46 protein-coding genes and 11 pseudogenes (1 of these 57 only partly in view) are annotated in these 57,671 nt (G+C 35.2%); 15 read left to right on the forward strand and 42 right to left on the reverse strand.

Annotation, left to right across the window (positions count from 1 at the left end):
* Window positions 1-40 precede the first annotated feature (40 nt).
* Both ASU00_RS25055 and ASU00_RS16850 read right to left on the reverse strand, forming a co-directional pair.
* Complete coding sequence (locus ASU00_RS25055; protein ID WP_057914642.1) at window positions 41-493, reverse strand: HTH domain-containing protein; 453 nt, start codon at window positions 491-493, stop codon at window positions 41-43.
* Between the two features lie 135 nt (window positions 494-628).
* A pseudogene (locus tag ASU00_RS16850) lies at window positions 629-893 on the reverse strand (HU family DNA-binding protein).
* A 487-nt stretch (window positions 894-1,380) separates the two neighbouring features.
* On the opposite strand from ASU00_RS16850, the gene ASU00_RS16855 reads away from it, so the two are divergent.
* Both ASU00_RS16855 and ASU00_RS16860 read left to right on the forward strand, forming a co-directional pair.
* On the forward strand, window positions 1,381-3,300 hold the full coding sequence (locus tag ASU00_RS16855; RefSeq protein ID WP_057914643.1) for an AAA family ATPase: 1,920 nt from the start codon (window positions 1,381-1,383) through the stop codon (window positions 3,298-3,300).
* A gap of 358 nt (window positions 3,301-3,658) precedes the next feature.
* Window positions 3,659-5,239 (forward strand): hypothetical protein, encoded by a 1,581-nt coding sequence (locus ASU00_RS16860; protein ID WP_057914644.1) that lies wholly within the window; start codon window positions 3,659-3,661, stop codon window positions 5,237-5,239.
* A gap of 199 nt (window positions 5,240-5,438) precedes the next feature.
* Here ASU00_RS16860 and ASU00_RS16865 read toward each other — a convergent pair whose 3' ends face one another.
* The 10 genes and pseudogenes from ASU00_RS16865 to ASU00_RS16905 all read right to left on the reverse strand — a co-directional run bounded on the left by ASU00_RS16865 (window position 5,439) and on the right by ASU00_RS16905 (window position 16,158).
* Window positions 5,439-6,059 (reverse strand): recombinase family protein, encoded by a 621-nt coding sequence (locus tag ASU00_RS16865; RefSeq protein WP_057914645.1) that lies wholly within the window; start codon window positions 6,057-6,059, stop codon window positions 5,439-5,441.
* 316 nt (window positions 6,060-6,375) lie between these two features.
* A pseudogene (gene fecE, locus ASU00_RS26955) lies at window positions 6,376-6,468 on the reverse strand (Fe(3+) dicitrate ABC transporter ATP-binding protein FecE); the annotation flags it as partial.
* 192 nt (window positions 6,469-6,660) lie between these two features.
* Window positions 6,661-7,422, reverse strand: coding sequence for a Cof-type HAD-IIB family hydrolase (locus tag ASU00_RS16870; RefSeq protein ID WP_057914646.1), 762 nt, complete (start codon window positions 7,420-7,422; stop codon window positions 6,661-6,663).
* 1,302 nt (window positions 7,423-8,724) lie between these two features.
* Window positions 8,725-9,627, reverse strand: coding sequence for an ROK family protein (locus tag ASU00_RS16875; protein ID WP_057914647.1), 903 nt, complete (start codon window positions 9,625-9,627; stop codon window positions 8,725-8,727).
* Between the two features lie 136 nt (window positions 9,628-9,763).
* Window positions 9,764-10,153 (reverse strand): annotated as a pseudogene (locus tag ASU00_RS16880) (family 1 glycosylhydrolase); the annotation flags it as partial.
* 173 nt (window positions 10,154-10,326) lie between these two features.
* Window positions 10,327-10,662 (reverse strand): PTS lactose/cellobiose transporter subunit IIA, encoded by a 336-nt coding sequence (locus ASU00_RS16885; protein WP_057914649.1) that lies wholly within the window; start codon window positions 10,660-10,662, stop codon window positions 10,327-10,329.
* On the reverse strand, window positions 10,655-12,061 hold the full coding sequence (locus tag ASU00_RS16890) for a glycoside hydrolase family 1 protein (RefSeq protein ID WP_057914650.1): 1,407 nt from the start codon (window positions 12,059-12,061) through the stop codon (window positions 10,655-10,657). The genes ASU00_RS16885 and ASU00_RS16890 overlap by 8 nt, the downstream gene beginning before the upstream one ends.
* 144 nt (window positions 12,062-12,205) lie before the next feature.
* On the reverse strand, window positions 12,206-14,467 hold the full coding sequence (locus ASU00_RS16895; protein WP_057914651.1) for a glycoside hydrolase family 31 protein: 2,262 nt from the start codon (window positions 14,465-14,467) through the stop codon (window positions 12,206-12,208).
* Between the two features lie 24 nt (window positions 14,468-14,491).
* Window positions 14,492-15,838: a PTS sugar transporter subunit IIC gene (locus ASU00_RS16900; RefSeq protein ID WP_057914652.1), complete on the reverse strand. Its 1,347-nt coding sequence runs from the start codon at window positions 15,836-15,838 to the stop codon at window positions 14,492-14,494.
* A gap of 26 nt (window positions 15,839-15,864) precedes the next feature.
* Entirely contained in the window at window positions 15,865-16,158 is a 294-nt protein-coding gene (locus ASU00_RS16905; RefSeq protein ID WP_057914653.1) for a PTS sugar transporter subunit IIB, read from the reverse strand.
* 127 nt (window positions 16,159-16,285) lie between these two features.
* On the opposite strand from ASU00_RS16905, the pseudogene ASU00_RS26325 reads away from it, so the two are divergent.
* The 5 genes and pseudogenes from ASU00_RS26325 to manA all read left to right on the forward strand — a co-directional run.
* A pseudogene (locus ASU00_RS26325) lies at window positions 16,286-17,236 on the forward strand (PTS transporter subunit EIIC); the annotation flags it as partial.
* A 205-nt stretch (window positions 17,237-17,441) separates the two neighbouring features.
* A pseudogene (locus tag ASU00_RS24630) lies at window positions 17,442-17,579 on the forward strand (IS6 family transposase); the annotation flags it as partial.
* 456 nt (window positions 17,580-18,035) lie between these two features.
* The gene (locus ASU00_RS16910) at window positions 18,036-18,749 is read left to right on the forward strand and encodes a GntR family transcriptional regulator (protein ID WP_057914697.1); all 714 of its coding nucleotides are present in this window, start codon (window positions 18,036-18,038) and stop codon (window positions 18,747-18,749) included.
* 39 nt (window positions 18,750-18,788) lie between these two features.
* A complete protein-coding gene (locus ASU00_RS16915; RefSeq protein WP_057914654.1) occupies window positions 18,789-19,676 on the forward strand; it encodes an ROK family protein in 888 nt (295 codons plus the stop codon).
* Between the two features lie 34 nt (window positions 19,677-19,710).
* Window positions 19,711-20,655, forward strand: a complete 945-nt coding sequence (gene manA / locus ASU00_RS16920) for a mannose-6-phosphate isomerase, class I (protein ID WP_057914655.1) — start codon at window positions 19,711-19,713, stop codon at window positions 20,653-20,655.
* Window positions 20,656-21,040: 385 nt separating this feature from the next.
* On the opposite strand, the gene ASU00_RS26710 is transcribed toward manA, so the two are convergent.
* The 5 genes and pseudogenes from ASU00_RS26710 to xylA all read right to left on the reverse strand — a co-directional run bounded on the left by ASU00_RS26710 (window position 21,041) and on the right by xylA (window position 25,347).
* Complete coding sequence (locus ASU00_RS26710) at window positions 21,041-21,172, reverse strand: hypothetical protein (RefSeq protein ID WP_269085333.1); 132 nt, start codon at window positions 21,170-21,172, stop codon at window positions 21,041-21,043.
* A gap of 119 nt (window positions 21,173-21,291) precedes the next feature.
* Window positions 21,292-21,518 (reverse strand): annotated as a pseudogene (locus ASU00_RS16925) (IS4 family transposase); the annotation flags it as partial.
* A 74-nt stretch (window positions 21,519-21,592) separates the two neighbouring features.
* Window positions 21,593-22,260 (reverse strand): annotated as a pseudogene (gene istB / locus ASU00_RS16930) (IS21-like element helper ATPase IstB).
* A gap of 234 nt (window positions 22,261-22,494) precedes the next feature.
* A complete protein-coding gene (gene xylB, locus ASU00_RS16935) occupies window positions 22,495-23,991 on the reverse strand; it encodes a xylulokinase (RefSeq protein WP_057914657.1) in 1,497 nt (498 codons plus the stop codon).
* A 30-nt stretch (window positions 23,992-24,021) separates the two neighbouring features.
* Window positions 24,022-25,347 (reverse strand): xylose isomerase, encoded by a 1,326-nt coding sequence (xylA, locus tag ASU00_RS16940; protein WP_057914658.1) that lies wholly within the window; start codon window positions 25,345-25,347, stop codon window positions 24,022-24,024.
* 258 nt (window positions 25,348-25,605) lie between these two features.
* Here xylA and ASU00_RS16945 point away from each other — a divergent pair, with 258 nt between their 5' ends.
* Window positions 25,606-26,793 carry an ROK family transcriptional regulator gene (locus tag ASU00_RS16945; protein WP_057914659.1) on the forward strand — a complete coding sequence of 396 codons (1,188 nt, stop codon included), beginning with the start codon at window positions 25,606-25,608 and terminating at the stop codon, window positions 26,791-26,793.
* Between the two features lie 187 nt (window positions 26,794-26,980).
* Window positions 26,981-27,541, forward strand: a complete 561-nt coding sequence (locus tag ASU00_RS16950; RefSeq protein WP_057914660.1) for a maltose acetyltransferase domain-containing protein — start codon at window positions 26,981-26,983, stop codon at window positions 27,539-27,541.
* A 1,199-nt stretch (window positions 27,542-28,740) separates the two neighbouring features.
* Here the strand turns inward: ASU00_RS16950 and ASU00_RS16960 are convergent.
* From ASU00_RS16960 to pheA, 11 genes are all read right to left on the reverse strand, one after another.
* Complete coding sequence (locus ASU00_RS16960) at window positions 28,741-29,499, reverse strand: HpcH/HpaI aldolase family protein (RefSeq protein ID WP_057914662.1); 759 nt, start codon at window positions 29,497-29,499, stop codon at window positions 28,741-28,743.
* Window positions 29,500-30,133: 634 nt separating this feature from the next.
* A complete protein-coding gene (locus ASU00_RS16965; RefSeq protein ID WP_057914663.1) occupies window positions 30,134-31,333 on the reverse strand; it encodes an MFS transporter in 1,200 nt (399 codons plus the stop codon).
* A gap of 79 nt (window positions 31,334-31,412) precedes the next feature.
* Window positions 31,413-32,060 carry a class II aldolase/adducin family protein gene (locus tag ASU00_RS16970; RefSeq protein WP_057914664.1) on the reverse strand — a complete coding sequence of 216 codons (648 nt, stop codon included), beginning with the start codon at window positions 32,058-32,060 and terminating at the stop codon, window positions 31,413-31,415.
* 4 nt (window positions 32,061-32,064) lie between these two features.
* The gene (locus ASU00_RS16975; RefSeq protein ID WP_057914665.1) at window positions 32,065-33,372 is read right to left on the reverse strand and encodes a four-carbon acid sugar kinase family protein; all 1,308 of its coding nucleotides are present in this window, start codon (window positions 33,370-33,372) and stop codon (window positions 32,065-32,067) included.
* Between the two features lie 667 nt (window positions 33,373-34,039).
* Window positions 34,040-34,498 carry a cupin domain-containing protein gene (locus ASU00_RS16980; RefSeq protein ID WP_057914666.1) on the reverse strand — a complete coding sequence of 153 codons (459 nt, stop codon included), beginning with the start codon at window positions 34,496-34,498 and terminating at the stop codon, window positions 34,040-34,042.
* Window position 34,499: 1 nt separating this feature from the next.
* Entirely contained in the window at window positions 34,500-35,135 is a 636-nt protein-coding gene (locus ASU00_RS16985) for a cupin domain-containing protein (protein WP_236712761.1), read from the reverse strand.
* A gap of 323 nt (window positions 35,136-35,458) precedes the next feature.
* Window positions 35,459-36,337, reverse strand: coding sequence for a DMT family transporter (locus ASU00_RS16990; RefSeq protein WP_057914667.1), 879 nt, complete (start codon window positions 36,335-36,337; stop codon window positions 35,459-35,461).
* Between the two features lie 133 nt (window positions 36,338-36,470).
* The gene (locus tag ASU00_RS16995; protein ID WP_057914668.1) at window positions 36,471-37,487 is read right to left on the reverse strand and encodes a LacI family DNA-binding transcriptional regulator; all 1,017 of its coding nucleotides are present in this window, start codon (window positions 37,485-37,487) and stop codon (window positions 36,471-36,473) included.
* Window positions 37,488-37,657: 170 nt separating this feature from the next.
* Complete coding sequence (locus tag ASU00_RS17000; RefSeq protein WP_057914669.1) at window positions 37,658-38,731, reverse strand: ester cyclase; 1,074 nt, start codon at window positions 38,729-38,731, stop codon at window positions 37,658-37,660.
* Between the two features lie 96 nt (window positions 38,732-38,827).
* Window positions 38,828-39,997, reverse strand: a complete 1,170-nt coding sequence (locus ASU00_RS17005) for an ester cyclase (RefSeq protein ID WP_057914670.1) — start codon at window positions 39,995-39,997, stop codon at window positions 38,828-38,830.
* Window positions 39,998-40,194: 197 nt separating this feature from the next.
* Window positions 40,195-41,019 (reverse strand): prephenate dehydratase, encoded by an 825-nt coding sequence (pheA, locus tag ASU00_RS17010; RefSeq protein ID WP_057914671.1) that lies wholly within the window; start codon window positions 41,017-41,019, stop codon window positions 40,195-40,197.
* A 601-nt stretch (window positions 41,020-41,620) separates the two neighbouring features.
* On the opposite strand from pheA, the gene ASU00_RS17015 reads away from it, so the two are divergent.
* The 3 genes and pseudogenes from ASU00_RS17015 (at window position 41,621) to ASU00_RS24640 (ending at window position 43,704) form a co-directional block, all read left to right on the forward strand.
* Window positions 41,621-42,328 carry an IS6 family transposase gene (locus ASU00_RS17015; RefSeq protein ID WP_057914672.1) on the forward strand — a complete coding sequence of 236 codons (708 nt, stop codon included), beginning with the start codon at window positions 41,621-41,623 and terminating at the stop codon, window positions 42,326-42,328.
* Window positions 42,329-42,402: 74 nt separating this feature from the next.
* Window positions 42,403-42,840 (forward strand): amidohydrolase family protein, encoded by a 438-nt coding sequence (locus ASU00_RS17020; protein ID WP_057914673.1) that lies wholly within the window; start codon window positions 42,403-42,405, stop codon window positions 42,838-42,840.
* Window positions 42,841-43,471: 631 nt separating this feature from the next.
* Window positions 43,472-43,704, forward strand: a pseudogene (locus ASU00_RS24640) (CD3324 family protein).
* A 473-nt stretch (window positions 43,705-44,177) separates the two neighbouring features.
* Here ASU00_RS24640 and ASU00_RS17025 read toward each other — a convergent pair.
* The 9 genes from ASU00_RS17025 to ASU00_RS17065 all read right to left on the reverse strand — a co-directional run bounded on the left by ASU00_RS17025 (window position 44,178) and on the right by ASU00_RS17065 (window position 50,610).
* Window positions 44,178-44,792 (reverse strand): PadR family transcriptional regulator, encoded by a 615-nt coding sequence (locus tag ASU00_RS17025; RefSeq protein ID WP_057914674.1) that lies wholly within the window; start codon window positions 44,790-44,792, stop codon window positions 44,178-44,180.
* 72 nt (window positions 44,793-44,864) lie between these two features.
* On the reverse strand, window positions 44,865-45,578 hold the full coding sequence (locus ASU00_RS17030) for a HoxN/HupN/NixA family nickel/cobalt transporter (protein WP_057914699.1): 714 nt from the start codon (window positions 45,576-45,578) through the stop codon (window positions 44,865-44,867).
* A 71-nt stretch (window positions 45,579-45,649) separates the two neighbouring features.
* Entirely contained in the window at window positions 45,650-46,474 is an 825-nt protein-coding gene (locus tag ASU00_RS17035) for an urease accessory protein UreD (RefSeq protein ID WP_057914675.1), read from the reverse strand.
* Between the two features lies 1 nt (window position 46,475).
* Entirely contained in the window at window positions 46,476-47,087 is a 612-nt protein-coding gene (gene ureG / locus ASU00_RS17040; RefSeq protein ID WP_057914676.1) for an urease accessory protein UreG, read from the reverse strand.
* 18 nt (window positions 47,088-47,105) lie between these two features.
* The gene (locus tag ASU00_RS17045) at window positions 47,106-47,795 is read right to left on the reverse strand and encodes an urease accessory protein UreF (protein ID WP_057914677.1); all 690 of its coding nucleotides are present in this window, start codon (window positions 47,793-47,795) and stop codon (window positions 47,106-47,108) included.
* Window positions 47,788-48,243 (reverse strand): urease accessory protein UreE, encoded by a 456-nt coding sequence (gene ureE, locus ASU00_RS17050; protein WP_057914678.1) that lies wholly within the window; start codon window positions 48,241-48,243, stop codon window positions 47,788-47,790. Before ureE ends, ASU00_RS17045 begins: the two co-directional genes overlap by 8 nt.
* Before the next feature lie 10 nt (window positions 48,244-48,253).
* Window positions 48,254-49,966: an urease subunit alpha gene (gene ureC, locus ASU00_RS17055; protein WP_057914679.1), complete on the reverse strand. Its 1,713-nt coding sequence runs from the start codon at window positions 49,964-49,966 to the stop codon at window positions 48,254-48,256.
* Window positions 49,963-50,286 carry an urease subunit beta gene (gene ureB, locus ASU00_RS17060; RefSeq protein WP_057914680.1) on the reverse strand — a complete coding sequence of 108 codons (324 nt, stop codon included), beginning with the start codon at window positions 50,284-50,286 and terminating at the stop codon, window positions 49,963-49,965. The genes ureC and ureB overlap by 4 nt, the downstream gene beginning before the upstream one ends.
* A 21-nt stretch (window positions 50,287-50,307) precedes the next feature.
* Window positions 50,308-50,610, reverse strand: coding sequence for an urease subunit gamma (locus ASU00_RS17065; protein WP_057914681.1), 303 nt, complete (start codon window positions 50,608-50,610; stop codon window positions 50,308-50,310).
* A gap of 419 nt (window positions 50,611-51,029) precedes the next feature.
* On the opposite strand from ASU00_RS17065, the gene ASU00_RS17070 reads away from it, so the two are divergent.
* The gene (locus ASU00_RS17070; RefSeq protein WP_057914682.1) at window positions 51,030-51,974 is read left to right on the forward strand and encodes an urea transporter; all 945 of its coding nucleotides are present in this window, start codon (window positions 51,030-51,032) and stop codon (window positions 51,972-51,974) included.
* Between the two features lie 65 nt (window positions 51,975-52,039).
* Here the strand turns inward: ASU00_RS17070 and ASU00_RS17075 are convergent, their stop codons facing one another.
* The 3 genes and pseudogenes from ASU00_RS17075 to ASU00_RS26330 form a co-directional block, all read right to left on the reverse strand.
* Window positions 52,040-52,261 (reverse strand): DUF5342 family protein, encoded by a 222-nt coding sequence (locus ASU00_RS17075; RefSeq protein WP_057914683.1) that lies wholly within the window; start codon window positions 52,259-52,261, stop codon window positions 52,040-52,042.
* A gap of 278 nt (window positions 52,262-52,539) precedes the next feature.
* A pseudogene (locus ASU00_RS25065) lies at window positions 52,540-52,691 on the reverse strand (IS4 family transposase); the annotation flags it as partial.
* A 180-nt stretch (window positions 52,692-52,871) separates the two neighbouring features.
* Window positions 52,872-53,088, reverse strand: a pseudogene (locus tag ASU00_RS26330) (reverse transcriptase domain-containing protein); the annotation flags it as partial.
* Between the two features lie 696 nt (window positions 53,089-53,784).
* Here ASU00_RS26330 and ASU00_RS26335 point away from each other — a divergent pair.
* A pseudogene (locus tag ASU00_RS26335) lies at window positions 53,785-54,036 on the forward strand (DDE-type integrase/transposase/recombinase); the annotation flags it as partial.
* 284 nt (window positions 54,037-54,320) lie between these two features.
* Window positions 54,321-55,172: an isocitrate lyase/PEP mutase family protein gene (locus tag ASU00_RS17080; protein WP_057914684.1), complete on the forward strand. Its 852-nt coding sequence runs from the start codon at window positions 54,321-54,323 to the stop codon at window positions 55,170-55,172.
* A gap of 432 nt (window positions 55,173-55,604) precedes the next feature.
* Here the strand turns inward: ASU00_RS17080 and ASU00_RS17085 are convergent, their stop codons facing one another.
* Window positions 55,605-56,840, reverse strand: coding sequence for an MFS transporter (locus ASU00_RS17085; protein ID WP_057914685.1), 1,236 nt, complete (start codon window positions 56,838-56,840; stop codon window positions 55,605-55,607).
* Between the two features lie 23 nt (window positions 56,841-56,863).
* Window positions 56,864-57,671 carry the 3' portion of a HesA/MoeB/ThiF family protein gene (locus ASU00_RS17090; RefSeq protein ID WP_057914686.1) on the reverse strand. 302 nt of this gene lie beyond the right edge of the window, so 808 of the gene's 1,110 nt are visible here — the last part of the coding sequence; the start codon falls outside the window, past its right edge — the gene reads right to left on this strand; its stop codon occupies window positions 56,864-56,866.

Genomic DNA, 57,671 nt, shown 5'->3' on the forward strand with positions numbered 1-57,671 from the left:
CTGACACTGGCTAATTCGCATAAGTATCCTATCATATTCTTCAGTTGATACTTCTTATTTGGAGCTGAAATTGTTTCTTCTTCGCCTTCCTTTCCAGTTCGTCGAGCTTTTTTAGCAGCGTTAGTTCAGCATCTAATAACTGAATCCGTGCTTCTGCTTTAGCGAGTTTTTTGTCTGAAGATACGTTTACTTTTTTTGGACGGCCTGTACTAGATTTTCCACGACGTTCTTCTAAGAAGCCTTGTTCACCGTGTATGTGAACCGTTTTGCGCCAGAGACTTAGCGCACTTTGAGCTTTTTTTACCCCAATCATATCTGGGTCAAATGCATTCTCTTCAAAGATTTGTTTGGGACCTTTTCCTGCTTGATTTTCTTTCACTGCTCGTAGCTTAAAATCAGCTGTATACTGAATGGCACGCTCAGAAACAGACTCTACATTGGGGTTCGCTTCTAATAACCGTAATTGATGTTCATTAAAAATAATTTTACTCATGATCGTGTTCTCCCGTNTCGAAATAATTATGTACTAGTATAACGGGGTTTCTCTTTAGAAAAAACAGAAAAAACCCCGAATAGGTCCACTTNCCACTATTCGGAGTTCAGTTCACCAGTGTATTTTCTATTTTTTTCATTTAACAGCTTCTTTTAATTCCTTATCTGCTTTAAAAGCAGGAAATTTGGAAGCCGCAATTTGGGTTTCTTCTCCTGTTTGTACCCGTTCGAGCTGATCGGACTCGCACTTCAAAAGTACCAAATCCTATTAATTGGATTTTCTCTTCCTTAGCAAGAATGTTAGAAATAGATTCAAATAACGCATCAACTGCTTTTGCAGCATCTTTTTGTGTAAGGTCAGCTTGTGTTGATACAGCTTTCACTAATTCAGTTATATTCATTTTGATACACCTCAAATTTAAATATACTATGTAGAGCCCCAAACATATATCCTCTTCGTTTTCCACTTTAAGGCAAGAAAGAAACTAGACTTTTGGCTGTTAATAATCAGTATTATGTAAACAAATAAAATATAGATAATTATGCGTACAGCAGCTTAGAAATTTAATTCATTTTAATCCTTTTTCCAACATTTCTTCTTTAAATTTCTCTTTTACTGCTGCCCATCACCACAAGGGCGAGAGAAAAAACTACAATGCTAGTTGTAAATCATAACAAAATCATTTACTCATAGGCAAGCCCTCTTAAATACCCATATATCACTATAGTACAATTAACAACCATCACCTTATTTTTAAAAAATATCCCGACAACCAATACAAAAGAACTAAAGATCAATTGTTAAACTTTATGGAATACAGGTAAAAATCACCTGTTTGTCGAAATTAATTAATAGAAAGTTAGAAAACAAAACATAGGAGGTTAGTGATGGACTTATACTCATTAGGAATTGAAGGTTATAGAAGACATTTAGACACTACGGTACTCTTTTCAGATGCAACTTTTTTAATAGGTGAAAATAATAAAGGGAAAAGTAGCATACTACACGCTCTAAATATTTTATTAAATGATGCAAAGAGAATCCCCGACGAAGAGTTTAGTCATAGATTAACTGAAGATGGTAATTCGAATGAGAGAATATGTGAACAGGTTGTTCTAACTGCTGAATTTAGAAACGTTTCAAAAGATGCAGTTTATTGGAAAGGATTTAAAGGGCGTGTTTTAAAATATAACCCTCCTGCAGGAACAGAAGAAACTGGTTATAAAATAATTTATAGAAAAATATTCAAGCCTAATACTAATTATACAGTGCAAATGAAAGAATATAATAAAGTCATGATTGAAAGCTTTAAAGAATGCATGACTTTAAATAGCTTTATTGATGCGGGCTTACCATATGAAGTTATAAAAGAGGTAGGTCTTGATAGTATTAATTTAGATAAAAAATTAAGTATAAAACAAATAGAAGCAGTTCATAAAATTGATGATCTTTATGAAGTAGATGAGACTCAAGAGTCATGGTTTGAAAATCCTGGTGGAATACCGGCAATTGTACTTCAAAAATTACCTAAATTTTTACTTATTCCGGCTCAGGATAAAGCATCAGAGTTATCTAGTACCTCAGGGGCTCTATACGATACATTAAACGAACTTTTTAAGGATGTCAGAGACTCTTCAGATAATTTCAAACAAGCCCAAACATATTTGAACTTACTAGCAGCAGAACTTGATCCAGCAGATTCAGAAAGTGAATTTGGCGTCATGATGACTGAGTTAAACTCCGTCCTTAGTAACATTTTCCCTGAAATTGGGATTAAAGCAGAAACAACCTTGGGAGAGGCAGACAAAAATATAAAACCTAATTTTAAGATAAGCCTTCAAAGTAACGTACTTACTTCTGTAGCCTTACAAGGCACTGGGGTAATAAGGTCTGCTGTTTTTGCTTTACTTAGGTATAGAACTATGCGTGAAAACAAAAAGATAGAAACTAAAAATGTTCGTCCTTTATTAATAGGATTTGAAGAACCAGAAATATATCTACACCCAAATGCAGCAAATCAAATGCGTAATACAATATATGAACTTGCTGGTTTTCCCTTTAATCAAATTGTATGTACCACACATTCACCGTACATGATAGATTTGAGTCAAAAGCCGGCTCAAATACTGAATAATTTGATTCTTGATAAAAATTCAATTTCATTTCATGGAGGAACTATAGAAGTCGAAAAAATTACTTGTAATCCTTTTAATACTTCTTTGGCATTTAAACAACTACAAGGTGACGAAAAGGATTATGTGAAAATGCTATTAAAAATGGATGATTACATATCGAGAGCATTTTTCTCAAAAAATGTTTTAATTGTAGAAGGCGATACTGAAGATATTATTTTGAGGGAAACTATATCTAGAATGCCATCAATTGTACGGGTTGATATATTACACAATTGGCAAATTATTAAGGCTAGGGGGAAATCATCTATTATCTCCTTGGTTAAATATTTAAGTGCAACCGGTATAGTACCTTATGTAATACATGATCGTGATCAGGGAACCCCTGGAGCTGAAATTTTTAACACTCCAATTTTAGAGGCTATGGTAAATCCAAATAGAAGATTTATGTTGGAGGAATGTATTGAAGATGCTTTAGGTTATCCAGCGCCTTCAGCTGAAAAACCCTCAAAAGCTTATATTTATATTCAAAAATCATGCACAAAAGAATGGTCTAGCATACCTGAAAAATGGAGGGAAATAGTTGAAACTATTTTTGAAGACTCTTTCAATCTGTTAAATAATGAACCTATTATTAATACTGATTTATCCGATGTATCCCAATCCTTATACTGACCACATAAAGTGATGAGGACTGTCCAAGGTTTGAGGAAATGCCTGAATCTATTTGATAAGGTTTAAATAACGCATTTTTGCAAGATGTGGTCTAGTTGAAGAGTAAGGTAGCCTAGGCTACCCTTTTGTAAATTAGATAGGAATATAATGTGTACTTTACTTTTTTGTTCGATATTCTTTATTGACCCACCCATTCTAAAAATTATTTTTAATGAAGAAAAATAATTTTATGTACCCTTTCAAAGAAATAAAAAACTTATTTTGTAGAAAAATAAGTTAGAATAAAGAATGGATAAAGTTAAATTAAGTTTTTTTCTTTATGTTAGAGATAACATTAACATGAATTGAGGCGGCATTATTGTTCACCAGAACTTTAAATATGTATTCAATTATAAATTTTAATAAAAAAGATTATCAGACCCTAATAAAAAATATAGAAACATCAAGAGGCTATATTTGTTTTATAGACTCTAAGAATAATAAAGGAGTAGTTAATAAGAGATATAAAAACTATCTTGATATGAAGCAAGTTCTTTATACAGCAAGGCCACCTCATATACCTAACACTTCAATTTATACTTATTTGTTACCAGAATGGATAACGGAAGCAAAAATTGAAAATTTATACGAAAAACATGGTGTTCAGAATGATTATTATCTCGAGAAACAATTAGTTAGTGAAGAAATAAAAGGTGCGAAAGTTTTCACACATCAAGCAATACCAATTGAATGTACTATCTTTGATGATTCAATTGAAGTTGATACTCAACTAGAAAGATTAAATAGATCATGCCTAAGTGATAAATTTATAATGCATAACCATAGAAGATTCCTTCTTATTCCTTTCATTGCTAAATACAATGATAATTATGTGGAACCTATTATTATTGCTAATGTTTATGATATTGGCATTATAACTATACAGCTTATAATTTCCTTTGAACATAATAAAGTTATTGAATTGTCAGAGTCACCACCAAGAGAGATTACATTCACTGAAATCCATTTTAATAAAACAAAAGATAATTATAAAATAGATGACTTTTGGGATAAAGAAGTTAAAAAAAACATAACTGCTGATGAAATAATGGTGTTCTATGAAAAACAAATAGCATTACTAAGTAGAACTGATTTATTCTACAATCCTAATAATAGACCGATAAGTTGGGTTTTTGGAGATTTTGAACTAAATAAATATGATAACCATCAAGAGTTTATAGAAAGATACAAAAGGCTATATGCTAGTCATCTTACAAATGGAGTTAAGGAAGTAATAGAAAGAAAAACAGATAAGGAAATTGATCAATTACTTGATAATTCCTCAATTACAAAAAATAAGGAACTTTGTTACTTCTGTACCCCTACCTCTTCAATAGTTAGTATAGGATATTCTGCAATTCAAAAAAAAGCTGAACAATCTTTGAAAGAAGATGAACAGGTTTCGAAGTCAAATGAGATATATAATGAACATTTAAATTCAATTTTTAAATCACAAACACTTATGGCTATGCTAGATTATTTGCGATTTTACGAATTAACTTTTATAAAAAGATATTTCTTAATTAAATTGTTAAATGAGATTTCACTAGATACATATAAAACATTAAGAGACTACAATTCAGTTAAAAAGAATCTTAATTTTATTAAACTTCAATATGATGAAGAAATACTATTCTTTACAGAAGGAAGTCCCAAAGAATTATACAAAAGTATTTTAGAAAAAAGTAATGTTCATAATCTTTTAACTAAAGTAGAGGATTTGATAAAAAATATAAGAGAGGATGTTACTAATTCTAGAGATTTAGAAATAAAACAAAATGAAACACTAATACTAATATTAACATCTCTTTTGACAATATTACTTGGTTACAACGGAATAAAACTAATTGTATCTGATGTGTGGGGTAATTTACCATTTTTAGGTCATTTTGTTAGCTAACATCCTTTACGTTACACAATTGGAATATGGGGAATTTTAATTGTTGCAATGCTGTGGTTAAACGTGAAAAGATGGTTAATTAATAAAAACTAATAACTATTTATATCCTTTCGAATCACTTATACTCAAAAGACCTCCTTTATTGTTGAATAGCCTTTGCTTAAATTGAACAAAGGCTGTTTTTGACGAGTTTCTTCTATTATAATGTGATTTTTTTAAAGTCTTTTTCATATTCCTTAACCAACTTATAAAAAGTCGTCTTTTTAACTCCTAGTTCCGCCATAGCTTTTACTGCTGTAATTTCTCCTGATTTCCATAAATCATAAACTTGTTTAAACTCTTCTGTTACAGTAGTTTTCGGCCGACCGAAGGGCACACCATTTTGCAAAGCCACATCAATTCCTTCACGCTGTCGTTTTCGTATACGGTCCCTCTCCTCTTCCGCCATCCAGGAAAGGATTTGTAAAACAAGATCTGCGATGAAGGTCCCTAAACTATCCTTAAATTGAGTAGTGTCTAACAATGGCATATCCATGACCACGATATCTGCTTGGATATTTTTCGTGATGTCATTCCATTCTTGTAGAATTTCTTCCTTGTTCCGGCCAAAACGATCGAGTGAATGAATATATAGGACATCCCCTTTCCGGATCATACGTTTTAACAATTGATATTGAGCCCGGTCAAAGTTTTTCCCACTTTGTTTATCTAGGAAGATATCTCGTTCATCTAATCCTTTTTCTTTCATGGCCTGAAGTTGACGTCCTTCATATTGATCTTTGCTACTAACTCTTATGTATCCGAATTTACGAACTTCCATCTTTATACTCCTTTTTCTACTTACTTTCCTATTATTCTACCAAAGGCGTTTGTAAAAGTGTATGCAAAATCACGAGCGTTCATAAAGTGTTTTTCAACTTTAACGAACGTGAAAATAAGGTGATTTTATAAAAAAAAGAACCGTTCGTAAAAGTGTACTTTTACGAACAGATAGAATGATAGATATTAGAACATGACAATAAAGGTTAATATCTAAATTCAGTAAACAATGTATTCAACGTATACAAAGTAGTGATGTCTTGACACTTAGGAGAAATCGAATACCTTACTCGATCTTTCCATCCATTATTTTAGAACTCCTCAGTAAGAAGATCCATTCCAGATTGGTAAGGAAATCTCCCAAAAGAAACGAGTTCACGAACTGTTAGACCTCCGGGGGCTGACGAGTTCTACGGGATTATGACAAGCTCACTGTAAACCCCAAATATAATGAAACGATTGTTAATGATATAACATGGATTTTTCTGAGTTCCATTATGCGGAACCTTGCGGAATAAGTAAACTGCTCTTAATATACGTGAAAAGATACCTATGTTTGTATATCTACTGATATACTCCTACCTCATGTTGGTTTCTCGTAATTATTTATCAGCAAGAAAGTAATGAGAAATTTCACTAACATTATTTACAATCCTTTTAGCTTTCGTTTTAAGCAATTCTTCGGCATGTGATAATACGTAAGAATTTTCAAAATTACTAAACATGGATTCATCGTTCCAAGAATCTCCTACTACATGTACGTTTGTATGAGGTATTTTTAATAATTTTGCAACATCCTTTACTCCCTCCCCTTTCGAACATCCTAATGGAACAATATCAATAAAATCTTGATTTCTAAATATCGACGCTTCTTTACCAAATATTTCAATTAATTCTTTCATAACCTGTTTCGTTACATCAATGTCTTTCTCCAGAAGTGTTATATTAATAGTAACTAATTCTTGACGTTTATACTCTTCCTCAGAAACAAGCGTTATGAAAGGCTCTTGAGGACACTCATAATCCAAATCTAAAACATATGAAGTATCGCCATTGCTTCCACAGATAAAAAATCCCCTAGTCTTTACATAATCAACCACTTTATCAACTAAACTTCCATTTAATGTTTGCTTCTTTATTATCATATCCTTTGCATCGACAATTATTGCCCCATTAGCTAAAACAGCGTAGTCATAGTCAAGACCGTGATGATCCCGAATTACGCTGCAACCAGTAAGTGTTCTTCCCGTTGCTACTACAAAGGGAATACCCTTTGATTTTAAGTCAATGATAGCTTTAAGATCTTCTTCTGAAACTAAATTATCCGGGAATATTAATGTTCCATCTAAATCAGAAACTAACATATTTACCCACCTCACAATCTATATTTTATGCTGAAAACTGTTCATTTTTTTCGCAAGTTCTTCGCATATTAATAATACTTTAACAAAAGGCCAGTAAATGACTGATAGAACTACATTAACACCGCCCATAGTGCAGCCATAAAATTCCCACCACTTAACAAGAAAGGTAAACTGACTGGTGGTGTAGTCCATGGAAGGACCAGTATCTTTAGAAGGAATGCCATATAGAAATTTGTCATTTAATGCTGTTCTCTCCCAATTTCCACTTGAAGGGGTAGTACCAGCGTAGCTGACATTATCTATACTTGGGAGTAAAAAGTCCTTTATTTCATAAGCCTTTTACATTGAAGACATGTAAACCACGTATTCGTCTAGACATCGAACCTCGAACATCAAATTCAACAATCGTTAGTTGCCTTGAAGGCAGCTAAAACGCCTTAAGGCGTATCAAGCCTTTGTTATTTAAGATAAGGTATTCGATGCCTTCACAGTGTTAAGATATTACTACTTTGTATACGTTGAATACATTGTTTACTGAGTTAAGATATCAAGTATTCAACGTAGTTTTTCACTCAATTTTTCTACTTCGAATACCTTAAATACTACTGATTTTCATAGTATAGATAACTGACACCTCCCGCAAAGTAGATGTTAATAATCGGTAAAAATTAAACCGTAATTCGAAATAAAGTTCCGTTTATGTTCATGGTTATGAAACTTTGTTTGATAGTAACAAGATTTTCCTTCTTCTCTAGCGGACAAAGGAGCTTAGAAGAAAGTAAAGTTCCGATACTCACCGTTTTAGTAACTTTTCATGGACATACTTTGCGGTCTTTGTCAGCTACGCTGGTATTGGCCCTTAGCGTATGATTTGAGCTTTTAGTTGGCCTAGTCACAGGGTTTGTGCAGTAAACCGCAAAGTAACGTAGCGACGAGTAAGCTAAAGTTGTCGTAAAAGTATTTGGTAATACTTTTGAACATATTTTTTTGTAATTATAAAATCCAATGCTAGTCACTCAACAGATACATGAACCAATTAGTTACAAAAACAGTAGTTTTTAGTAATTCTTATCTATACTTTTATACAAAATTTACTCGTATTGGTAACTTTGTGTCATTCTACTTTGCTGTCTACAACAGCTACCCTGTGACTAGGCCTATAGAGCAGCAATGAACATTTTAATAAAAGGGCCTAATGATATAGACAATGATAAGACAGAACGATTAAAAAAAGAGATTGACGAAGAATTGGAGCTTAAAAACTACTGGAAACAAAACAAATAAAACTAAGTGTTCTCATGTTCATACCATGTTTTTTTGTTGTAAGTAATGATATAGAGCTCCAATTAGATTTGAATCATTTCCAAATGCACATCTTTCTACGGTAACATGTAAACGAGACGTATCGTCTTTCATCATACTAAGCTCTTGATTGATTCTTTCAATCAAGAACTTTTGTTTACTTACAGCACCTCCAATTAAAATTTTTTCTGGATCTATGACGTATTGGACGTTGAAAATACCAACTGCTAAACGTTTAATAAACGTACTAATCTCTTCTTGTGCATCTGCATCTCCATAATCAGCCATTTCAAATACAGTTTTTCCATCTAGATCACTACAATCCTTTCCTTTTCGGTTTGCCACATGGCGAACCAAACCAGCAGTCGATGCCACTTGACTCCAGTTTTTCCCAAGATGGTGTTCCAGATAACCTTCCATCAACATATAACCAAACTCTCCAGCATGTAGATTTTTTCCGTGACGAACTTTCTTATCGAGAACAATGGTACCACCAATTCCACTTCCTATGACGATACATATATAATCATTTACATCCTGTGCTGCACCCATCCATCCTTCAGCTAATCCAGCACAGTTCGCGTCATTTTCTAGCTCAACTCCTACTCCAGTTCTTTTCTGCACTAGTTGTTTTATATTCGGTCCATGGATATAAGGAATTTTACTACCGCCTCCAATGTAACCCGTCTCCACATCAACCGCACCAGGCATACTAAGTGCAACACCTTCAATAGAATATGTCTCTTGAAACTGTTCGACTATTTGAGCGATAGTTTCAACAAATGAGTCGATTCCTTCCATTGGGGTTTTCACTGAACCTTTTTTTAGAAATGTAGCCATTTCGTCCATCAAAGCATATTTTATGGACGATCCTCCTGTATCAAAGACTGCATAGTAACTCATTTGTAAAACCTCCAACTTATCATCTATATGAAAGAAATTACCTAAATAACTAAAACAATTAATTTAGAAGTCCTGTTTTGGTTTCCTTTTTATATCTTTTTTATTCAAAAGAAGATGGCCAAATCGGCCATCTTCTTTAAAAACCGTTATTCTCTGAAACTTTCTTAAACCAGTGCCCACTTTTTTTAATAGAGCGCTCTGCATCCTTTTCAAGATCAACGGAGACAAAACCATACCGGTTTTTAAACGCATTTGTCCATGACCAGTTATCCATAAACGTCCATAAGTGATATCCTTTCACATTGGCACCTTCTTGTAGAGCTTTATGGATCCATTTTAAATGTTCTTCAATGAATTCAATACGATAATCGTCTTGGATTATTCCATTTTCATCACGGAAACGCTCTTCTCCTTCTACACTCATTACATTTTCAGAAATAAAACATTCAATGTTTCCGTAATTTTCTTTTACATTCATTAGGATATCGTGTACTTTTTCATAAATTCCCCATCCTCTTTGCGGATTCGTTGAAATCTATGTTACAACTACATCCATTTCTCTCGGCTTTAAATGATACATGTATAAAAAAGGACAATTTACATTATTAGAAAAGTCTTTCAAAATCAATTGGAGTTCATAAATTTGCTATTTGGAATTGTTTATAAGTCCAAATTTTATTAGAAATCTATATGCCTCTTTTAAGTGAATAAAACTTTTTCACCAGAACCTAATTTCTCATATAATTTCAGTATTCTTTCACTTAGTTCAATACTTAATGAAGCAGACATAAAATGATCTTGTGCATGAATTAATAGAATTGATTTCTCGATTTCATTTCCGTTAATCTCATCGGTCATTAATCTTGTTTGAATAGAGTGTCCCTTGTTTAATTCGGCTTTTGCTTCATTTATTTTTTCATAGCCTACTAAAACTTCGCCATTCTCTGCTTCAATAATTCCTTTAAGAGCCAACGATTTAGCATTTCCTGCGTAAAAGATTAACTGCATTGCATTTTGGGATACTTGTTCATTCACCTAACTTCCACTCCCTTTTATATTCAAATCCATTATTTGTTTTCACTTCATTTAACCAATAACCACTTTTCTTAATTGTTCTTGTTCCTGTTTTTAAATTCAGGGATACCAGTCCATAGCGATTACGGTAGGCGTTCATCCAAGACCAATTATCAATAAAGGTCCAAACATGATACCCAATACAATTCGATCCAGCTTGTATTCCTTTGTGTAACCAGTACAAGTGATCTTCATAGAATTCAATGCGATAATCATCTTCAATATACTCTTCTTTTGCAAAGCGCCGTTCGTCTTTTACACCCATGCCGTTTTCGGAAACCATCCATTCAATATTCCCATAATTATCTCGAATGTTTAGTGCGATATCATAGAGACCCTGTTCATAAATTTCCCAGTTTTTATATATATTCATTCTTCTTCCTGGCATCTCGTAGTTTTCATAATAGAACTCTGGCATGAATGGAGACTCTAAGTTTGGGACAGTAGTACGAGCACAAACACGGTGTGGATGATAGTAATTGACTCCTAAGTAATCAACTTTATTCTTTTTAATGATTTCTAACTCTTCAATTGAATAATCTGGCAATACGGAGTGCCTTTCAAGTATTACCTTTAAGCCCTCAGGAAATGTTCCTTTAACTGAGGGATCTAAAAATGCACGATTAGAAAATAAATCTGATATTCTAGCTGCCTCTAAATCAGAGGGATGCTGGCTTCTTGGATAAGACGGTGTTAAGTTCAAAACAATTCCTATTTTTCCATCCTGGCTTTTTTTATATGCTGCAATTGCTTTAGCACTTGCGAGAATTGTATTATAAGCTACTTGGAAAGCTGCCTTGGGATCAACCTTATTAGGATAATGGAAATCATACAAATATCCTCCATGTACAGGCACAATTGGTTCATTGAACGTAAACCAACGCTTGACACGGTCTCCGAATAAGTCAAAACACGTTTCTGCATACTTTACAAAATGATTCACTACTTCTTTATTTTCAAATCCACCGATTTTTTGCATTTCAAATGGCATATCAAAATGATATAAATTTATAAATGGTTCGACTCCTTCAGCAATCATTCCATCAATTAATTTATTATAGAACTTAATTGCATCTTGGTTAACCTCACCGTATCCTTTAGGAAACATTCTTGACCAGCTAATAGAAGGTCTGAATGAATTATGTCCAGTTTGATTTAAAAGTTTTAAATCGTTTTCTAGATGATGATAAAATTCCGATGCCTTTCCTGGACCAACCTCATCATAAAATCTACGAGGTTCAATCTCATACCAATGGTCCCAAATATTTTTTCCTTTTCCACCTTCATTCGCTGCCCCCTCTGTCTGCGTTGCAGAAGCTGCACTTCCCCAATAAAATCCTTTTGGAAATTCTAATTTCATAACTATTGACCCTCCTTCTATAATCTTTCTCAATTTTAGCAATTATTAGATATTTAATTTCCTTAAATAAAATATGCTCATTATCATGAACCAAGGTTCCATTAATATCCGTAACCAATGACTTACCTAATTCGAGACCCTGATTTACTCTAGAATTTTTAAAGAGATTGAAGCAGGGTACTCAGTTGATACTTCTTTATGTTCGTTAATTGAATAGTGATATTTTTTACGATCTTGACTGACTAGTAAGCCTTCACAAGGAACAAACTCACCATATGAATACAATTCTATTGGTTCGTATTTAAAGTCTTTTAAATTTGACAATTGATTTTTAAAGCGCGGAATTATTGTCCCACCCTTTATAAAAACAGGAATATGATCAATGCTAACTGGAAGTGTAATTGTTCTATTTCCTTCATACCATTTATTTAAGTTTAACTCGAACCATCGACCTTTAGGTAAATAGATTGTTCGTACAGCTTGTCCTTCTTCCAGAATTGGCGCAACAAGAATATGTTCTCCCAATAAAAATTGATCATCAATAGCATGCACGAAAGGATCTTCCTCAAACTCAATAGAAAGATGTCTCATTATTGGAAGACCTAAACTCTCTGCTTGTTCTGCTGCTTGTAATAAATAAGGAATAAGTGAATAGCGAAGTTGACTATAATGACGTACAACTTCTATTGCTTTTTCCCCGTAAAACCACGGCTCTCTTACTGTCGTACCATGATAACGTGCAAGAGAACAAAGTAAACCAACTTGAGACCATCTAATATACAGTTCTTCACTAGGTTTTTCACCTTTGAAACCTGCAATATCACTACTCCAATAACATTCACCTGTAAAACCGACTGATAACCCTCCTCTAAGAGTGTTCTTCAATCCTTCAAATGTTGATTCAACATCGCCAGACCATGTTCCAGCAAACTTCCCAGTCCCCAAAAAGCCAGGACGTTTCCAAACAAGAGATGTTCCATGAACTTCTTCTGTTGCTTCATAACAGGCTTTATCATATAGGTAGATATAGGCATTATGCATATCCTTTCCAGTGAAACCGTTAAAAAATAATGAATTTTCAGGAATCCGATCCGTATAGTCAGGCTTTACCACTTTTATTCCAAGACCTAATAGTTCTTTCACATGATTTTTCCACCACTCATAAGCTTCTGGATTTGTTAAATCTGGGATCCCAATCTGGCTTACTTGTCTTCGCTTAATATGGGCAATTCCTCCATCTAGTGTTTTTACTAAATAACCTTTTTTCAATGCTTCTTCGTAAATTTTCGTTTCTGGCGGTAAATATGGATTCATCCAAACCGAACAAGCAACACCTTCATTTAGTAGCTCTTCAAACATACTTTCTGGCTCTGGAAATTTTTCATGACCCCATTCAAAATCGCAACAATCTACCCAATATTCACCATACCAGTAATTTTTCGGCCAATGGACGTCTATATTTAGTACATCAAAAGGGATACCGTATTCTTTTAATTTATCTTTTATTTCATAAAGTTCTTCTTTATTCATATAGGAGCAACGGCTGTACCAAACCCCTAAGGTCCAAGGGTCAATTAAGGATGGTTTCCCCTGAATTTCTGCTTGTTTTGATATTAATTGTTTTAAATTATCTCCAAAAAATAGATAACCACGCAATACTTCACTTTCTGTTAAAACACTTCCTGACACAAAACAAAAGTTCCCGATATCCCAATGAGTACGTCTTGCAGTTGCTAATAGTAGCCCATACCCTCTCGTCGACATAATAATGGGGTGCGCTTTATAAGCCAGGTCTGTCGTGTTTGTTCCACAAGCATCCATCGCATAGCTAGTTATTCGGCTTTGTTGTTTTTCTACTTTTCCGAATTTTTCGCCCAAACCATATATGTTTTCTCCGTTACAAAGATTCCAAGAAAGAAAAGCTTCTCGCACACCATCTTTGTCAATTCGATAACCAATTCCAGGAGTAATATATTGTCTAGAAACTTTTTTTAGAGATGTCTCAAATACTTTTACCCCATTTCTACTGACTACTAATTGAAAAGGATCTTTCATTACACATATTTTAAAATTGTCTTTTGTGAATTGATAGTGTTCTTGTTCTTCAATTAAAGAAAAAGTTTGATGAGAATAATATTCATCTTGTAAGTAAAACGGTTTCATCTCAAATGATCCTTCAGTTGCCTTAAATTCAAACTGAATAATTTCTTTATTGATATGAGATAGAGATAGAACGGTCTGAGTTCCACTAACTAGTTGAATTAAGATATCTACTTGATCATCATGGACCTTAACTTGTGTAGCTTTTTCTGCATAATCATAAAAATAACCTTCTTTATAAAAAATGCGATCTGAATTTTGATAATCCCAACCATTTACTGATTTATTAATAATTTTTTCTTGCATATTAACACCTTCCTAGATACAAATTTAATCTTTTCTTATATTATTTGCTGCTTGAACAAATGGCATATAAATAAGTGTAACCATTACTATGACTACTATCTGGTAAAGAGCCCCAACAAAACTTCCCGAAAAGAGTAAACCTGATATAATTGGCGGGACTGTCCATGGCACATTATTCACAATAACAGGAAGAATATCTAGTTTGGTTAATATTATTCCTAGGAAGAATGGAACAAGCCAACTTAATATATATGGTATAAATAAAATAGGATTTAAAACAATTGGAAGTCCATAAGTCAATGGTTCACTTACATTAAAAATCCCAGGCGCTATTGCAATTTTTGAAACCTGCTTTGATTCAGCTTTTTTACTAAAAATAAGGAAGGCTAGGATAGGTGCTATTGTTAGAGCACCTGAAGATACAACTGAAAAATTCATATAAAGTGTTGTATATAAATGCTCAGCTATTCCCATAATATTTTCGTTGTCATTTATACCCCAAGTTAACCCAAAAATCGGCCCCCATACTGAAGTCCCATGAATACCAAACCACTGCAGCAAAGGTGTTGTGAATATTGCACTAAATGCAAAAAAAGGTGTGTTTGATAGAGTTAAGGCTGGTTTCTGTAGAATTGTTAATAATAACTCTGGTAATGAAGTATTTAATAATCCTGTTAATATAGCAGAGATTATAACAAAGATTGACAAAGTGATAACCCCAGGAATAAGAGATTCAAAACTTTTTGATACAGCAGGTGGTACACTATCTGGTAGTTTAAGAGTAATATTTTTTTCTATTAGTTTATTAAAAACATAAATAGTAATTCCAGATACTATTAATCCAGTAAAAATTCCCTGTTGACCAATATAATTCGAATTAAGAATATTGACCAGGGTGGCTTCTTTCCCTGATGTAGTAACTCCATTTGTTGTCCAAGGTAATGCTATAAAGAAAGAGGCTAAAGCATAAAAAACAGAAACGATGGGTTCTTTATTTTTCGGAAAAAATCTTCTTGTTCCAAAATAGGCAAAACCCGTAACCACCAGTATTGCATTTATTGCCATCGTACCTTGAACAAATAAATTAAAATGACCTTGTAGCGTCGTTAATATGCTAGCAAAACTAGACTTACTCCAAACTTCAGTTGAACCAGAAACAATTTGTCCTATATGCAGTCCATTACTACCGAAAATAATTCCATTTGGATCAAGAAAAACTGAGCTAATCATAATTGCAAATCCGGCAATCATCAGTGGGGCGGCAGCCATGATAAAGGTATCACGTAGAGTTAGCAACAATTTATTACCCGCAATTTTCCCCATATGTTTTGTAAGGACCATTTGCATGTTATTTAACCAATTACCAGCCATATTCAACAACCCTTCTTTCTAAACATTCAAAGTTCTTGATCTAATCGACTTTTTATAGTTTCACCATTCATACTTCCAAATTCTTGAATTGTTAATAAAATGACTTTTTTTGTAGGGTAATCGTTTACAACATCGTCATATGCCCAAGCAATCTGTGGACCTAAGATAATTACATCGGTCCCCTCTGACTCTGTGGATAGAGATGAAAAATCATGTGCAGATACCGTATTATTAACCCCTGCATCATCATAGGCTTTTTTCAATTTTGAAGCGACTAAACTTGTAGACATCCCTGCATTACAGAATAATGAAATTTTCATTTTATAACCCCCTATTTTTTAAAGCGCTTTCTCACAAGGTAAATTATAATTATCTTCCACATCTTTGTAAATAACTTTTTCGCAAAAGACATAACTTTTAAAAATAAAGGTATAGACATTAACACCCTTAGAAATGTACGGCGCTTTTACATCAGTAGAAATATATAGATTTCTTGTACAAAAAAACTGACGATTAAAATGCTTGCTGGTGCTCCACCTGCTGTTACTAAATCATTCTCTGCTCTTATTCCAGCAGGTATTACATTAATGTTTTTTCTCGAAATAATAACTTATTAACTCAAGTACATAAAACAAATATACATGATACTATTTATCATTTAGTACAATCACCATTAGTGAACTTAGTTAGTGGAATCATTCCAACTTTAATTGCTGTCTTTGCCATTCAGTTATATAGTTCTTTGGTTTGGCATGGACAAATTATTATTAACTCTGTTATGGATTCAATTTGGAATACAATAGCTGTTAGAAATTTAAATTCATATACCAAAACAGGTGACGAACTCCATATTATTAGTAAACCATTTATAAAAATTAACTCGGTTGGTATGGGTGAAACAAGAATGACACTTACAGTAATTATGACCATTCGATCCTTTTGAAAAGTAAACAAATGAAACAGATTGCAAAATTAGGGCTTGCTCCAAATCTCTTTAACGTAAATGAACCAATTGCTATCAACCCTTTAATTATTGTTCCTTGGATTCTGGCCTCAATGATTGTTACCTTGGTATCTTAATTTTGCAATTTCAACAGGTCTTGTTCCACCTCCAACTGGTGTAACTGTAACTGTTCCTTGGACAGTAGTGCTAATTGTGATTAGCGGAATCATGGCTACAAACTCTTTTGCTGGTGGTCTATTGCAACTTGTCAACTTTGCATATGGTTTCCATTTCTAAAAACTACTGAGCGTATTTTGTCCAAAAGGAAAAAGGTGAAGTGGAAAGTCAAAATCACTCAAATCAAAAAAATTCTTAACAAAAAAGGAGTAATAACCATGAAAACACTTGAAGAGATACAAAAAGATATACAATATCACTTTCCTGAGGGATCTTGATTTAATTAATTCCAATACGTTAGATCTTCTTGGGATTAACTACTATCAATCAAGACGAGTTAAAGCCAGAGCCAATGGACAATAATCCAAGAACCTTGATAATACTAGATTCATCTAAACCACCATTATGAATGTGATCCCGCGATTACTTGCTGGAACAAATCCGGTTGGTTTTGTCAATTCACATTGGAGGATAGGATTGAATTCATTTCATACAGCTACTTACATACTGAGTGGCATAGAAGCCATGCATATGATTAAAAAGAAGCAGGTTCATCAAGGGGTGAAGTCTGCCCAAAACCCAAAAGAATTCATCCATAAATTGTTTGGATTAGCTTCATAAGTTAGCCATTTAAAGGAAATTGTTACTTTATGTTTCTAGCGAGTAGTTTTTGCACCAGAACCATAAATACAACAAAGAATTAAGAAAATCAGAAATGAAATAGTAGACCTTACGGAAATTAATAGCTGCTATTTTTAAAATTACGCCAGGAAAATTAGAGCACTTTACCAATTTTTAAAACAAAAAATATTAGTGTATAGATAACCAATAAGTTTCCTCCATTTAAACTTATATAAAACATAGACTTTTAAATTAAAATGAATAGACATTTTAAATGTTAAGTTTATAATAGTAATTGTAAAAGGTGTCAAACTAAATCTAAATCGTTAAACTTATAAAGTTAATGATTAATTATGTTTCATTATAATTGTTATAATTTAATATAATTATTGTTTTTAAGAAGATAATTAAAAGAAGAGTGTTTTACATTAAAAAATAATGGAGGCAACTTAATTGTTGAGTAAATATGAGCAAATTTCGAATGAAATGAGGAAAAGAATACAAGAAGAATCTTATTCGAGTGATGAGCCTATTCCAGATGAATTATCTCTTACTAAGGAATTTAGTTGCAGTCGGATGACTATGAAAAAAGCCCTCGATATACTGGTTATGGAAGGTTTATTGTACCGTAAACGTGGACATGGGACATTTATCGTTAAATCAACTATTCAAGACAATCTGGTTAATGTAACAGATAAAGAGAATTTGGGACTAACTAGTCTCTTAAATGATAAAAAAATAGAAAGTAAGGTTATTCAATTTGATGTGTTATTCCCATCGGAGAAAGTAGCTGCATACCTTTGTGTTGATCATAATACACCGGTCTATCATTTGACCCGTCTTCGTAAAATAGAAAATGAACCTTTTGTTATTGAAGAAACATATATGCCTACAAATATTATTAGAGGAATTAACGAGGAGGTTTTACAATCTTCCATTTATAACTTTATTACAAATACATTAGGGTTAACGATTGGTGGCTCTCATCGTAAAATAAGAGCTGATAAGTCAAATAATCTTGATCAAACCTATTTAAATTGTGCTTCTGATGATCCAATTCTTGAAGTAGAGCAAGTTGCCTATCTAAATACAGGTATACCATTTGAATATTCATTTTCAAGACATCGTTATGACAAATTTGTTTTTACAACAGTAAATATTAGACGATAAAAAATTAATTAAAAAACTATATTACAAAGGAGAATATTTATGCTATACGGTGGAATCGAAGCTGGAGGAACGAAATTTGTTTGTGCAGTTGGAGATGAGCATGGAAAAATCATTGAAAAAGTTCAGTTTCCTACGACTGAACCTGAGGAAACGATAAAAAAAGTGATAGTCTTCTTTCGTCAATTCACATTAGAAGCTATTGGAGTTGGTTCATTTGGGCCGTGTGATATTAATCCTAATAGCAAAACTTACGGTTATATTACTTCTACTCCTAAAACAACTTGGGAAAACTACCCAATTTTACAAATACTTAAAGATAAATTTAATGTGCCAATCGCCTTTAACACAGATGTGAATGCGGCAGCGTTAGGGGAGTCAACATTAGGAGCAGCAAAGGGATTGGACAGTTGTTTATATATCACAGTTGGAACAGGAATTGGAGCAGGCGCTGTTGTGAACGGACAGCTTCTACAAGGGTTATCACACCCTGAAATGGGACATGTTCTTGTTCGTCGTCACCCCAATGACTCATACCAAGGGACATGCCCATATCATGGCGATTGTCTGGAAGGACTTGCAGCTGGACCTGCCATTGAAGCACGATGGGGAGAAAAAGGGAGCGAATTATCAAGTCGACAAGAAGTATGGGAACTGGAAGCTTTCTACATAGCACAAGCTTTAATGCATTATGTTCTCATCCTTTCCCCAAAGAGAATTATTTTAGGTGGCGGGGTCATGAAACAGAAGCAGGTTTTTTCATTCATTCATGAAAACTTTAAAAAGATGTTAAATAACTATGTGGATTTACCTGAACTATCTACCAAAATTGAAGAATACATTGTGTCTCCTGGTTTAGAAGTCCACGCAGGAATTACAGGTTCATTACTTCTTGCAAGACAAGCTTATCAAGAAGGACAAAGATTATAAAAATAAATGTATTCAGAAGGGATGCTAAAACATTATGAACCCTATTTTTCTGAAACCCATCTTTCAAGAGCGAATCTGGGGAGGAACTGCATTAAGAGATGTATTTGGATATGACATTCCTTCCAAAGAAACAGGAGAATGCTGGGCAATTTTTGCTCATTCCAACGGTCCATCAATTGTAGAAAATGGTCCATATGTCGGTAAAACATTGACCGATCTATGGAGGGAGCATCAGGACCTTTTTGACCATAGACAGGGAAAAGTCTTCCCTCTATTAACAAAAGTTCTAGATGCTAACCAGGATTTATCTATTCAAGTTCATCCAGACGACTTATATGCAAAAGAACATGAAAACGGTGAGCTAGGTAAAACAGAATGCTGGTACGTTATTGACTGCAAGGAGAATGCAGAAATAGTTTATGGTCATACTGTGAAAACAAAAGGAGCGTTCGTTCAAATGATAGAAAATGGACAGTGGAACGATTTGCTTCGTCGAGTAAAAATAAAGCCTGGGGATTTTTTCTATGTTCCTAGTGGAACAATTCATGCTTTATGTGAAGGAACACTTATATTAGAAACTCAACAAAGTTCTGACACCACCTATCGCGTATATGACTATGATCGCAAAGATGTAAACGGCAATAAACGTGAGCTGCATTTAAAAAAGGCAATCGATGCGACAATGATTCCCCATGTAGATGCAGTCAGTAAACCTTTAATAGAAGAAAAAGAAAATGTAACTATCACAACATTTGTACAAGCAAATTTTTTCACTGTGTATAAATGGAATGTAAAAGGAAAAGCAACTTTTACAATGGATAAACCTTTCATGCTTTGCAGTGTGATTGATGGATTAGGAACACTTATACAAGATGGAGAAAAATACTCATTGAAAAAAGGTAGGCATTTTTTACTACCAGCACAAACAGGTAGTTTTGAAATAGAGGGAGCATGTGAATTAATTGTTTCACACATATAAATTATTAGAAATAATAAATACTATACATCGAAGTTTAAAAAAAGGATTTAAAAGGGAGCGTAAATATTTTCGTGTAAATAAGGATTTCCTATTCTTATAGGGGTAGCATCACATCCCCTCAAGCTAAGTTAAAGCAGTACCCCAAAAAACGAAAAAACTCTATGCTTATCGTAAGAAGTTTACGAGTAAGGATAGTGTTTTTTATGAATCCTATCATCTCCAGTGAACTTACACTTTTCACACAAGAATTACAACGCCTTCTATCTCCAAAAGTCCTACAAGAAATCGCCAAACAAGTTGGTTTTGTGCAGCAATCTAGTAATTATCGGGGTCTGTGTAGCAATGGAACCAATCACATTTTTGAATCCAATATACCATCTTGCTATCACTTAAAAATACCGTTTGCCACTTCGTCATCTTCTGAAATATTGACAAGATAGCCATCGCTATTTACATCCACACCAATCAATCCCTTTTCACCCTCTTTCCTAGTGAATTCCCTAGAATAGGACTTCACCCCATGCCCCTCAAGCTAACAACATAAATTACAAGATACGAGTTGATCCTTGTTTTAAAACAAACGAGTAATAAAAAAGTCAACATGACAAAAAAGCCTATTAAAATGCGAATTTTTTGCTAGGCAGCTTGTCTATCCTTCACCGTTTTTCATATGCAACTCCAAGAATATTCAAGACAGTCATCCTCTTACACCGATGACATTTACGACCATTCTTTTTAAGCAGCTGATAAAGGCGATGCAGAATTTTCAAAAGTTCTTCTGTGCCAACTGCCATTGCTTGAAACAGTAACGGGAAGTAATCTTTAATCATATAAATTGCTTTGTATTCACTCAATTCCTTCTTATTCTGTTTTTTGCAAGCAGAAAATACAGAGAATTGCAGCGAAAAATGTACAGACCTGCAAGCTCTCTTTTAATCTAATTTTCGTTGTGTAATTTAACCGAAGAAAGGGCATTTTTCAGCCTATAATTTCCCCCTGTAAATGCAATTACGTGAGCGTGGTGAACAAGTTTGTCCACCAACGCAGATGTTAGACGATTATACCCAAATATACGATTCCATTGACCAAATTCAAGATTTGAAGTGACAATCACACTTTTCCGTTCATAACAGTCTGCTATAATGTGAAAAAGTAGTTCTTAACCTTCCTTTGAAATGGAACATACCCTAATTCATCTAAAATAAGTAAGTCACATTTTTCGATTTGCCTTTTTAATCTCTGTAATGTTCCTTGTTTCAAATCTTCTTCTAAATCTCCAACTAGATCTGCAACCCGGTAAAAACGCACATCCAATCCTTGCTCACAGGCCTTCAGGCCTAATGCTGTTGCTAGATGAGTTTTTACGGTACCAGGCGCTCCAAGAAGCATTAAATTGTGCTCTTTAATAAAATTTAACTCAGAGATTTTTTTCTTTGTTGTCGTAGAGGGTAAGTGAATTTGATCAGACCATTCATATGTCTTTAACCACTTTAACTCTCTAAACTTTCCTTTTTTTATTAATCTAGATATTTTGGTTGTTTGTCTCGTCTTAACTTCATGTTCCAGAACATCATATAAAAACTGTTGTTTATTTTCAAAAGGAATATCTTCATAATGGTCTGCAATATAAGCAAGATGGAGTGTTTTACATACGTCTTTTATGTCATTTGTATTCATGTAATAGAAGCTCCCCTTTCAGCTTGAGGGAAAAGTTTCTGATCATATAAATGCAAATCAGTCTCATACCTCAAAACAAGGGCAAAACATAAGGGAGTAGGTTATGAACCTTACTCCCTTTGAAAAAGTGGAACATTCCAGTAAACCGAAGAGTACCGGATCTTATCTAAACTCTAATAATCCCTGACTCAATCTCTCCGTAGCACGATAGACCTGTTTATATAATGCAAATAGTGTTTGATATTTCTCTACATTTTTTACATTCGGTTTGTACATTTTATCCACTTTTAGAAATTCCTCTGCACATTCCTGTAAGGTTGAGAACCAGCCACAGCCATATGCAGCAAGCATCGCAGCACCCATTCCTGGTCCTTGCTCACTTTGATATATGACAACGTTTGCATAAAAGATATCAGCTTGCATTTGAAGCCAAGTTCCATTTTTAGCTCCACCACCAATTGAAATAATCTTATTAATGCGTTTCCCATTTTCACGAAAGATTTCAACCGATTCATTTAGAGAAAAAGTAATGCCTTCTAGTACAGCACGTGCGAAGTGTTTACGTTGATGGGAACTATCTATTCCAATAAAACTCCCGCGAATGGCTGCATCCACATGTGGTGTTCGTTCCCCTACAATATAAGGAGTAAATAAAAGGCCATCCGATCCGACTGGTACAGAATCCACATCAGCCAATAGGTCATCAAAGCTTTCATTTTTTGCAAAAGTTTCTTTAAACCAAGTTAAGCTATGGCCCGCTGCAAGTGTGACGCCCATAGAGTAAAAAGCATTTGGTGCAGCGTGTTGAAAGTAATGGACTTTTCCTTGAAAATCTTTCTCTCCATTTTCCTCATAGGTTAACACAACACCAGAAGTCCCAATACTTGCTAATGTTTTTCCTTCTTCTAGAATGCCCGCTCCAATGGCGCCACAGGCATTATCTGCCCCACCAACAAAGACGCGAGTCGATGGGGACAACCCTGTTTTTTTGACTATTTCAGATGTGATAAAGCCAACTTCTTCGTGTGATTCTACTAAAGGAGGACACAATGCAACATCCACATTGAGCAGATCACAAATTTCTTTACTCCAGTTCTTCTCGTTCGCATCTAATAGTAACGTACCAGCAGCATCTGAATAATCCATATGCAGATGACCTGTTAATCGATAACGTACGTAATCCTTTGGTAAAACAAACCTCTTCGCTTTATTGAAAAGATTCGGCTCATTGTTTTTCACCCACAAAATCTTTGGTAGGGTGAATCCTTCAAGAGCTAAATTTTTTGTAATCCTGAGTAATCTTTCTTTTCCGATTTTTTCATAAATTTCATTACATTCGCTTGTCGTTCTTGTATCATTCCACAGAATAGCATTTCTTACTACTTCGTTATTTTCATCCAGCAATACTAAACCATGCATTTGACCGGAAAAACTAAGACCTTCAATGTCTCCCGGATCACCTTCAAAGTGTTTGAGAAGATCAGACAATCCGGCAATGGTCTGACCTACCCAATCATTTGGATTTTGTTCGCTAAATCCTGATTTTTCTTGGATTAATGGATAGTCTTTTGAAAGTTCTTGAATGACATCACCCTGTTGATTCACTAGTAGTAGTTTGACAGCACTTGTTCCTAAATCAACACCAATTACATATTTCATATCCAAACATCTCCTACAAGAACATACCCTTTATTCACCGGCATAAGCTCTTAATAAGTATTGATTAATCGTTGATTTTATTCGCTCTAATTTACCAGATTCATTCTTAATTTCAGTTAGGCCTAATGCATATTCTTCTAATTGACGAAGATTTGTATTTCCATTAACAATTTCTAAACCGATACCTGCTGTATAACTCTGATACCGATCTTCTACGACATCATCAAGTACTTCGTCATCGATTAATTTTTGTGCCACTTTTAAACCAACGGCAAAGCTGTCCATTCCAGCAATATGAGCATGGAATAAATCATCCTGTTCAAAAGAACCACGGCGCACTTTTGCATCAAAGTTTAACCCGCCACGGCCAAGACCACCATTTTTCAAAATTTCATACATAGCTAAAGTAGTCGCATATAAGTCCGTTGGAAACTCATCTGTATCCCAACCTAGCAATGGATGTCCTTGGTTAGCATCAACAGAACCGAGCATTCCATGAATACGTGCATAGCGTAGTTCGTGCTCGAATGTATGTCCCGCTAATGTAGCATGGTTAGCTTCGATATTAAATTTGAAATCATTGTGTAAACCATAATGTTGTAGGAAGGCATATCCACTGGCTACATCGAAATCATATTGATGGGAGGTTGGTTCTTTTGGTTTTGGTTCAATTAAAAATTGAGCATCAAATCCAATTTCCTTCGCATAATCAACTGCCATATGGAATAAACGGCCCAAATTATCTAATTCTAATTTCATATCTGTATTTAATAGCGTTTCGTATCCTTCACGTCCGCCCCAGAAAACATAATTTTCTGCACCAAGCTCTTTTCCAACTTCTAATCCTTTTTTTACCTTTGCAGCAGAATAAGCAAATACATCTGCATTATTAGAAGAAGCAGCACCATGCACAAAACGTGGATGAGTAAAATTGTTCATTGTATTCCAAAGCAATTTCGTCTTGCTGTCTTTCATATAGTCCTTGATCATGGATACAATCTCATCTAAGTTTTTATTGCTTTCTCTTAAGCTACTACCTTCTGGCGCAATATCGACATCATGAAAGCAAAAATATGGGATATTCAGTTTTTCAAAAAATTCAAAAGCTGCTTCCACTCGAGCCTTTGCTAGGTCCATTCCCGTAAACTTATCCCACGAACGAACCGCCGTTCCTGTACCAAACGGGTCTGATAAATCTGCCGTAAATGTATGCCAATAAGCCACACCGAAACGTAAGATTTCCTCCATCGTTTGATTTCCCACTTTTTCTTCTGGATTATAAAATTTAAAAGCTAACGGATTAGTAGAAGTAGGTCCTTCATATTTAATTTTGTCTATGTTTGAAAAGTAACTCATGAATAAAACTCCTCTCAATGTAAAAACGAATTTAATTGATTACAAAGTTTGTTTATCGCTTAAACTAAGTTTAATACAATACACAAACGCTGTCAATCTGATTTTATTTTCAAAAAGATAGAAAACCATCATATATTACGGTAAAATTATAATAAAGATTTCACAAAAATATAAACATAATTTAATCATTAAACTAACTGCAAAACAGTAAATGGATACCACATAGAATCTAAGCAAGGTTGCAGAGGAGAAAAAACGATGAGTTCATTGCGCACAGGTGACCAAAACCTGGTCAAACAAATTAATAAATCAATTGTCTTCCATACCATTCAACATAAAGCTCCGATTTCGCGCGCACAAATTTCCAAGGAAACAGGTCTAAATAAGGCCACGGTTTCTACAATGGTAGCAGAACTAATAGAGGATCATTTTGTCTATGAAATTGGAGAAGGACAATCCAGTGGAGGTAGAAAACCAGTCATGCTTTATCTAAATAGTCATGCTGGCTACTCCATAGGAATCGATTTAGGTGTCAACTATATCTTAGGGGTCCTTACCGATCTAAGCGGTAATATTACTGAAAAAATTACAAATAAATTACTTAATACCGACCTATCTTACGTCACTCAACAGATCTTTTCGATCATTGAATCCTTAATGGAGAAAGCGCCAAAAAGCCCCTATGGAATTATTGGTATCGGAATTGGAGTCCCAGGGCATGTGGATCCAGATGATCACATCCTATTTGCTCCAAATTTAAAATGGGAAAACATAGATTTTAAAAAAATCATCGAGGAACAATTTCATATCCCAACGAAAATTGAAAATGAAGCAAATGCCGGGGCACACGGAGAACAACTATATGGCGCTGGAAAAAACGTCACCAACCAAGTATATATCAGCATTGGGGTTGGAATTGGAACCGGGATTATTATGAACCATCAGCTCTATAAAGGGGTCTCTGGAATATCCGGAGAAATGGGACACATGACTATTGATGCAAATGGAAGAAAATGTCCTTGTGGAAACCGGGGATGCTGGGAATTATACGCTTCTGAAAGCGCCCTTATAAGATCAATCCAACAAGAAGAAATAATGGATGAAAACAGTGAAGAATATTTAGATCTTCTTCTAGAAGAAGCAAAAAAAGGAGATCCGAAAGTATTACAATTACTGAATACACAGGGCGAAATCATCGGAATTGGAATCGTAAATATTATTAACACCTTTAACCCAGAAGTCATCATTATTGGAAATCGGATGGTACAATTTAAAAATTGGATCACCAATCCCATTGAACGTACGTTGGAAGAACGCCTTTCGCTTTACCATAAATCTAGTACGGAAATCCGTTTTTCCATTTTAGGTGACTACTCAACCGCCCTAGGAGCTTCTTCTTTTTCCATAGCAGGCTTCCTTTCAGAGAAAAAAATAATAGATGCATGAGGTTCTTTATGAGGTTCTGGTGCAAAGATTGGATTTGTTTAAAAAAAGCATATAGATTCCTAACTGAATATCTTTTTAGGCAGCGATTCCAAATAGTTTATAGATGATTTTCAAATGATATATTAAAAGTGTATGAAGTTTGACAACCAAAAGTAAGATATGATTAAACACAATAAGGAGTGCACCCATGAGTACAGAAAAACAAAAAATGTTAAAAAGTGATTTGTACCAAGCTGGTGATCCACAACTAGTAAAAGAACGGGAAAACGCTCGAAGATTAACTAGACTATACAATCAAACATTTGAAACAGAAGATAATAAACGCACAAAAATTTTAAAAGAGCTTTTTGGTTCATCAGGAGATGAAATATTCATTGAACCAACTTTTCGTTGTGATTATGGCTATAATATACACGTAGGTAATTGTTTTTATGCTAATTTTGATTGCGTATTTTTAGATGTATGCGAAATAAAAATAGGTGATAATTGTTTCATCGCACCAGGAGTTCATATCTATACAGCTACTCACCCTTTAAATACAATGGAAAGAATTTCCGGAGCTGAATATGGGAAGCCAGTAGAAATTGGTAATAATGTGTGGATTGGTGGAAGAGCCGTTATTAATCCTGGAGTAAAAGTAGGTCATAATGTCGTTATCGCTTCTGGAGCAGTAGTTACAAAAGATGTTCCTGATAATGTAGTGGTCGGTGGAAATCCTGCTCAAATAATTAAGCATATTAAAGTATAAATAACCTTTTGTCAGTATTTTGAAGTTTCAATAAAAGATTTTTTATGAAGAGACAACCCTTTGAATAAGAATCTTTCTCTCATCACTATCAATACTTATATATTAGTTAATATATATAAGAACTTCCCTAAACCCTTAGTATGGGACAAGAAAAAGTACCTCTTATGTCGTATAGATTTTCTATATCACATGAGAGGTATTTTTTTATGGGAACAAGATTTCATTACCCAGCAGAAGTAGAAGGGATTTCAAATAACGAGATCTTAGTGACTTTAGGTATTTAGAATGTTAAACAAATAAAGACCTGGATCCAATGAAATAGGAATGGTGAAACTCATCATTGAACAACCAGTCGGAAAACAATATTCCTTCTCTATTGGGGAATTGTCAGAGGTAGAGTCATTAAAATTAAGGGTTAAACAACTTGAAGTGCAAAATGAATTATTGGAAAAGTTAAACGGGATCTCAAGAAAATAAGAAAAAAGGAAATCGTAGAATATTGAGTCTTTAAAAGTTAATTATCCTCCGAGAAATGTTGGAGTTCTTGGAATCCCCAAAAGTAACTATTACCGCTGGAAACTAGAGTAAAAAGAAATAATTTCCATAATCAAACCATTAGTAAGAAACATAAGGGTGGTATGGTTATCGACTTGTAACAGCTAAATTAAATGTTAGGAAATTGATTCAGTTACCTAGTATTTAAAGAAAAAAATGGATGACTTTACAAATACTGTATAGTCATCCATTTTGACTGGTTAAGATAACGTTAAAATGTTGGCGGTACCCCAACTAAAATTGAGCTCCTTCTACAAAGTGATCATGGAATATGAAAGTAAAACTAAGGGATAAGTGTTCTTCCCCCCATTATATATGAAAACTATCTGACGAACACTAGAGGTGCAACCCTGTCATTAGGCTATTAAATTAGCCAATTTCTCTCTGAACCAATCTTACAATGTATCATCGGTTCGTTAGCATCTTGTCAGATTGCAGGAAATCCCCTTATTTATCCCAGGCGATTATTGGTATATACCGTCTTCGGAATTTTAATTTGTTATTGGGAAGAGAGTTTCCTCTACCTTAACCAATTACTTCGCGTATTTTTGCAAATGTATCGAATTTTTAAATATTATTGTGGGCCTTTTTATTGTACAAGGTCACAAAACATCCTTTTTTAAATAAGCTTATACAAAAGGATTTCACAAATATTCTTTAGAGGCTGTAACGACGTTGGTAAAGGCCGTGGAGATCACAGATGTACTGACAGTTAAAACATAGGATGCTCCTCTTTGCAGTCCCTTGCATACACCATCTACGTTCCCACCAACAGTTCCGATCGAAACCCCCATTTGACGACCTTTCTCATATAATTTACCGATAACCTCCTGAACATCCGGATGTTCAGGCCCCTCTTTATATCCCATGGTGACCGATAAATCAGTAGGACCAATAAAAGCCACATCTATACCGGGAACGCTCATAATTTCCTCAAAGTTTTTCACCGCTTCAGGGGTTTCAATATGAATAATGATTAACGTTTCTTGATCGGATGCATCCAGAAAAGGTTTTCCAGCTACCTTTCCATATTTGGCTGCACGGTGCGAAAAAGCAGCACCTCTTACACCTAAAGGAGGAAACTTTGCTCTTTTAATCAAATTTTCTGCATCTTCTTTCGTATTAATCATTGGAACTTGAATTCCTTTGGCCCCTCGATCAAGCGCTTTCTGAATGCTTGAAGGGTCGTATGATACACGTACAATCGGGACTAAATTAACGGATTCAGCAGCTCTTATCATGTTCTCTATTTCCGAATGACTAAAAGCTCCGTGCTCGTCATCGATCACCACAAAATCAAAACCCGAATATCCTATCATTTCAACAATTGAAGGGGAATAAATCCCGACAAATACCCCTACTACTTTTTCCCCATTTGTGATTCTTTGTTTTACTATGTTCATTTTGATTACCTCTCTCCTAACTCTCAATTTCAACGACATTAATTGAAGGACTTTTCCTCTACATGCTCTATAATCATTTTATACAAAGTATAAACCAAAATTTATTTGAATTTTCTTAATTTAATTTTATTGCTGGTGCTACATCTACAACAACCATGACTTACTAATAGATATCTATCATTTCGAATCCTGACTGTTTAAATAACAATTTATGGCTGTTTCTCTTCCAGATTAAAAAATTCATCTTATGTGTTTAAATAATTTTGCTTTAATACGGCAATACCGTCAAAAACGTTCCACTCTTCTATAATTTTTCTTTTCGGACTAGTAAATGGCTAATGCCGAGTTTCTCAACTGGTTTTCCACTAGGATCACCAAAATAGCCGATGCCTTCATGAAGACCTTGAAGTCTCCATCGGACCGCAACATCCTATTCATTTTCGGAAAATCTTGGTGCATGTAATTCAATCAATTAAAAATAATGAACTTGGGAATGAAGCGAATAAGCTTATTAACATTCCCTGAATTTGATCGTAACCAATTAAATCCTTACTAGAGTTTATCTTGATTAATCACTGTTTTAGTTTTGTTATTCATTATCCTCTGATATCGTCATTCTATTTTAGCCCCTTCTTTAAGTACTAAGTTCGTTCGTTTCGACCAGATTTTCGCTCATTTTTGGTTTAATCAAAACTTTTGTTAATACGGCCGCAAAGCATGAAAAAATGCCTATTATTAAAAAGCTAAATTCTCTCGAAAAAGACTCTATCATTATTCCCATAATCAATGGGCCGAAGAATATACCAAATGAATACACACTTTGGAATAAGCCCATTCTAGTAGTTTGCTTTTGTGCTGGAGTATTCGCGATAATTAACGACAGCAAGACCGTGAGATTTAATCCAAATGCAATACCTGCAATACCTTGTAAAATAAACAGTGAAGTAAGATTTGGCGCATAAGGTATCAAAATAGCAATGACTCCTTGTAAGAAGAAACCTAATGCTCCGGTTCCCACTAAGCCAAGCCTCTTATAAAAAAACATTCCACATAGGGCGGCTGCGATACCATATAAAATAAGGTGTGTATTGGCTAGCCAACTAATAATAAAAGGATTCGCTCCTAAATCTATTGCAACTAGAGGAGTAAAAGTATCTCTCGTTCCATACAAAACCATATGTGTAATAATTGAAAGTACCGAAAGGACCCAGAGACTTTTATCACTAAATTGTTCAACTAAAATATTTTTATCAAATTTAATTTTAACTTCAGAAACTTTTTCTTCTTTTAAAAAGAGGGTCAAAATAAATGCAATTGCCGCAGCAATAACTGCAACGAGAAAACTAGATGCATAGCCGTAATTGGTTGTTACTAGCCCTCCTATAGTAGTTCCGATTAAAGAACCTACTGGTGATGCAACAGCAATGATAGCTATAGCTCTCGCAGTTTCGCTTTCTCTAAAATAGGAGGCAAACATCACAGTATAAATCACCCAGGTAGAGCCTGTTAAACCATCTGAAATTTTCCCAATATATAGAGTGGTAGCGTTAGGCTCAATAAAGGCAATTGTCCAAGGGACAATTGTAATTAAGAGTCCAATTTGTATAAACACTTTGCGTTTAAAGAATAAATCGGATAGTATTCCAACTGGTAGTCGCGTAAACAAAGAAGCTAAACCTGCAGCTCCTACAATCCCCCCTACTACTGTAGGAGCTATTCCCAGTTCCGTTGCATAAGTAGAAATAAATGGATCAAAGGCTGAAATGCTTATAAAAAATAGTAAGGTAACAATAAATAATAACACAACATCTGGTCGAAATTGCTTTTTACTCAATGTATCACCTCATAAATAGAATATATTTAGCACTGCTTTCAAACCTAGCTACTTACACAAGGACTTGTGTAAGTACTAACTATTTTCTATCGATTGAGAGAGGTTTATAAATTCCTCTTTCACGAAAGTCTTCAACCATTCTATCTGATATTTTATTTAGCTTAATGCCACCCATTTTTGCTTCTACAATCAGTCGACAAGCCATTTCTAAGGTTTCAAGTCTCATTATGGCATCACTAAAATTCTTATCGAATAAAATGACACCATGATTCCTCATCATAATAATGTTTGCATCTAACGCTTTCTTCTTTACCACCTCTCCCAAATCTTCACTTCCTGGATGAAGGTAGTCCACATAATTGATGTTTTCGAGATAGTACATTGTTTCAATAAACAACTCAGAATAGATTTCAATTTCACTACATGCGCATAATGTAACATAAAAGGGAGAAGAGTGTAGGATTACTTGTGCATCTTGACGTTGTTGATAAATTCCCTTATGCATAGGAATTTCTTTCGAAGGTTTTCGTTCTCCTTCCCATCCCCCTGTATGAATATTACATTTCACAATATCGGTTTCTTTAAAACCTCCCATAAACGTACCAGAGGCTGACATAATCATGTGACTATCGTCAACTCGAGCACTCAGATTCCCGGAGGTACCCCAAGCTAATTGATGTGCTAACAAATAATTCCCCGTTTCAATCAGTTTCTGCTTGATATCCATGTATTTATACTCCTCTTTGACATTGTTCTAAATATTGTAACGATTGTTGTAAAAAATCTTCTTTTCCAAAACTTCCAGACTTTAAGATAAGAAAAATCGGTTTCTCATTCAAGGAAATACATGAGGAGACACCTTGGTCAATTTCATCTACGATACAGACTCCATGAATACCAAGCTTTTTACAAATAGCGTTTGACGTATTTCCTCCACAGGTGATTATTTTTTTTAAATTTAATTCATTGACTACATTGTATGATATTTCTGCAAGAGCTTCCGACACTCTTTCCGAGCTTTCTACTTCATTTAGCCTCATATATTTATAGCCGTTCTCACGAGTCGCTTTTATTCTTTCAGATGAATAAGGAGTTCGTAAAATCACGTTGGTACCTTTTTTAAGGAGTTGGATACATTGTTGACTCACTCTTTCAATTTCAGCTTTGTATTGTTTTGAAGTGAAAAGGATTTCAGAATTAAGCGTTAAATTAACAGCATCTCCTTTTTCAACAATATAATCGATTTGTTTTTTCATCTGAGGCATTAAGCTCCCGCATGGTATAAATGTTCCAACATCTTCTTCTAAGTCAAGTCCTTTTAGGTGATCTATTTTCTCCTTTCTGGGCCAATATTTAGGCAGATATTTTCCCATGACTGCACTCCCACAAATTATAGGGAAATTCTTAATTGCGTCAGCAATCGTTTCTAAACTTTCATCAGACTCGACGTCCAAAATCACATAATTATAGTCGTTTTTCATAGATTCAATTTCTCGCTTTAATATATCAGTACCTTTACGAATTAGTGTATTTGAAATGGCACCTACCCTTTTTACTGTCTGTTCTTGTAAAATATCAATCAGATTATCCTGTTGCATAGGATGAATCGGATCATTTCGAAACATCGATTTAGATAAAGGTTCGCCATACACATAATGGATCGAATTCATGGTGGTCCGACCAGTTTCGGGATACCCTAGTACTACAATTGAAGAATTAATACCTAATTCGTCTTGCATGGCATCGAATTCAACACCTATGTTTCCTCGAAACACAGAACAGGTTTTGTTATAAAATTGCGTACAACCTAGTTCTTTTAGCTTTCTAGTTGCCTTACGGGCTTTCTCATAAGCATCATTTTTCTTGTCGAACCTACTATTGGTGTCAATAATGATGACATCACTATCCACGTCATACAGATCATCGATAGTATCATAGGAAAATATTTTCACTGTATAATTCCATTTTGCAATTAAAACCCCAATATCACTTGAACCAGTAATGTCATCAGCAACAATTCCTAGCAAGGCTTTTCCCACTCTCTTCGAATTATTTTAATTTTTTTCCAGTTACGTTAATAATCAGTTATTGAATCCGGTTGTTCCATCGTGAGCGTCCCGAATGGCTTTTGCCGTTTCTTCGTATATCGCCAAGATACAAACATCGCATCTTCCCTCCTGTCAAGAGACACGTGTCTGACAAGAGTTTTACGGTAATTTTAACAATGCTCCTGACCTGTTTGTTAATGCTTTCAACTGACGGTTATGAGCACTCTTCCCCACATCTTCCACCATCCCGAGGATCATTGAGGTGATACTTAAATATTGCTGCAGGCTTGGATTATTAAGGTTAGGTAGAGAATTTTTGGATAATTTCACGGAACCGGCCGCCAGCGCATTCGGCAAGATATTTCCAAAATTTCTCTTTTTTTGCTTCAGTAGGGGGATAAGGGCTGGTGTCAAGCAGTGCCAATCGAATTATTCGTTCCCCACCGGTTAGACGTATGATTTCTAGGGCGACCATCCCTCCTAGGAATAGGGCCGGGCAAGGGCAAACCTGTCCGGCGCTATCTCAATTATGGAAGCAGCGATTCCAATGGGATCTAATTTCGTATTATAACCACTATAACTTGAACCAAATCTTTAAAAAGTTGAGAATGATGCCTCCAGAGTTTCTTATTACAGGAATCCAACTAATTGATTACTATCATGTTTGATTCTCTCCAATTCCATGTGGCTCTTGAATGACAAACATCCAACCCTCTTCGGTTCCTACATTCTCATAACCGTACCAAAGATCTGATGGAATCGAGATCAAATCCCATTCTTCAATTACCATTTCACCCTCAATCGTCTCCTGATCGGTTCCCCAGTAAATTCTCCATTTTCCGGACATTGGGAAAAGGGCAGCGACGTAATCATGTACTTGTGGTTTCATGCCTGTACCCGGAAATGCATGAACTTTGACAATTTGGAAATTATGCGAATCCTTAATTATGCCCTCATATTCAGGATGGTTTCCACTTGTGTCGCCGATGAGTAAATACGATTGTGAGTTTTGAGAATTTTCCTGATTTGATAATTCCTTATGTCGTACGATCCAATTCTTTTCTATCTCTTCGGCAGTCCGTTTCGGGTAGGTAGTTTCCGGTAACATTGCAGCCATCTTATTTTTCCTCCTTAATTCCTGATTTTTTTTCCGTCATCATCCGAATAACTTTCTCGTACAATTCCCGTTCCATTTGTTTGAAGTTATCGGGTTTGATCATTTTTCCGTTTTCGTCGGACTTCATCCCCAGCTTCTCGGCTTCTTCTACAACAGCTTCCGGCCAATAAGGATCCTTGGCTTCAAACACGGGATGATCCTCTACCACTGCGAAGATCCAAGCTTCCTTTTCTGTGATATTTTCGAACCCGCGCCACAACCCCGCAGGTAATGTGATAAAATCCCAAGGTTCAATAATCGTTTCCCCTTCGATTTCGTCAGGACTGTTCCCAAAGTAAAACCGCCATTTGCCTGTTAGTGGCATAAAAGACTCAATATAGTCATGCGTATGATAAGCGGGACCGCATAATTGTGGCGCCTTCACCATCCCTACATGAAATTTGTGAGGTTGTGTTAGAAAAGGCTTGTAGTCATCATTTTCGCTCGCTGTAGCTCCGATTAGCGAATAATTGATTCGGTAATGACGATCTAGGCTACTGTCGATAAACATCAAAGGCACACCTTCAGTTTGTTTTAACTCCTTATGCCTAATGATACGCTTTAGCATTTCTTCATTTGCCGTCATTGCTTGATTCATTGTATTTCTCTCCCCTTCTTATTTTTTTAGCATTCCTTTATATGCATGTCCTAGGAGTGCAGTATAAAATAAAAAACAAACTAAATGTAACGACGATTAAATGCAACTCTATGTTTGTTGGTAATTCCCAGAATTATTGAATACGAATTATTGAATACGCTTTCAAAAAGTTTAATATTGAATAACTAAGCAGCTCAATCCGACAAGTTTCTCTATTTAGGGATTCCATAGCTTAGAGATTACTAGGTAAAAAATTGAGCTGTATTCTATTTATCAACTTTTCCTTTCAAACTTTTAAATAGATTCTAAATATATAATTTGACCTATACTGGCTTTGGTTGTTTTTGTACAAGAATAATAGAAGCAAGTACAAAAAGGATGCCTCCCAACTGCCAAATTGTAAGTACTTCTCCAAACAGTAGAAGGCCAACAAGTGCTGCGACAACTGGTTCGATTGTTGCCATAATTGATGCGCGACTTGATTCAATATGGGATAACCCATGAGTATATAGTCCAAAAGCCAATACAGTCGGAAATACCCCTAAACCAATGCCATACAGCCATACTTTAGTGTTGTATAATAAATGCACTGCATCCCATAAATGGCTCGCCGGAATGATTGCTACACTTGCAAATAGGAAGGTATACGTGATAGTTGTCAAAAAAGAATACTTGTTAAGCGCAAATTTACCAAAAATGCTGTATAATGCATAACCAAACCCTGAGCCCACGCCTAAAAGTAAACCGGGAAAAGAAATTGAGTTACTATGGTTAGGCACTAAACCTATAACAAATGCGCAACCCAAAAATGTCATCAATAATGCGATCACTTTTCGTTTCGTCAGCAATTCTTTAAAGAAAATTCTAGAAAAAACCGTCACAAATGCTGGCCCAGTATAAAGTAGAATAGTAGCAACGGAAAGAGATGTTTCTTTAATGGCGGAAAAAAAACACCAATTAAAGAAAACAATGCTGAATATTCCTGTCCCAATAAAGTATTTTCCATCTAATGGTTTAATAATCAAAAGAGATGGATTCTTAATGAGAATATATATTAATAGAATAACAGCTGCCGTAATGACCCGAATTGCTACTACTTGAATCGGTGTAAGACCCTGACCGTAGAGTTCTTTCACAAACAATCCAATAATTCCCCATAAGGCGGCACCGATTACGACAGATAAATAAGCAAACTTTTTCATCTCTCTTCTTCTCCACTCTGTTGAAAAAACTTTGCGACTACGATAAACCCGGCAACAACTTCTCTCCTTAAATATATTTGTCAATCTATCGCTTTCAATATGCATTAGCAGCTGATTGAAATCTTTATGACTTTTAATTAGCACGTCCCGTAGTTTTACGAATAATTAGTTTAGGCTCTAATACTACTTGAATAGGCATTGATATCGATCCTTTTCCTTCTATCAATAGAAGTAGTTTTTCTAAGGCAAGTGAAGCCATTGTTTCTTTCTTTTGCGAGATGGTAGTAAGACCAATGTATTGGTTGGATGAGATGTTGATATCATCAAACCCTATTACAGATACATCTTTTGGAACCTCTAAATTATGGTTAGCAGCAGCATCGAGGATTGCTAGCGCCATTTGATCGGAGGTTACAAAAAAGCTGGTAGGCTTATCTTTACTACAAAGGAGCTTATAAGCAAATTGGTATATTTCTCTATAAGAAAATTCTCTGTCATAGATTAATCTTTGATTATAAGGTATCCCATATTCCCCTAATGCTTTTTTGTAACCTATATCTCGTTGGTGCAGTGTTAAGAACTTTGAAGGGCCCGATATATATGCAATATTTCGATGTCCCAACTCAACTAAATGTTTAACCGCTATATACGCCCCTTTTTCATTATCTAAGACGATAAAATTCGCATGATTACCCTCAATGCTGCTATTATATAAAACAACAGGAAATTGGGCTTCATAGAGTTCCTTAATTTTTTTACTGTATCGGTTTACAGCTGCAATAATTATTCCATCAACACGTTTTCCAATGAGCATTTTAATCGATTTTTCTAAATTATCATCCTGATGATTTGTGTTGCAGATAATTACATCGTATTCCAGCTCTGCAGCTTTTCCCATAATGACCCCTGCTGATTCAGCGAAAAATGGATTGGTAATATCTCCTATGATTAGACCGATGGTCCTAGTTTTTTTCTCAGCAAGACTCCTCGCTATTTCATCTCGTGTAAAACCTAATTCTTCTATTGCAGCCAGGACTTTTTTCTTAGTTCCTTCCTTAATATGAGGAAAGTTGTTTAACACTCTTGAAACTGTCGATTGTGATACTCCTGCTTTTCTTGCTACATCATAAGCACTTACTCTACTCTTCATATTTAAACCTCTCATAAGCCCAATATTTATACTAAATGCATTAATTAATTGAATCCGCATTCAATATAACACAAAATTACCAGTTGTTCAAAAAGACTATAGATCATTACTTTAAATCTGTTTGATTGAACTTCTACAGGTCTTTATTGGGCTTATCCTTCTTTAGAAGTTTAAGGTCTACAAAGCTGTTTCATTAAGTTGAACTCCCCATATTCTGTGTACTCTTCAACAAACTTTCCATTTTTAATAATATAGTTTGAGATACCCATAATGCGTACACGTTTTCCCGTCGGAGCTCCATAACGGCTTGGCCCGGTGTTGGTTCCGATAAATGACCATCGAACAGCGGCCTTAAAGCCCTCTTCTTCATTACCCATCCAATATAAGTCATCTATATGCATTGAGGCATCTGGGAAAGCTGCAATTCGAGCAATAATATCCTGTTTTAGATCACCAATTCCATACAATTCTCTATCAGAAGCTGTATGGCATAGATAATTTTCTGCATAATACTCATTCACTTTTCCAAACATCCGCCAGTTCCAAATTTCATGGGTAGAACGACGAATAAAATCCTCAACAACAAACCCAGCAGTTGCTTTTGGTGGAAGAACTTTTGGTGGCGCCTGACCAATTAAACGTTCTACTTGGCCACGCCCATCACTTTCAATAGCAGGTGGGTCTTGAGAAAGTTGCTGTGCTAAAACTTCATTTACATCAAGACCCAACTGACGAATGAGACTTAATTCATTATAAGCAACCCATTCTTCAATTATTTTTGCATCTTTCACAACACAGTTAGCAATACCACTTACAACAACTCTCTTCCCTGTAGCAGGACCGTAAATGCTTCTGCCAGTGTTAGTAGCAATCCATGTCCACCGCATGGAAGTATGGTAACCATCTTGATCATTTCCAGTCCAAATTACATCTTCTACATAATCGCGAATATCTGGAAACGCTGCCATTTTTGTCAGCGAATTTGTAATGACAATATCTCGGCCAAACGTTCTACCATCTGAAGTATGGACCTGAGTTGTAGGTGTATAGTCACGATAAATGTATCCAATATTATTCATGTCCCATATTGAATGCGTACTACCTTTAATATAATCCACAATATTTGTCCACTCTGAGAAACCTTCCATTGTCTGAGTCTTTTTTTGAATTGCATTCTCTAGTGTATTTGTCGCTGTTGCCGTCTTTCTCTCAGCCGTTACGACTGCACTTTTTTCCTCTGCCATATTAATCTACCTCCATAATTCGTAATATCTGTGTTATTTTCAACCGTTATATTTCGGATAAATACGCTTTACCTTTCTTTTGCGTGACATCCTAGATTACCCCCTCACCTCCTTATATAATAAATGAGGAGTCATTCCATTTACGGTAGTTAATTCATCTTGTAAGGAATGAACCTCCGTTTCATAAATGTGGGAATCCTTTTCTTTTTCAGACGTCCTTAGCTGCTGCATCAGTCCAAACTCACTGTAATGAGTCCATTCTTCAACAAACTTCCCTTCTCTAATAATATAATTTGTAATTCCTGCTAGGCGAACCTTCTTACCCGTAGGTGGTCCATACTCTCCAAAACCTCCGTGGTTTCCCAGCAGTGTCCAGCGCATAGAAGTTCGAAATCCTTCCTCCTCACTTCCCATGCAGAAAAAGTCATCAATGTGAATTTTTGTATTAGGGAAAATAGAAAGCCTAGTCAAAATGTCTAACTGATATTCATGGCTTTGCTCAAGCTCCCTGTCACCCGGGCCATGGTAGCGAAAATCCATACTGTAATAGTTTTCGATGTTACCGATTAGTCGATGATTCCAAATATCTTCAATGCTTTTTCGAACAAAATTTTCTACATGAAAGCAATCTTCATCTTGAACTACTATTGAGCGAACCTGTCGGTCTACCCTTCGTTCAATATTTCCCACCTCTGGTTCTATAGGCTTTGCTAGCAGCTCGTACTTTTCCATAGTTTTAATGATTTCAAATGGAGATAAATCCAGCTGACGAATTACGCTCAATTCATCATACTGAATATAGGCTTCAGTTGTCTGGCCGTTTTGCCATTCATCAGCCGCAAGATTGTTATTGCTAGAGTCTAATTTTACGACACTGTTCGTTATTCCAGTGATGCAAATCTTTCTACCTGTCGCCAAACCGTATTTGCTCGATCCCGTGTGATGAGCGATTATTGTCCAACGTACGGATGTTTTATAGCCATCCTGATCATTTCCGCTCCAGACTACGTCATCAATTTGTATGCGTGTATCTGGAAAAGCAGCCAAGTGATGAATTGAATCAACAACAACCTGTTCATTACAGTGATATGGACAATGAGAGTTAATAACACCCACTATGTTGGGCGCACAATATTCATATATTTTCCCAATATTTTTCTTGTTCCAAATATCGTGGGAGGTTTGTTTAATATATCTAACAATATCAAAATTCGTTGTCTTTTCTTCTTGCACTCTATCTCTTGTCGAATTATACTGTTGATTCATTTCCCATCCTCCTTTATTGAATGCGCATTCAAAGTATTAGCAAGTATTGAATGCGCATTCAATATTTAAATAGTTTTTGAATACGCTTTCAATAAATTACTTATATCGTAACATAATCCAATTAAATTGCAATGTTTTTTTACAAATTTACTCAATTCTTGCAGTTGTTTACAAAAAAGGGTTTAGCCTAGTACTAATTATAACTGAGTTGTATTATAACTTCCTAACACATGAACATAATGTCCGAAAGTCTCAAGGATAGTAATAGCTTTATTTGTTTGAATTTCATGTAAACCAATTTCCGCTTCAATAAAAAAGTGGTATGTTCCCAATTTTTTCTTAGTAGGACGAGACTCAATCCAAGTTAGATTGATAGAAAGAGCAGTAAATACATTCAAAATTGTAGATAATATACCCGAATGATCTTCACAAGGGATAATTAACAACATAATTTTATTTTTATTTTGTTTGATGTCTTCATTGTGTTTGCTAACCACCACAAATCTAGTATGATTTTCACTATTATCCTGAATAACACTTTTTGCAATATGTAAATTAAATACTTTTGCCGCCAATTTGGACGCAATGGCTGCAACATCTCTTCTTTCTTGTTTCTTTAAAGCCTGAGCTGCTGATGAAGTGCTATCAAAATACCTGCTTTTCACTTGTGATTTTCTAATGTATTCCTTACATTGAGCAAGGGCTGGATAAATAGACCATACCTCACGTATGTCATGCAATAGAGTTCCTTTAGCTACTAGGAGGTGCAAAGAAACAGGAAAGATTACTTCGGCTTCTATAAACAAATTATGTGTCAGCAAACCATCTGCGGTGATATTGATAGTACCTTCAATGGAGTTTTCAATTGGTACAAAACCTTTATCAGCCTTTTGTGCACCAACAGCTTCAAGAACATCTAGAATAGTATCACATATATACCACTCTATATTATCTGCGGTGAAGTGTTGCAATGAAGCTTCTTCCGAGAAACTTCCGTGTGGACCTAAATATGCCACTCTCATTTCTCCTAACCCCCCTTTACTATTCATCTCAGTATACCACTACTATCCATTCTTTCGTGAAAATGAATTCTAATTGCAACACAGAATCTTTCTCAGAAATCCATACTCATTGGGTACCACCACATGCCCACCAAGCTAAGGCAAATTATTACCCCCAAACGAAAAAGGGCTATCTTTTCTGTAATATGATAGAAAGGATGGTGCTTTTTGATTGAGACCCCTCCGGACTTATTAATACACCAGTTGAAGTCTCTAGACAGCAACATAGCTGAGTTAAGGAAGTATTCGCTACCTTAAAAACTTTGAACCACATCTTTTATCTATTTTGTCTGCTTATAAAAGTCCTCATCCTCGTTATAGATATTTAACAGCACAGAATGGGTTCAATTAAATGATATGCATTTTCGTCACCATTTGAGACAAAAGAAAAGAATGGATGAATGGTTTTTGATAAATAATAAATCTTAACATGTGAAGAATAAAATTTTGGAGGAGTTCAATGCTTTATTAGGTTCTGGTGCAAAAACTTCAAGACAATTAAAATTAATCTCTAAATCTTGGACAAACTGGTACTATTACTCTAAAAAGGGGTGTAGTTGGTATGGAGAAGGAAAGTTTGTTCAAATGGAAGCATTATCAGCCTAATATTATTTTGTTAACGGTTAGATGGTACCTACGGTACAGCCTTAGTTTTCGTGATTTGGTGGAAATGATGGAGGAACGCGGTTTATCCATGGCTCACACAACCATTATGCGTTGGGTTCATCAATACGGACCTGAATTAGATGAGCGAGTACGGCGTCATCTTAAGCCAACCAATGATTCTTGGCGAGTCGATGAGACGTATGTGAAAATCAAAGGTCAATGGATGTACCTATATCGTGCCGTTGATTCAGAAGGAAATACGATTGATTTTTATTTAAGCAAAACAAGAGATCATAAGGCTGCAAAGCGCTTTTTCAAGAAAGCTTTGCGGTCTTTTCATGTTTCAAAGCCCCGTGTTATCACAGTAGACAAGAACCCAGCCTATCCTATTGCGATTGAAGAGTTGAAGAAAGAGAAAAAGATGCCTGTAGGCATCCAAATAAGGCAGGTGAAATATCTTAATAACATTGTGGAACAAGATCATCGTTTTATTAAAAAGAGAGTTCGTTCGATGTTAGGATTGAAATCTTTTCGTACAGCTAAATCTATTCTTTCGGGAATAGAAGCGATGCATATGGTTAAAAAAGATCAACCTCATCAACGGGCAAAGTATGCCCAAAATGAGGTTGAATTCATTCATAAGTTGTTCGGAGTAGCTGCTTAATCTCAAAGTTAACAGGATATTACCATTCTATGTTTCTATTGCATTAATTTTGCACCAGAACCGTTATACCTTCCATGCAGCCTGTCCATGCGACTTCCGATAAAAATATGGCTGAGGATCGAGTTGGACCCGAAAGAATAAAATATTCCTATGCGTGGCGAAAGGTTATTGATGCTGGATCACATATTATTGGAGGTTCAGATGCTCCGGTTGAGTTGGTCAATCCTTTTCATGGATTATATGCGGCTGTCACACGTATGGACCGTGAAGGGAACCCAGATGGAGGCTGGTATCCAGAAGAGAGTATGACAAGAGAGGAAGCCCTTAAAGCATTTACAATCTGGGCGGCGGAAGGAAGTTTTGAAGAAAAAATCAAAGGCTCGTTGGAGATAGGGAAATTAGCTGACTTTATAGTAATTGATAAAGATCCCATGAAATGCCAAGAAGAACAATTGAAAGACATTCAAGTACTTACTACAGTATTAGGTGGAGAAGTTGTATATAAAAAATAGTTTCAACAAAAGAATCTTTTGAGACAGCTGATCACATCAGCTGTCTTTTTACTATGCATTCATATATTCAGGTGCCTGGTGTATTAGATAATAAATGTCGAAAGGTCTTTCCTCAAAGAAATACAAAAAGACCACAGTAACTTCACGTTGTAAGATAGAGATACCTGACAGGGAACCCCAAACTTTACATTCCAAAAGAGGAGAAGAAGAAAAGTCGAGGGTTTTTAATTGAACAATACCAGTTAATATCAGCTTTTTGTTTATTCAAGAAAAGGGTGCATTTCTTAAATAAGAAGTTGCTCTTCATGAATTGGGCCAATTAATTAAATACGGATTATTGAGCTAACGGAAGTTATTTGAATACGAAAGAATATTTTTTTCACCAGTGCCATTGTTAGAAATACTAAGACTATATTTATTTATAATAGGAATTATCATCAAATAGTTGGGGAGGTGATGAAAATGGCGATCAAGATTAGAATGCTGGATTCCGCAGCGCTCAATCCAAAGCCTGATATCAGGAAGGCGACACTTTGCATGGGGTAGAATTTCTAAAAGATCGCCTAAGTAGGCTTTTCCGATATATTGGTTTTCCACCTTATTTGGCTATAAAAATAAGGTGCTGACAGGTATGGCATATTTAAAAGCAACGGCTATTTCACTTAAAAAATTGATATCAGGAATTCAAGAGTATGTTCAAGAGAAACAATATACATTCCTAAACCTAAAACCTCTCATCAGAGATGGGGTACACGTTCAGGAACAAGAAAGCTGATCGATGACAGCAACGCTTCTATTAAAAGAGAATTTAAAAACGGCAGAACGATTAATCAAATAGCTGATGAATATCACCTCTCCATTTAAACGATTCAGGTTGTAGTTTACAAGTTAGACCTTCTAAGCCGTTCAACTAAGCACCTTTATTTTATATAATTGATTTACAACAGGCAACTTTATATTAATTACTAAAAGATGAACAAATCAAGTAAAACGTTTGATTGTATTCATGATATTATCAATTAAGCCTTTTTATAATAATCTAATTTAAAACTCTTTCTATAATAATTCAGTACTTTAAACTCATAAGTTATGATACCGTTTTTTAGCAAAATCAAAAAGCCGATTTCAAATTAGAAATCGGCATTATAAAATTTCTTTATTCAACTAAAGCCCCATTAATTCAAAAAAAATTAATAATGGGAAAAAATCAGAAGTTATGTTAAAAGTTCTTTACCTGATGGTAAATAGACTGTATTGTAAAATTACAAAGGATTAGACGTCTGTAATTTGATTTTCTATTCATTAATATAAACCAAACAAGGTTTTTCAATTAATAGTCAGATGACCAATACTACTTCTTCAACTAAATTACCGAACATCCTCGCACTAACGCATAATATAGGAATGTTTAAGTTCTTATTCTTTATTAGATTTAAAACCCATTGACACCATGTCTTTTCCTCTTTGGCTAGTCTAAATTTCCGGTTAAATAAGATGTATCGACCAAAGTTTTTTGACATCGTACCTAGTTCTTTATTTTGTTCTAATTCTGCTATCTTTTTTGATAGATAAGTCAATGTTTCTTCTAAATTTGAAATTCGATCCTGGACTAATTCCATTGAATTTTCTTCTCCCATCATCCAAATTGAATAAATCTTAATAAGAAATTCATCTCTATTAATGGGGTCAGAAGGAGATTTAGCAAGCCACTTTTGTAGGGTTTCTTTTCCTTTTTCTGTAATTGAAAATATTTTTTTATCGGGTTTTCCCGTTTGGTCTACACGCACATGTACCAGAAGGTCTTTCTGCTCCATTTTGGTTAACATAGGATATATTTGACTATGTTTTACTGGCCGTACTACCTCTAGATACTGCGCTAATTCGTATCCAGAACAAGGTTTTCGACCAAGGGCACCGAGAATTGCATATCCAAGAGTATTTATAGTATTCACCTCGCCCTTTAAATTGTGGCAACCCTAAATTGTCTTAGTTGCCACCGTTAACGGTTCCATTTGTATCAAATCTTAGATCCACAGGTTAAATAAACCCTCATTGACACCTAAATTATACATATAGTACACACCAAAAACAATACTGATGACACCTGTTGTAATTCCTAGTGATCTACTCATTGTTTTACGCTTCTTGCTCAATACAAATGGAATTCCAATAATCGTTGTAAAGAAAAGCATACCAATAACTGTTCCTGCGCCAAATATAAGGATATAAATGGCCGCTTCTTCCACATTCTTGACTGTACTCATGGTTAATAGAACCATAGCACCACTACCTGCCAAACCATGAACTAGGCCAATTAACAATGATTCTAAATACTTTGCCTTTTGATGCTGGTGTTTATGGTTATGTTCACCACTATTTTGATGGGAATGAACATGTTTATGATTATCTCCATCATGTTGATGATTATGTATATGGATATTTTTGAAAGAAAGAATCGTTTTAACTCCGAGATAAACAAGCATGATTCCTACTAAAAATTCTAAAGACATTGCCCACTTATCCGGTATTTCTCCCTTCATAAGAATAAGAATAATACCGAAGATGAATAATGTTATAGTGTGACCAATTCCCCAAAATACTCCTGCTAAAGAAGCGTTCCATAACTTTTTGCTTTGACTTGCGATTGTTGATACAGCAATTACATGATCTGGTTCAATCGCATGCCTGATCCCCAAAATAAAACCTAGTGCTAAAACTGAGAATAATGTAAATTCCATAAAGATTCCTTCTCCACCTATCTTCTCTAATTTAAACCCAGCAACCGTATTCATTGCTGGGTTTTGGGACATTAATATTTTCTTAAAAAACTCGGGGTTTTGTTAAACCATTCTTGGCTAATTATGTTATGAAATTCAGAAAATATTCTTTCAATGGTTTGTGTCCCATTTGCTAGTACCCTTACAGTAAAACCTGGTATGGGCAATAGTGATAAGCCTATTTTATATTCCTTTGTCTGGTTAGGAACAGCCTCATATAAACGATCAAGAAGGTCATGATCTGTTTTTTCGTCCACTACAATCATGGAGCCCAAATGAGAATAGCCTTCCATTAAACCCAGGCCATTTATGTTTTGCGTAGCAGGACTTAATTTTATATGATCATATACGACCAGTTCATTTTCCATATAGATTTCATTTATTAATTGAAGTTTATCATAACTAAACTTTTCTCCACCAGGAGACCATCCAGGGGTAATGATATCTGAGTAAAGGAGTGTACATCCTTTTTCCATATGTATCATATTTTTTTGTTTATATCGTGCATCTTGATAACCGATAAGCGGATCGGGAATATATTCTAGATAACTGCCTTCCTTCAGGTTAAACTCTGCTTCCTGATAAGCATGTGAATTAGGTGTCTTATATATTTTAGTTGCCGATTGGGTTGTTAACGTTAGCTTCGCTTGTTTCTCTAATGAAATCTTCATTTGATAGCGATCGCCATCTAGATAGCCTCCGCCCGGATTTAAAATATAATAACAGACTTGTCCAGATTCATCATGATAAATGGGACGCATGACTTTATACGCTCCTTGGAAATACACATTCTTTGCAACGGTCTTTCCATTCCTTTCCTCGGCACCCAAACGCAAAACTCCTGTCCAGTCCTCCATCTTACTCTAGTCCCTTTAATAGTGCATTTTTCTTAATCCAGTCAATGACTTGATCAAGACCTGTGTTATTTTTTAAATTTGTAAAAACAAATGGTTTGTCCCCACGGAAAACCTTCGTGTCTGATTTCATGACATCTAGGCTTGCCCCAACGTAAGGAGCCAAATCTATTTTATTAATGATAAATAAATCAGATTTGATCATTCCTTGCCCGCCTTTACGTGGGATTTTTTCCCCTTGAGCAACGTCAATAATATAGATCGAAAAGTCAACAAGTTCAGGGCTGAATGTAGCAGCCAAGTTATCCCCACCACTTTCCACAAAAATAAGCTCAACATCTGGGTGCTTTGCTTTTAATTCATTAATGGCTGCAAAATTCATAGAAGCATCTTCACGTATTGCCGTATGAGGGCACCCACCTGTTTCTACACCTATGATGCGATCTGCAGGAAGTACCCCATTTTGTATTAAGAATTTAGCATCTTCCTTTGTATAAATATCATTCGTTATAGCCGCCATACTAATTTCATCTTGCAAATGACGGGTTAACTTTTCAACTAACATTGTTTTTCCTGCCCCAACAGGGCCTCCTACACCAATCTTAATTGGTTCCATTACTAACACTTCCTTTTATTAAGACATAAAAATACGAATATTCACACGTTCATGTTTCATCTGAGATAGCTCTAGACCTGGAGAAACAATCCCAAAGTCTTCTTCATCTAAACTCTGAATTTTTTGTGTTGCTTTGGTTAAAGCACCCTGAAATTCTTGAATCGTTTTCTGACCAGCCGTTTGCCCTAAAGGGATCGCACGCACCGCATTTTGTACAAGACTTGCGACGGTAGAATACAAATAATACAGAGTTGTTGTTGAATTGGGAACTCCCAGATGATGACCTACAATCGTAAAAACAATTGCTGAATGACCAAATGATTGCTTTTTATTAATACGCTCCCGATATTTTGAAAGCATAGGTATAACATATAGAGATTCAACAAGGTTTAACATCCGCTCACCTATTCTTTGGGTTCCTTCTCTCGTTTCACGCGGCAAATTTTGAACCATCAGCATACGATCTAATTTCCACACTTTTTGCAAATCTTCTTTTTCTAGTGCTTCATAGACAAGGCGAGAAGCAAGCCCGTCTGAATAGATGAGCTGCTCGTGTACATACGCCTGAAGCCATTGTAAGAATGTTGCTTGATCATGGACTTTACCTTCTTGAATATAGCTTTCAAGCCCATATGAATGACTAAAAGACCCTATAGGAAAATTGGAATCACATAGTTGAAATAAAGACAGAATATTATTATTATTCATGGCTATGTCCGATATGGCGAAATGCCTGTTTTACCTTTCTATCTTCATGTTTATAAGGAATCTGCAGGCCTTGAAGTAATTCCTCTACAAGGTAATCATACTGAACAAGCATATCGTTTTCTTCAAATTGGGCCGGTAGATGACGATTCCCTAATTGATGGGCTATTGTTCCCATTTCTTTTAAACTGCGTGGTTGGATTACTAATAAATCATCCGATAAAACATCTATTATGATTAGACTTTTATCATCCATATGTAGAACATCACCAGCAACAAGGTCGCGCGGATCTTTTAAACGTATACCAATTTCCTTACCATGATCTGTCGTCACTCGTTGAATGCGTTTCACTAAATGAGTGCTTTCGAGATAGACTTTTTCAATATGACGTTTTTCGATTTCTTCTTTTCCCATTTTTTCAATATTTGTTACGATTTGTTCAACTATCAATACCTTCACCTCAGAATAGGAAATATCGTTGTCCCATCGGTACCTTGTCAACAGGCTCACATGTAATTAATTCTCCGTTTACTTTTACTTCATAGGTTTGTGGGTCAACCGTTATTTCGGGAGTTTCGGAATTCAACTTCATATCCTTCTTCGTTAATTTCCGAATGCCGTGAACTGGGAGAATCATTTTTTGTAATCCAAGCTTTTCATGCACCTTATCGTCAAAAGCGGCTTGTGAAATAAATGTAATGGAAGTACTAAACAGAGCTTTTCCAAGCTGTCCGTACATCGGACGAGAAATAACAGGCTGCGGTGTTGGAATAGATGCGTTCGCATCTCCCATTAAGCTTTCTACAACAAAACCATTTTTAATAATCATCTCAGGCTTTACGCCAAAAAATGCTGGATTCCAAATAACAAGATCGGCAATTTTCCCTACTTCGATCGACCCGACATATTCAGAAATACCGTGAGTGATCGCAGGATTGATCGTATACTTTGCCACATAACGTTTCACACGATTATTATCAGAAAGCTTGCTATCTCCTTCCATCGTTCCTCTTTGTTTCTTCATTTTATCGGCTGTTTGCCATGTACGTATAATCACTTCGCCAATCCGTCCCATCGCTTGGGCATCTGAACTGACCATACTAAATACACCCATATCTTGAAGAACATCTTCAGCAGCAATGGTTTCACGTCTAATACGTGAATCAGCAAAAGCTATGTCTTCAGGGACTGATGGGTTCAAATGATGACATACCATTAGCATATCTAAATGCTCGTCTACCGTATTTATTGTATATGGTAGGGTCGGATTAGTAGATGATGGCAGAACATTCATAAATCCGGCTGATTTAATTAAATCCGGAGCATGACCGCCGCCTGCACCTTCCGTATGGTACATATGAATAACACGATCTTTAAGAGCCCCCATCGTATTTTCCATAAATCCGCCTTCATTTAAGGTATCCGCATGAAGCGCGACCTGTACATCATATTTTTCAGCTACTCGTAATGCATAGTCGATAGCTGAAGCTGTTGCTCCCCAGTCTTCATGAACTTTCAATCCAATTGCACCTGCGCGTACTTGCTCCACAAGTGGATCTTCGGAAGCAGCTTGTCCTTTTCCTGTGAATCCAACGTTAATTGGCATTCCTTCCGCTGCTTCAAGCATTCGGTGTATATGCCATTCACCTGGTGTAACCGTTGTGGCTTTTGATCCTGCAGCAGGACCTGTTCCTCCTCCAATTAGGGTGGTGAGGCCTGAAGCTAATGCTGTTCTAACCTGTGCTGGATTAATAAAGTGAACATGCGAGTCAATTCCACCAGCTGTCACAATCTTTCCTTCACCAGCAATAATTTCTGTACTTGCAGCAATGATGATATCCACTTTATCCATAACTAAAGGATTTCCAGCTTTTCCGATTCCAGAAATTTTCCCATCACGGATTCCAATATCTGCTTTATAAATACCGGTGTAATCTAGGATTACAGCATTAGTAATGACAACATCTGCTGCTCCATCGGCTCGTGTTGCTAGCGGATGTTGTCCCATTCCATCACGAATAACCTTGCCGCCACCGAAAACAACTTCATCACCATACGCCGTGTAGTCCTTCTCAACTTGAACGATTAAGTCCGTATCCGCTAAACGAATAGAATCTCCTGTAGTTGGACCATACATTTGAGCATATTGCTTCCTTGACATCTTGAAACTCATTTGTTATCCCTCTTTTCCGCTGTTCCGTCCACTTTATTGTTAAATCCATACACACGGCGTTCTCCGGCGTAAGGCACTAGTTCAATTTCTTTTTCATCACCAGGCTCGAAACGAACAGCTGCCCCAGATGGAATGTTAAGTCGTTTTCCAAATGCTTGTTCTCTAGTGAATTGAAGGGCTTCATTCACTTCATAAAAATGAAAATGCGATCCTACCTGAACTGGGCGGTCCCCTGTATTCGTTACAGTCAATTTAGATGCTGTTCTTCCGACATTACAAATGATGTCTTCCTCTTTTAAAAATAATTGTCCCGGCTCCATTTAATAACCTCCTTTTGCTTCTTATTTAATTGGACTATGTACAGTCACAAGTTTTGTTCCATCAGGAAAAGTAGCTTCCACTTGAATATCATCGAGCATTTCCGGAATCCCTTCCATGACATCTTCTCTCGACAAAATGGTCGCACCATATTCCATCAATTCTGCAACACTTTTTCCATCCCGTGCTCCTTCCAACACTTCATACGTTATAATTGCTACTGCTTCTGGATAATTTAATTCCAAACCTCTTTCTTTTCGTCTTTTAGCAAGATCAGCTGCCACAACTATCATTAGCTTGTCTATCTCACGTGGTAATAATTGCATCGTAAAACCTCCTTATACTTTGTACTGTCAAATAAATAAAAAAAACACTAAATAAAGAGGATTCCAAAATGGATAAGTTCTATTTTTTTAAAAGAGAAATAAATCATTTTTTAGTATCACTCATCATTTATAACTTAATAATTAACTAGGATTCTGAAAAGAAATTTTACAAATTCATCATTTTGAAAAATACGAATATTCGCGAACTATAAACACAATATTTGTAATTATAAAGCACTTTTTGTCGTTTTTTTGATGAATTTTAAGATGAAATTAAAATTGATTCCCTTAGTGCATTAATATATCATAATTTATATATATATAAAAATATATATATAAATTATGATATAAATTATGATATTTCATGACGAGAATACTAGGAGAAATTAAAATCATAAATACTTAAAAAGGAGTTTATTATGCAAAATAACAAACGAAATTCATTAAGGGAGGGAACATTGTTTTCTTTCATATCGGCAACCTTCAAGGGAATCTCTCAAGTTGTCTTAATTGAAAATGCTATAACTGGATTTATTATCTTAATAGCAATAACAATTTCCTCTTATTATTTAGGAATGATTGCTTTATTATCGTCAATCATAGGTAACCTAGTGGGGAAAATTGGGGGCGCAGATGAAAAAAGTATTAATCAAGGTTTATTAGGATATAATTCCGTATTAACAGGTATTGCACTGGCATTGTTCTTAAACGGAACTTATATGTGGTTTCTTGCTTTAGCTGGATCAGCTGTAGCTGCAATTCTTACAGCAGCCATAATGCACTTTATGAAAAAGATAGAAATTCCAATTCTTACATTCCCCTTTATTATCCTTACATGGTTTATACTGCTTGCTTCTTACAAATTAAAAGGTATTAAGTTAAGTACTACATTAGTACCTCAAGATTTAACACACTGGGAACTTAACATAGCAGGAGAGATTAATTTGCTAGATGGAATATTTAACGGAATTGGGCAAATATTTTTCCTTAGTGATACTATATCGGGAATATTAATTTTTATTGCTGTATTTTGGGCAGGGAGAAGACTTGGTTTTTATGCGATAATGGGGAATGCTATTGCTTTACTCACATCATACTTTTTGGGTGGGGAGCATAATTTAATTATGTTAGGACTTTATGGATATAATTCCATTTTAACCATTGTAGCTGTATCTGCAGTTTTTAATAGTAAGCATAACCGTTTTGCACCATTATCAGGTATAATAGCTGCTTGTTTAACAGTACCTATAACAGCAGCCATTAGCACATGGCTTTTACCATATGGGCTCCCTGCATTAACAATGCCATTTGTTCTTTGTTCATGGTTGTTCCTAGGCTCAAGGAGAGTTTTACCTAAGTTATAAGCTATGAGACTGTTTACATAAGGACAAAAAAAGCATCTCTTATAAGAAAAGAGATGCTTTTTTCGTCAATCTTTTATGTGGTGATTCATCAATAAGTCATGAACTTTTGATTCAACAGAACTAATATGTTGTTCTTCAAGTTTATTTTTCGGGTGTGGATTAAACCAATGAATTTCTCCATCATGGAATATCCCAGTATAGTCACTACCTTGAATGTTCACCGTAAACTGCTGACGCTCATGAACTTGACCTTCAAACATTTGCGTTACTTCAATGTTTTCAAACAATATAATAACCTCCTGATTTTATTTAAGGTTTATCTTACTTTTATAATTATGTTCCCTTATGTTTATAACAATAACCGTAATAAATGAGAATTCGGTAAGATCAAGATTAAAATTTGATGAGAAAATTAGCCGGGTTTATTCATTTTTACTATTTTTCTACATGGGATCCTACCACATGCCCATCAAGCTAAAACTTACGAATGATTAGAGTAGAGATAAGCTACTCTCTATGCTAATGAAGGCATGGTAAATAGGCATGAAACAAGTCGTTTTTAAAACTATACTGCTTTCTTGCGACAGACGGTATAATGATAAACAACACCCAATATATCAAAGACCATTTTCTTCTCATATCGATGAGATTTCCGTCCGTTTTACTGTAGTAGATTGAACGGAGAAGCAGAATCTTTGATAGTTCTTGGGTACTTTTTTGGGTTCTGGTGTAAATATACTCAGACAGCTAACCCAACAAGCATATTACCGATTCAGGTTAACGAATTGGACCTTGGGTTTAATCAGGGAAAAGAGTTGCACGCAATTGTAAGCGATTTGACGTACGTACGGGTAAATCAAAAGTGGTGTTACGTATGTATATTTGTTGATCTCATTAATCATGATTCACTTTATCCAAGAATTTCTCCAAGTCCATATCCCACTACCCATGTTAGTACTTTGCTTTTCAAACCACCTGGTGTCCTTGTTTGTTAGGACGAAATCCATAGCTATTCTTTGAAAATTGAGTCAAATTACTTGGGCACTATTTGGGCAATGGCTTGTTGAATGAAACGGTCTAGAACGGTTGGAATACCCAATAGCCGAACTCCGCCNTCGGACGGACTGCGGTTGATAGCTCCCCTGTAAAAGGGCAGTTTAAAAGGCATTGAAGCGTGTAGAAAGAAATTAGGGTGCCATGGTGTAGATGGAATACCGGTTCAAAACCTTAGACCGCACCTCGTAACCGAATGGGACAACATGAGATATCCTTTCCTACGTGGACGAGTTGGTCTATTTGTGCCTTTATCTGCTCTGCCCTTTTGAAATTCCCTGTGTATTCACCACTCCTTCCTTCAAATAAGTTCCATAAGGAATTGGTTGCTTCTTCGCAGAATAACGAACGCCTAGTATCCGTCCTCCTTAATCTGTTCGGTCCTTCCTTATCTTCTCGAGTAGACAAGTACTATGACCTCTGCTGACTTCTAATAATTCAGCTGTCCATCACTGGACAGATTACCAAGTGTACTTGGATGTCATCAGACCTCCCCAGGTAAGAGCGCAATCTTTCCCTCCATCTTCTACTTCATTTACTCTGTACCACCTTCGGCAGTAAGGACTTTGTTTAGTTCCGCAAACTCATCCAATGATACCTAGCCTTATATGAAGTTCGTGTTCCTCACACCGGGGGTTTGCCGCTTGCTTCCTTCAGATTCCACGTCACCGTGGACACCCTTGCATTAAGCTAACCATTACTACTGCCTTCATGATTCGGGACTCACACCCTATAGATTGCACCATGCCGGGCGCACGAAAAAAGTATGCCAGAAGGGCATACGAGTATGACAAATACGGTATCTGAGCAACATTGTGGAACAAGATCATCGTTCTATAAATAAACGGGTCAGTTCTATGTAGGGATTGAAATCGTTTTGAACAGCTACCTATATTTTGAGTGATATCGAAGCTATGCATATGGTTAAAAAGATCCACCTCATCAACGGGAAAATTCTGCCCAAAACGAGGTTGAATTCATTAATAAGTTGTTCGGAGTAGCTGCTTAATCCCAAAGTTTACAGGATATTTACCATTCTATGTTTCCATCGCATTAATTTTTCACCAGAACCATAATTTCTGGTTGATAATGTTTCCATTTAAATAAATTTTCCTTAGACATAATGAACACCCACCTTTTTTAGAGTAATAGTATCAGTGTGTCCAAGATTTATAGATTAATTTCAATTGTATTGAAGTTTTTGCACCAGAACCCTTGATATGATTAAAGCTTACAATATACTTAAAGAAGAATGAAAAGTAGTGAAAGTTACTTGGAAAGGAGCGATATTTTATGAGTGATCTGAATCGATCTGTAAAATTCAATACATTTCAGCAGCTTCATCGTCAGTCATCTACATTTGTACTGCCAAATGCTTGGGATGCCAGTAGTGCCAGAATTTTTCAAGAAAGTGGATTTAAAGCGATTGGTACAACCAGTGCAGGTATGGCAATTTCGTTAGGCTATTCTGATGGTGAAAAAATCCCCTTTGAAAAATTGATTGAAGCTCTGAAAATGATTGTTAATTCCGTGAATATTCCTGTAAGCGCTGATATTGAAGCTGGCTATGGAGCGTCTATTGAAGAAGTGATAGAAAACATTAGACAGATTATTTTAACTGGAGTGGTTGGAATTAACATAGAAGATGGTACGGGAAATCCGGAGGATCCAATTTTTGATGTTTCACTACAAGTCGAAAAAATAACTGCTATCAAAGAACTGTCTCGATTGTTGAAAATGCCTTTATTTATCAATGCACGTATTGATCTGTATTGGCTAAATATCGGTAACCCTGCGCTTCGACTTCAGTCAGCCATCAATCGAGCAATAGCTTATCAAAAAGCTGGAGCAGACTGTATTTTCATTCCTGGTGTAAAAAATATTGATTCCATTAAAAAGCTTAGACAGGAAATTTCTAGTCCAATTAACTTGTTAGCTGGGGCAGATATGCCTTCTTTGAAACAGATATCAGAAACCGGAATTGAAAGAGTTAGTAGTGGGTCTGCACCTTTTAGAGCCACGATAACATTATTAAGAAAAATTAGTGAAGATATTATCAATCATGGAAATTTCCAGCTTATGATTGACGACGTTATCACTTATAGCGATGTGGCTAAACTGATATACCCGAGCACAGATATGTAAAAGAAAAGATAGTTGACCAAAAGGAAAATATTCCCACGACATTTACAGAAAGCTTATTATTTCGATTTTAAGTGACAATCCTTATTCTTAGCTGTCGACTACAACGGTCTAATTTAGCTAGGTAATTAACATTTAGTACTAAAAGCCGAGGTTGTACGTATGTAAGATCTTACCATTTGTAAAATAATATCAAGCTGATAATGCTTCCCTTTTAACAAATTGGCTTTCATACTGATCGCACACTCTTTTTTGGATTAGTAGTATCAATAAGTCAAAAATTTAGAAATTACTTGTATGTGTCTTAAAGTTTTTAAACCAGAACAAAGGAAAGCCGCATATACAATACGGCTTTCCTTTGTTCTCTTCAAACTTCAACAGTTTTTACAAGCCTGAGTATGTGATAATGTGTACAGTAAAGAAATTTTAATATATTCAATCAGTACCACTAGTTACTTCATTATTAACTTGTTGACTTTTTTGGAATAATGTCGTTTTAATTCCTATTAGAGATACTATGATTGTAAGAAGGCCAGCTAAAATAAAGATTACTTCTACATTTACATATTCAACAAATATACCTGAAAGCATTCCACCGAAAGGTAAAGCCAAAAAGGCTAACATGCGCGTTGAGCTAATAACACGACCAAGTAAAGCAGATGGAACTACTTCTTGTCGTAAAGTAAACCAATTAATTGCTAATAAAGTAACTGAACCTACAATTATTATTCTACACGCTATTAATATTATTAACAGCCCTTGAGACATTGTTAATGCTGTTTGCCCTAATCCTATTAAGATTCCAGCTAATATGATTACATTCCCTCTGGGTAATTTGTTTAACTTATTGGCGAAATAAATTGCCAAAAATGATCCTAGTGTCTGTAAAGAAAACACTAATCCTATATATTGAGAAGGTAGACTCAACGGACCTTTTAGGTAAAACATAAATAAAGATTCCATTGCTCCATATCCTAAATTAACTAAAAATATAAAAATAGTACCTATTAATATTTTTTTAGTCTTAACTACGTAATCAATACCTTCTTTAATAGAAACAATAATTGATGTATTGACGTTATTCTTATTCTGATATTTATTAGCTATAAAACCAATAAACATCGCTGAAAAGAAATAGGTGACAAAATTAAAATATAATAGGTTATGTGTTCCAATTACAGCTATTAAAATACCAGCTATAGAAGGCCCTATAAAAGTAGTTAGAGTTTCAGATAATTTAAATAAAGAATTCCCTTGAATTAAGTTTGCTCCTTGCAAGGTTTCTGGAACTATAGATTCGAAGCTAGGATGATAAAATGCACTAACAGAAGATAATAAAAATGCTACAACATAAATAACCCAAACCTCTAAATGATTCATAAGTGCCGAGATAGGAATAACAATAACTAAAATAGCCGAGATAATATCTCCTATCAGTAAGATGTTCTTTTTACTGATTCTATCTGCAAATGCTCCTCCTATCAAACTAAATAAAACTTGAGGAATTATTTCTAACACAAAAGTAAAAGCCATTAAACTTGGTGACTTTGTTAGTTCATAAACTAATAAAGGTAATGCAACTTGAAAAATTGAAGTGCCCAATTTACTAGATGTAGCACTAAGAAATAAAAATAAAAAGTCTTTGTTTCTTAATACTTGATAAGATTTCATACTTACCCCTTTTTATAATATATTTACTGAGTTAATGTTACAGGTATGGAATAACAGACTGAGCATTTTTCTTGTCTTTCCCACTCTGAAATAGAATATGTTTGATATGTCGAAAAGTTTAATTCCATCATCTTACCTAATGACTTTGGCTCACTAATACCAGTAACAAGTCCTAAAAATTCATTAACGATAGCTCCAGCTAACATAGCTACATTAGGACTAATTGCTGCATTGTTTCTTTGGAAGTTTACATGATTCATACTATTAAGTTGATCGTCAATAGCAGCATCACTGTCTATTACAGTCTGTTTATGGCATTCTACACAACCTGTTTCCCCAGGTATAATAGAATAAAAACGCCCTCTAGTATTTAATACTCCACCAGAAACTAATGGTTTTCTTAACTTAACTACAGCTTCATTTACCCAGTCTTGAATATATAATGTTGGTTTATCAGCTACACAAATGACATATTCACTATTTTTAATATGGTTCATAACATCCTCTGCACATTCTATCCGTTTGTTTGTTATATTTAAGTTTACATTAGGATTAAACTTAGAAATTCTCTTCTTAGCAAGATCCGTCTTTAATTCATTAAGGTTTTCTTCAGAATATAACAACTGTCGATTAAAATTACTTAACTCTAAAGTATCAAAATCTAATGCATCTATGTTATGAAATCCTAATGCTGCTAGATGGTATAGTATCTGGCTACCTAAACCTCCAATACCTAACAAAGCAATATTAGTATTCATAATTTTTTCTTGGATCTCAAACTTACTATCTTCTAAAGATGTAAAAAGTGAAAAAAAGTTTAAATTTGCCTTA

Origin of the sequence: Peribacillus muralis, assembly GCF_001439925.1 — a bacterium.
GTDB classification, from domain to species: domain Bacteria; phylum Bacillota; class Bacilli; order Bacillales; family DSM-1321; genus Peribacillus; species Peribacillus muralis.

What these genes read in the sequence shown, in the direction of transcription:
- ASU00_RS16875 (WP_057914647.1), bottom strand. Translation starts at nt 9,627, where the DNA reads ATGAGTTACTATGCAGTCTTTGATACAGGAGGATCGTCCATAAAATAT.
- ASU00_RS17035 (WP_057914675.1), bottom strand. Translation starts at nt 46,474, where the DNA reads ATGGAGGACTGGACAGGAGTTTTGCGTTTGGGTGCCGAGGAAAGGAAT.
- ASU00_RS17045 (WP_057914677.1), bottom strand. Translation starts at nt 47,795, where the DNA reads ATGAATAATAATAATATTCTGTCTTTATTTCAACTATGTGATTCCAAT.
- ASU00_RS17065 (WP_057914681.1), bottom strand. Translation starts at nt 50,610, where the DNA reads ATGCAATTATTACCACGTGAGATAGACAAGCTAATGATAGTTGTGGCA.
- ureC (WP_057914679.1), bottom strand. Translation starts at nt 49,966, where the DNA reads ATGAGTTTCAAGATGTCAAGGAAGCAATATGCTCAAATGTATGGTCCA.
- ureB (WP_057914680.1), bottom strand. Translation starts at nt 50,286, where the DNA reads ATGGAGCCGGGACAATTATTTTTAAAAGAGGAAGACATCATTTGTAAT.
- xylA (WP_057914658.1), bottom strand. Translation starts at nt 25,347, where the DNA reads ATGAGTTACTTTTCAAACATAGACAAAATTAAATATGAAGGACCTACT.
- ASU00_RS16960 (WP_057914662.1), bottom strand. Translation starts at nt 29,499, where the DNA reads ATGAACATAGTAAAACAAAGAATCACAAATGGGGAAAAAGTAGTAGGG.
- ASU00_RS16980 (WP_057914666.1), bottom strand. Translation starts at nt 34,498, where the DNA reads ATGGCTGCAATGTTACCGGAAACTACCTACCCGAAACGGACTGCCGAA.
- ASU00_RS16970 (WP_057914664.1), bottom strand. Translation starts at nt 32,060, where the DNA reads ATGGATATCAAGCAGAAACTGATTGAAACGGGGAATTATTTGTTAGCA.
- manA (WP_057914655.1), top strand. Translation starts at nt 19,711, where the DNA reads ATGAACCCTATTTTTCTGAAACCCATCTTTCAAGAGCGAATCTGGGGA.
- ASU00_RS16890 (WP_057914650.1), bottom strand. Translation starts at nt 12,061, where the DNA reads ATGAAATTAGAATTTCCAAAAGGATTTTATTGGGGAAGTGCAGCTTCT.
- ASU00_RS17000 (WP_057914669.1), bottom strand. Translation starts at nt 38,731, where the DNA reads ATGGCAGAGGAAAAAAGTGCAGTCGTAACGGCTGAGAGAAAGACGGCA.
- ASU00_RS16895 (WP_057914651.1), bottom strand. Translation starts at nt 14,467, where the DNA reads ATGCAAGAAAAAATTATTAATAAATCAGTAAATGGTTGGGATTATCAA.
- xylB (WP_057914657.1), bottom strand. Translation starts at nt 23,991, where the DNA reads ATGAAATATGTAATTGGTGTTGATTTAGGAACAAGTGCTGTCAAACTA.
- ASU00_RS25055 (WP_057914642.1), bottom strand. Translation starts at nt 493, where the DNA reads ATGAGTAAAATTATTTTTAATGAACATCAATTACGGTTATTAGAAGCG.
- ASU00_RS17085 (WP_057914685.1), bottom strand. Translation starts at nt 56,840, where the DNA reads ATGAAATCTTATCAAGTATTAAGAAACAAAGACTTTTTATTTTTATTT.
- ureG (WP_057914676.1), bottom strand. Translation starts at nt 47,087, where the DNA reads ATGGAACCAATTAAGATTGGTGTAGGAGGCCCTGTTGGGGCAGGAAAA.
- ASU00_RS16905 (WP_057914653.1), bottom strand. Translation starts at nt 16,158, where the DNA reads ATGAAAATTTCATTATTCTGTAATGCAGGGATGTCTACAAGTTTAGTC.
- ASU00_RS16915 (WP_057914654.1), top strand. Translation starts at nt 18,789, where the DNA reads ATGCTATACGGTGGAATCGAAGCTGGAGGAACGAAATTTGTTTGTGCA.
- ASU00_RS17020 (WP_057914673.1), top strand. Translation starts at nt 42,403, where the DNA reads ATGCAGCCTGTCCATGCGACTTCCGATAAAAATATGGCTGAGGATCGA.
- ASU00_RS16990 (WP_057914667.1), bottom strand. Translation starts at nt 36,337, where the DNA reads ATGAAAAAGTTTGCTTATTTATCTGTCGTAATCGGTGCCGCCTTATGG.
- ASU00_RS17080 (WP_057914684.1), top strand. Translation starts at nt 54,321, where the DNA reads ATGAGTGATCTGAATCGATCTGTAAAATTCAATACATTTCAGCAGCTT.
- ASU00_RS17015 (WP_057914672.1), top strand. Translation starts at nt 41,621, where the DNA reads ATGGAGAAGGAAAGTTTGTTCAAATGGAAGCATTATCAGCCTAATATT.
- ASU00_RS16865 (WP_057914645.1), bottom strand. Translation starts at nt 6,059, where the DNA reads ATGGAAGTTCGTAAATTCGGATACATAAGAGTTAGTAGCAAAGATCAA.
- ASU00_RS16870 (WP_057914646.1), bottom strand. Translation starts at nt 7,422, where the DNA reads ATGTTAGTTTCTGATTTAGATGGAACATTAATATTCCCGGATAATTTA.
- ASU00_RS16950 (WP_057914660.1), top strand. Translation starts at nt 26,981, where the DNA reads ATGAGTACAGAAAAACAAAAAATGTTAAAAAGTGATTTGTACCAAGCT.
- ASU00_RS16985 (WP_236712761.1), bottom strand. Translation starts at nt 35,135, where the DNA reads ATGAATCAAGCAATGACGGCAAATGAAGAAATGCTAAAGCGTATCATT.
- ASU00_RS16945 (WP_057914659.1), top strand. Translation starts at nt 25,606, where the DNA reads ATGAGTTCATTGCGCACAGGTGACCAAAACCTGGTCAAACAAATTAAT.
- pheA (WP_057914671.1), bottom strand. Translation starts at nt 41,019, where the DNA reads ATGAGAGTGGCATATTTAGGTCCACACGGAAGTTTCTCGGAAGAAGCT.
- ASU00_RS16855 (WP_057914643.1), top strand. Translation starts at nt 1,381, where the DNA reads ATGGACTTATACTCATTAGGAATTGAAGGTTATAGAAGACATTTAGAC.
- ASU00_RS17030 (WP_057914699.1), bottom strand. Translation starts at nt 45,578, where the DNA reads ATGGAATTTACATTATTCTCAGTTTTAGCACTAGGTTTTATTTTGGGG.
- ASU00_RS16900 (WP_057914652.1), bottom strand. Translation starts at nt 15,838, where the DNA reads ATGGCTGGTAATTGGTTAAATAACATGCAAATGGTCCTTACAAAACAT.
- ASU00_RS17005 (WP_057914670.1), bottom strand. Translation starts at nt 39,997, where the DNA reads ATGAATCAACAGTATAATTCGACAAGAGATAGAGTGCAAGAAGAAAAG.
- ASU00_RS17070 (WP_057914682.1), top strand. Translation starts at nt 51,030, where the DNA reads ATGCAAAATAACAAACGAAATTCATTAAGGGAGGGAACATTGTTTTCT.
- ASU00_RS16995 (WP_057914668.1), bottom strand. Translation starts at nt 37,487, where the DNA reads ATGAAGAGTAGAGTAAGTGCTTATGATGTAGCAAGAAAAGCAGGAGTA.